The following is a 53,741-nucleotide window of genomic DNA, read 5'->3' as shown; positions in this document are numbered from 1 at the left end:
GGTCTATGCGGCATCGGTCGAGACACGCAGCCGCTTCAACGGCTGCCCGATTCACGAACCACGCCACGCCGACCTGCCCGCCTGATCCGCCAAGCGAGGGCGCGCGGAACGTCTGCGGGCCCGACGCATTCGATTGCCGCCCGTCCTGCCGTTCCGGAGACTCTTCGCGTGACCGCCACCCCACCCGGCACCCAGCCGCTGCTGCACCCGCTCCACGGGCTGTTGCTCGCCTTCCCGATCGCGCTCTTCCCGAGCGCGCTCTTTGCCGACATCACCTATCTCAACACGGCCGAGGTCCAGTGGACCAACTTCGCGGCCTGGCTCAACGCCGGCGCCTTGTTAGTCGGCGGCTTCGCCGTGCTCTGGTCGGTGGTCGACGCGATCCGGCTGAGCCGCACGGCTGTCGCCAAGCGCGGCTTGCTCCTGTTCGTCCTGCTCGCGGTGATGTGGATCGTCGGCCTCATCAACGCCTTCCAGCACAGCCGCGACGGATGGAGTTCGGTCGAGACGACCGGGCTGATCCTATCGATCGTGAGCGCGGTCCTTGCGCTTGGCGCGGGCTGGATCGCCTTCAGCCGCCGGAGGAGCGCATGATGGTCGCGCGCAATCTCATCGCCGTCAGCGCGCTCGCGCTGGCTCTTGCCAGCTGCGGTCAGAGCCGCCCGGGCATCGACCAGGAGGGCGCCGACCCCAATCTCCCCGCGCAGCGCGAGACCTTGCTGCCGCCGATGAAGATCGCGACCCCGGTGGGCTGGGAGGGCGAGACACCGAAGGCGCCCGACGGCTTCACCGTCACCGCGCTCGCGACCGGCCTCAAGGTCCCGCGCCAGATGCTGGTGCTGCCCAATGGCGACATCCTCGTCGCCGAGGGCTCGGGCCAGTCGGCGCCGGCGCTCAGGCCGAAGGATGTGATCGCCGGGCTGATCAAGGCGCGCGGCAAGACCGATGTCAAAGGCGGCAACCGCCTCACGCTGCTTCGCGATCGCGACGGCGACGGCAAGGCGGAGGTCCGGACGGTCTTCGCCGACGGGCTGAACTCGCCTTATGGCCTCGCCTTTGTCGACGGCCAGATCTACGTCGCCGATCAGGACGCGCTGCTGCGCTTCGCTTATCGCGACGGCGACACCAAGGCCACGGGCCCCGGCGTCGAGGTCACCAAGCTGCCCTCCAGGATCAACCATCACTGGACCAAGTCGCTGGCCGCAAGCGCCGACGGCACCAAACTCTATGTCGGCATCGGCTCGAACAGCAATATCGGCGAGCGCGGCCTCGCCGTCGAGGGGGACCGGGCGCAGATCTGGGAGATCGATCGCGTGACCGGCGCGCACCGGCCCTATGCGACCGGCACCCGCAACCCGACCGCGATGGCGATTCAGCCCGAGACGAAGCAACTCTGGACGGTCGCCAACGAGCGCGACGAACTCGGACCCCAACTCGTCCCCGACTATCTGACCTCGATCCGCGATGGCGGCTTCTATGGCTGGCCGTACAGCTATTGGGGCCCGAACGCCGATCCGCGCGTCCATCCACAGAAGCCCGAGATGGTGAAAAAGGCGATCCGCCCCGATTACGCGCTCGGCTCGCATGTCGCAGCACTCGGCCTGAGCTTCGTCTCCGGCGAGGGGCTCGGCCCTTGGAAACACGGGGCGTTCGTCGGCCAGCACGGCAGCTGGAACCGCCAGGACCTGTCGGGCTACAAGGTCGTCTGGGTGCCGTTCGCGAACGGCCGCCCGGCAGGCAAGCCGCAGGATGTGCTGACCGGCTTCCTCAAGGACGGCCATGCCCGCGGCCGCCCGGTGGGGGTCGCCTATGACCCGGTCGGCCGGCGCCTGCTTGTCGCTGACGACCTGTCGAACACCGTCTGGCGGGTCGCGCCGCGGCGCTGACGCGTCTCACCCTAGAGAGGATTCCCGCCATGGCGCTCAAGGCCCAACCGATCAATTGCACACTCAAGCGCTCGAAGGCGGGCGAGAGCAGCTCGACCGACGCGATGATCGCGCTGCTCGCCAAGGAATTCAAAGCCAAGGGCGTCACCGTCGCCGAGACGATCCGGATCGCCGATCATGACGTCTTCCCCGGGGTCTTGTCCGACGAGGGCGAGGGCGATGCCTGGCCCAAGATCCGCGAGAAGATCCTCACCGCCGATATCCTCATCTTCGGCACCCCGATCTGGATGGGGCAGGTTTCGAGCGTCGGCAAGCGCGTGCTCGAGCGGATGGACGCCTTCCTCGACGAGACCGACGAGGCCGGGCGCATGCCGAGCTACTCCAAGGTCGCGGTGGCCGCGATCGTCGGCAATGAGGACGGCGCTCATTTCTCGTCAGCGCAGATCTTCCAGTCGTTGAACGACACGGGCTGGACGATCCCGTCGGTCGCCGCCTGCTACTGGGTCGGCGAGGCGATGGGGTCGGTCGACTTTCAGGACCTCAAGAAGACTCCCGAAATGGTCGCCAAAACCGCGAAGATGGTGGCGTCGAACGCCAGCCATCTCGCCCGGCTGCTCAAGGACAAACCTTATCCGGGTTAGGGCGACTTCCACGGCGGCCACTGGCGGACCGGAGCAGCCGATCCCATATCCGTAACCTATGACACCCTGATCCTCGCCTTCGGCGACAGCCTCACCGAAGGCTACGGTCTTGCCCGCTCCCAGAGTTTTGCCGGCCAACTCGAGACCCTCCTGCAGGCGCGCCACCCGCACGCCTCGGTGATCAACGCCGGCCTGTCCGGCGACACGACGTCGAGCGCGGTCGCGCGGCTGCCGCGCGTCCTCAGCCAGCTGACCGCCCGACCCGACCTCGTGATCGTCGAGCTCGGCGCCAATGATCTGCTGCGCGGGATCGCGCTTGAGACGACCCGGGCCAATCTCGATACGATCCTGACCGAGCTCAAGCGCTGTGGGCTTCCGGTGCTGCTCGCGCAGATGGACGCGCCGCGCTTCCTCGGCGCCTTCGGCCAGAATTGCACCGCGATCTATGCCGAACTTGCCAAACGCCACGGCACCGGGCTGGCGCCGTTCCTGCCGCCGGGCCTGCTCGGCAATCCCGCGCTCACCCTGCGCGACCGGGTTCACCCCAACGCCGCCGGCACGACGCTGATCGCCAAGGGCTTCCTGCCGGCGGTCGAAGCCGCGCTCGCGGCCGCCCCCGCGCAGGCCGCCTGACGCTCAGCCCCGGTCGCTCTCATCCTCGGTCGGGGGGATGAAGCTCACCTGCGCGAGGCGCCAGGCGCGGTCCTCGTCCTTCGGCCAATAATGGCGGGGATGGCGCCAGCCCTCCGGCGGGTGGGTGTCATGGACCTCGGCGCGGATCAGACGGCCGGTCTCGCGCAGCCGGATCGTCGCCCCGGGAAACTCGCCCTGGAGCCGTTCGGCGACCGCGCGCGCTTCGGGCGAGAGGTCGACGCTCGACAGGTCGCGCGGATGGCCGTCGACCAGTTCGGCGGTCGCCGAGCGCAGCGCCTTCACCCCGTCATTGATGACGTCGACCGAGATCAGGGCGGCGGCGACCGAGTCCGCCCACCACCAGCCAAGACCAAGACCGATCACGCCGAACAGACCGGCCGCGCCGGTCAGCCAGTTGGCCTTGTTCATCAGCGCATCGGTGTGGAGCAGCTTGTCGTTGAGCTTTTCGGCGAGCGGCAGCTCCTTGCGACCGATGATCATCGGCGGGACGAGCGAATAGAGTTGCGCTGCAATCATCAGCCAGCCCAGCCAGATCGCGTGGCCGAAGAGCATGACCGAACCGACGGTCGCATGCTCCTGCGCCGCCAGCGCCATCACGGCGTTGTAGAGCAGGAGCACGCCGACCGCGGCGAGCGCGACCGCGGCGAGGAAGAAGCCGAGGCCGTTGACCCGCTCGAAGCCGAAGGGGAAGCGCTCGGATCGCTCTCCCTTCATCTCCATGTGGGCGGCAACTAGGAACATGATTGGGGGGACGAGCCCCAGCGTATCCTCGACCCAAGCGGTCTTCATCGTCTCCGACTGGCCAAGGACGAGGCCCATCGCGACGATCACCGTCACGGTCCAGAAGATGTTCCAATATTCGAGGCGGATCGCCTTGCGCATCGTGTCGCGCAGTTCGTAGGGCAGGCTGTTGTCGCTCATTGGGTCGCGACCGCGGGCGAGACCTGACGGCTTGCCGCCTCGACCAGCATGATCCAGCGATTCTCGCCATTTCGCATCGCCGCCTTCACCTCAATCGGATGATCCTCGCTCCCCGCCTTCTTGAGCGGCGGGCCGAAGGCGACGTCGGTCGCCCAGGGGCTGTCCTCGCTGAACGGGCCGACCACCAGATCGAGCCGTCCCTCGTCAAGCGCGGCGAAGGCCGGTTCGGTGGTCACCGGCGTCAGCGTCGGACGCGCGCCCGTCCGCTGCGCGACTACAGAAATTAGTTTGTCGGCGATCGCGCGATCGGCTCGCGACATCTGCGTGAGACCGACCCGGATCGTCTTCGACGCGCGCACATGTTCAAGCGTGCCCTCGGGATCGCGCGGCAGCGCGTCGCACGCCGAAAGGCTGGTGAGGAGCGCCAGCGACAGCAGCGCGGCCCGGCGAGGAGTGGTCGGACCGGTCAGGCGTCGAGCGCCTTGGCCTTGGCGTCCGCCCAGGCCTTGCCGGCGTCGCCGCCCCACAGCAGCCAGGCGATGAAGCCGGCCGACGGGTCGCTGTCCGAATCCCACTTGTGGGTCGCGGTGTCCTTGTCGACCGCGTGGCGGGCGAAAAAGCTGTGCATCGCCTTGACGTCGGCTTCGCTGACATCGCGCCGCTCGGCGAGCTGGTGCGCGCGATCGACGCCGACCTGGGCGCCGCCGCGATTGAATTTTTCGCGCAGGCGCAGGCCCCGGCGGGCCGCCGACGCCATGCGCAGGGTGGGGGTGAAATGCTTCGTCGCCATCGATCGTCTCAACGCTTGAACGGGGCGCCGGCGCGGCCGGCGCCCCCGGTCCTCACTCGGGCAGGCCGAAATTCTTCGGTTTGCCGAAATCGACCGCGCCGCCCTGCGCGCCCATGCCGCCTTCATGGCTGGCATCGGCATCGTCGACCGCGCTCGCCATCGCGCGGCGGCGACGGATCTCGTTGCGCTGGGCCTCGGTCAGCGTGGCGTCGTCGATCCCATCCTCGGCGGGGCCACCGGCCGCGGCACCGGCCTCGGACGGACGGTTCGCAAAAGCATCATCGGTCATGTCTCTCTCCTCTAGGAACAGCAAACGACGCGCGCAGGTCGCCGTTCCGTTGCAAAAGAAAGGGGCCCGAAAGCCCCTTTCCTCACGCGGTGCCGATCGCTCAGCGCTGTCCGCTATCGTCGCCCTGGACACTGGTGTCGCGGTCGAGGCGATCCTTGCGGTCACGCTCCTGCTGGTCGCGGTCGTCCTGGGTGCCGCGTTGCTGGTTCTGCTGGCGGTCGACCTGGCCCTGGCGCTGCTGGTCCTGCTGGCCGCGATCCATATCCTGGCCGCCCGAACTGCCCTGGCCCGCGCCGCCGATGTTGGTCCGATTGCCGTCCTGCTGATTGTTCTGGGTCATCGTCATTCTCCTAGACCGGCCCGCTGTCGGGGCCGTGCGGGAAGAGCGTGTGAGCTGCGGGGTCGTTCCTTTCCCTTCGGCGCCGTCGCGCCCGAAGGCATTGGAAATGCGGCGAATGTCCGAACGGCTGATGGAGGTTAGGACGATTGCCGAAGGCGCCCCGGTTGCACCGCCGGGAACGGCGGCGATGGCGTGACGTTGAACCGCCATGCCCAACATCGCGCGTTCCTTCCTGACCAAGCTCGGCGTCTGGACCGCGCACCCGGCCGCCTATCTGGTCCTGATCAGCTTCACGATCGCCTGGCTGATCCTCGAGCCCGAGACGTTCGACTGGCATGGCGCCGCGACGATCGCGACCTGGTTCATGACCCTGCTGATCGTGCGCGCCGAGCATCGCGACACCCAGGCGATCCACGCCAAGCTCGACGAACTGCTGAAGGCCGACTAGGGCGCGCGCACCGGTCTAGGCCCGATTGACAAGGAAGAACCCGAGGACATCGAGAAGCGCCGCAAAGCCGAGCATCGGGACGGCTGACATCCATGTTTTCGTGCTGATCGAGATCAGCACCGCAGGCGGAACGACAGGAACGGGCGGTCGATCTCGTTGGTTGATTAGCCTGATGGGACAGCCCCACACCACCTTATGAGGAGAGTATCATGAGCGTCGAAGGCAAGATCAAGGAAGCCGCCGGTTTCGTGAAGGAAGAGGCTTATGAGCACGGCAAGTCGCCCGAAAGCCAGCAGAAGGCCCAGGAAGGCCGTGACCTCCGCAACGAGGGCCGCGCCGAGGATGGCAAGGCCCCCAAGACGACGACCCCCGGCACCGACGCCTGATAACAGGCGTCCGCAGCTGAGGTCCATGAGCGCCGCCCTTTGGGGCGGCGTTTTCATGTGCGCCTCAGCCGACCGATTTTCGCCGCCGCGCCGGCGCATCGGCGAGTTCGATCCAGACCGGCACATGGTCGCTGGTCTTCTCCCAGCCCCGGACATGCGCATCGACCTCCGCCGCCTTGAGCCGCTTCTTGAGCGGCGGGCTCAGCAGGAGATGGTCAATCCTGAGCCCCGCATTGCGGCCATAGGCGTTCCGGAAATAGTCCCAGAAGGTATAGATCGTCTCGTCGGGATGGAGCGCGCGCAAGCTGTCGGTCCAGCCCTGCGCGAGCAGCCGGCGATAAGCCGCGCGGAAACGTGCCGGTCGTGCCCTGACTGACGATCGGGGCATGGAGGCCGGTATCGAGTTACTTCAGGTACCCTGACATGCGCGATGGGTACCACCGGGCCTAAGCGCGCCGTCCGTAACAGGCTGCCGCTATCCAATCCCAAAATGGGCATAAAAGTGGGCATGAAATCGCCAAAAGCGAATTGAGCCATATTTTCTGGAACCGCCTGGATGCCCCGTGAGGATTCGAACCTCAATTGACGGAGTCAGAGTCCGTAGTCTTACCTTTAGACGACGGGGCATCACGCCGGAGCGCGCGCACTAAGCGGGGAGGCTGGCGAGGTCAAGAGGCTTTGGCTCCCCTGCCCTTGCCGGATAGCGCTTTCACGACTAGGCTTGCCGACAAGTTCCGCCGGGAAATGTCCCGCGGAGATAGAGCAGAGACATATATGGCGCACGGTCCCCGATCGGCCGCGCCGCGCCCCGACGGTGTCAGGAGGGGCAGAGCGCAATCCGCGCCGCATCCCCGCGGCGGGCCCAGACACAGCTACGCCGCGCTGGACCTCGGCACCAACAATTGCCGCCTGCTGATCGCTCGGCCGAACGAGGACGGCTTCGTTGTTGTCGACGCCTTCTCGCGCATCGTGCGGCTGGGCGAAGGGCTGGCGGCGACGGGCAAATTGTCTGAGGCCGCGATGGATCGCGCGGTCTCCGCGCTTTCGGTGTGCGCCGACAAGCTGCGCCGCCGCCATGTCGCGCTGGTCCGATCGGTCGCGACCGAAGCGTGCCGCCGCGCCACCAACGGCCGCGAGTTCATCCAGCGCGTGTATCGCGAGACGGGCATCATGCTCGAGATCATCAGCGCCGAGACCGAAGCGCGGCTGGCCGTGCTGGGGTGTCATACCTTGCTTGAGCCCGGTGAGGGCAAGGCGCTGATCTTCGACATCGGCGGCGGATCGACCGAGCTGGTGCTGGTCGACACCGCGACCCCGCAGCCGCATATTCTCGACTGGTATTCGGCCCCGTGGGGCGTCGTGTCGCTGACCGAGAGTGAGCCGCATGTCGGCGACACCGCCGGGGAGCTGATGACCAGCTATGCCCGTATGCGCGCGCGCGTGGCGGACAGCTTTTCGGGTTTCGCCACACGGCTGAACGCCAATGGCGTGCCGGGTGGACGGCTGCTGGGCACCAGTGGTACGGTGACGACGCTGGCCAGCGTCCACCTGGACCTGCCAAGCTATGATCGCCGCGCGATCGACGGGTTGATCGTCCCGGCCGAAGCGATGCGCAAGATCAGCGCCGACCTTTCGGCGATGAGCGTGCCCGAACGCGCCAAGCTGCCCTGCATCGGGCCCGAGCGCGCCGACCTGGTCGTGGCGGGCTGCGCGATCCTTGACGCCATTCTCGATATCTGGCCGGCCGAACGGCTCGGCATCGCCGATCGCGGCATCCGCGAAGGCATATTGCGCTCTCTGATGGCGCGGGAGCACACGAAATGAGGGGCGAAGGCACCCGCCAGCGGATCAAGACCGCGAAAGGCCGCAGCAGCAGCTCGATCAAGTGGATCCAGCGCCAGTTGAACGATCCCTATGTCCGCAAGGCCAAGGCCGAAGGATACCGGTCGCGCGCGGCCTATAAGCTGATCGAGCTCGACGAGCGCTTCAAGTTCCTGCGGGGCGCCAAGCGCGTCATCGATCTGGGCATCGCGCCGGGGGGCTGGACCCAGGTGGTTCGCCGCGTCTGCCCGCACGCACAGGTGGTGGGGATCGATCTGCTGCCGACCGACCCGATCGACGGCGCAATCATCCTCGAGATGGACTTCATGTCCGACGAAGCGCCTGCTCTGCTGACCGAGGCTTTGGGCGGGCCGGCCGACATCGTGCTGAGCGACATGGCCGCCAATACCGTGGGCCATCCCCAGACCGATCACCTGCGCACGATGGCGCTGGTCGAGGCGGGCGGGCTGTTCGCCAGCGAAATCCTGCGCCCGGGCGGCACCTATGTCGCCAAGGTTCTGGCGGGCGGCGCAGACCATGATCTGGTCGCCGAACTCAAGCGCCAGTTCACCACCGTCAAGCATGCCAAGCCCCCCGCGAGCCGCAAGGATTCGTCCGAATGGTATGTGATCGCCCAAGGCTTTAAGGGCCGGCCCGAACCCGCGAAGGAGGACGGCGATGAGTGACGAGGATTTCGTCTATGACGAGACGACCGGCGAATGGGTACCGGGCGGCTCGGCCAGCCCCGCTCCGTCGGGCGGCGTCGAAGTGCGCGACGCGGTCGGCAATCTGCTGGCCGATGGCGATCAGGTGACATTGATCAAGGATCTCAAGGTCAAGGGCGCGGGGCAGACGCTCAAGCGCGGCACCCTGATCAAGTCGATCCGGCTGACCGGCGACGAGCAGGAGATCGACTGCCGATACGAAGGCATCAAGGGCCTGGTGCTGCGCGCCGAATTCGTACGGAAGCGCTGATGGTCCCCCGTATCCTGATCGACACCGCGAAGGTGCCTGGCGGCGAGGGCGAACTGCGGCTGATGAAGCGCGGCGCAGACTTCCTGATCTCGCTGTGGGGCAACGAGCTGATGAACAGCCGGCTCAGCGGGTCGGAAAAGGCGCTGGCGACGATCGCTTGTGATCGCCTGCGCGGGCGGCCGAAGATCCGCATGCTGATCGGCGGCCTCGGCATGGGCTTCACCCTGCGCGCGGCGCTGGCCGAGCTGCCGAAGGACGCGGAGATCACGGTGGTCGAACTGGTGCCCAAGGTGATCGATTGGGCGCGCGGGCCGATGGCCGAACTGTTCGGCGACTGCCTCGACGATCCGCGCGTGACGATTCTCGAGCGCGATGTCGGCGAAGTGATCGAAGAGACGCGCGGCCAGTGGGACGCAATCCTGATGGACGTCGACAACGGCCCCGACGGCGTCGTCCGCGAGGCCAACAACCGGCTCTACGGGCGATCGGGCCTCGACATGGCGCGCCGCGCATTGGCACCGGGCGGCGTGCTCGCTTACTGGTCGGCCGCGTCGGACCAGGCGTTCGCCCGGCGCTTGTCGAGCAACAAGGGCTGGCACACCGACGAAATCGTCAGCCGCGCCAACGGCGCCAAGGGCGCACGCCACGTCATCTGGGTGACGACAAGGCTCTGACGGATCGCGCTGCCGATTCGGCTCGTGGGCCGAATTCGAAATGCGGAACTTATGAAAGTTGCCGCTACGTCCGCGTCGGAATCGCTTCCCCGAATGCTTTTGCGAGCACAGCGAACGGCGAGGCGAGAGAATTGGCATACGGGCAAAGTAAGGTGGCGCCGCCGTGTAGGACAGCGCCAAGCCCTCTCCGCTTTGACGGGTGCGGATCGCGTGCAAGGCGGCGGTCCGGGGCGGTGGCGGGGCGAGTTGCTGCACGGCGGGTTCTCGCGGTGCCGTCCATCGCACATTCAGGCGGATGCTGGGATGGCCCATGCCTTCCCCACCTCTGGAGTGATGCGTGAAACGAACGATCGGCCTATTCGTGCTTGCCGGATCCGCCAGCCCCGTTGCCGCCGCCCCCCTGCCCGATGCGGTGCGCGCTATGATCGAGGATGCGATCCAGTCGGGCGATCCGCAGACGACATCGGCCGTGATCGGCGTTGCCAAGCGGACCAATCCCGACAGCATCGCCGAGATCGAGGCGATGACGAACAGCTATAATCGCGAGGTCGCCGCGCAGGCCAAGGAGAAGGCCGATGCCGAACGCGAGCGGCTGGCGTCGGCGGGCATCCTTTCGCTGTGGAAGGGTCAGGTCGAACTGGGCGGAAGCTGGTCGACCGGCAACACAAGCACGCTGGGCCTGTACGGCGCGACCAAGCTGAAGCGCAGCGGGCTCAAATGGGAGCATCAATTATCGGCGCGGATCGACTATCAGGAAACCGACAGAGAGCCGACCACCCAACGCGCCGTCGCGGCATGGCAGCCGCGTTACAAGATCAACGAGAATTACTACGCGTTCGGCTTCACCCAATATGAGCATGACCGCTTTCTGGGTTACGATCACCGCTTCACCGGGGGCGCGGGTCTGGGTGTCGTCGCGGTCAACTCACCGAAGCTGCGCATCGAAGTCGATCTGGGCCCGGTGGTTCGATACACGCGGTTTCGCGATCCGTTGGAGCCGGACGAAACCCGCGTGGCGGGGCGCGGGAGCATCGATGCGAAGTGGACGCCCTGGCCCGAAGTCACGCTGGCGCAGCAGCTAGCAGTCTATGGCCCGGGCGAGAACACCACGGTCACGTCGACATCGTCGCTCGAAACAATCCTGTTCGGGCCGGTGAAGGGCCGCCTGTCCTACAATATCCAATATGAGCGCGACGCGCCGATCGATCAGAAGAGCACCGACACGGTTTCGCGCGCATCGCTCGTCTATAATTTCTGAGCGGCTTCAGCTGGCCGACGCTGCGGTGTTACCGTCGCCGATCAGCCCGCCCGCCGCGCGGCGCTTGCCCACCCAATCGACGATCGCACGGCCGGTGGCGTTGAGGAGCGGGTGGGTGCGGCTTTCACGCATCCATTGCGGCCGTTCGGACGTCGCGCCGTAGATCGTGTCATAGCCGAGATTGAACAGCAGATAGACGAGCGTCACCACGATCAGCCCCTTGATTGCGCCGAAGCCGAAGCCGAGCGCGCGATCGAGTGGCCCCAGGACCGACGATCGCGTGCGGCTGCCTAGCGCGCCCGCGATCATCTTGCCGCCTGCGAACACGACGATGAAGATCAATGCGAAGGCGAGCACGCTCGCGCCGCTGCGCGTGCCGACGACGCCGGTCAGCATGGCCGTCGCCGGACCATGCAGCAGCTTCAACGCGAAGATGCCCGCGACCCAGGCGAACAGCGACAGCAATTCGGTCACGAACCCGCGCAGCAACCCCATCGCCGCACCACCGAAGATCGCGATCAGGACGACGATGTCGAGGGCGGTCAGACTGTGCATGCGTGGCAGCTACTCGGGATGGCGCGGCAGGGGAAGATGCGGGGGTGCGGATGAATGGGGAGTGAAGTGGCGCTCTAGTGATCCTCCCCCTGGCGGGGGAGGATTAATTGCGGCCGAGAATGTGGTCGACCAGCGCCGCCAGTGTCGCGAAGCGGCTCGCCGTGATGAGCGGCTGTGCCTCGGCAGAGGCCGGCTGCCACGCGCGGGCGAAGCCGAGCTTGGCCGCTTCCTTCAGACGCAACGGCGCATGGGCGACGGGACGGATCTCACCCGACAACGCGACTTCGCCGAAGGCGACGCAGTCGGTGGGGACGGGGCGTTCGGCAAGCGCGGAGACCAAAGCGGCGGCGACCGCGAGATCGGCAGCGGGATCGGACACGCGATAGCCGCCGGCGATGTTCAGATAGACTTCGCAGGTCGAGAAGCTCAGCCCGCACCGCGCCTCCAGCACCGCGAGGATCATCGCGAGCCGCCCCGAATCCCAGCCGACCACCGCCCGCCTTGGCGTCGCCCCGCTGGCGAGGCGGACGACGAGCGCCTGGATTTCCACCAGCAGCGGCCGCGTCCCCTCCATCGCGGGAAAGACGGTGGCGCCCGCCATCGCATCGCCCCGATTGGTGAGGAACAGCGCCGAGGGATTGCCGACCTCGTCCAGCCCGCCCTCCGCCATCGCGAACACGCCAATCTCGTCGGTGCCGCCGAAGCGGTTCTTCACCGCGCGCAGGATGCGATATTGATGGCTGCGCTCGCCTTCGAAGCTCAGCACCGTATCGACCATATGTTCGAGCACGCGCGGCCCAGCGATCGAACCGTCCTTCGTGACGTGACCGACGAGCACGACCGCGGTGCTGCGCTCCTTGGCAAAGCGGATCAGTTCCTGCGCGGAGGCGCGCACCTGGCTGACAGTGCCCGGTGCGCCTTCGATCTGGTCGCTGTGCATCGTCTGGATCGAATCGATCACGAGCAGGGCGGGCGGCGCGCTTTCGAGCGTCGTCAGGATGTCGCGCACCGACGTCGCCGAGGCGAGCCGCACCGGCGCATGCCCCAGCCCGAGCCGCTGCGCGCGCAGGCGCACCTGATCGGCGGCTTCCTCACCGGAAATATAGGCGACCGTTTTCCCTGAGAGCGCGATCTTCGCCGCCGCCTGCAAAAGAAGCGTCGACTTTCCGATGCCGGGATCGCCGCCGATCAACGTCGCCGAGCCGGGGACGAGCCCGCCACCCAGCGCGCGATCGAACTCGGCAATGCCGGTCGACGACCGCTTGGGCAGCGGAATCTCGGCGTCGAGCCCGACCAGATCGATGCGCTGTCCGCCGCCGCGCAGGTGATGCTTGGCGGCGAAAACGGTGACGTTGGTGGTCTCCTCCACCAGCGAATTCCATTCGCCGCAATCGGTGCACTGGCCCTGCCAGCGGGTCGCGACGCTGCCGCAGGCCTGACATGTGTAGCGTTTGTGCGGCTTTGCCATCGCGAACCCCGTTTGCGAACGTATGGGGAACATAGCTCGCAGCTTGAAAAGCGCAACCGCAGATGTGACATCGCACGCATGAGGGAGAAGGAGCTGCGGCTCGCGCTGGTCTGCTATGGCGGGATCAGCCTGGCCGTTTACATGCACGGGATCACCAAGGAGCTGTGGCGGCTGGCGCGCGCGAGCCGGGCGTTCCATGCCGGCGAGCCGGCGCCGACCGTGATCGACGGCAGCGAGGCGGTCTATCACGGCCTGCTCCAGCGGATCGCCGCCGAAGGCGACCTGAAGCTGATGGTGCTGATAGACGTGATCGCGGGCGCGAGCGCGGGTGGGCTAAACGGCCTGTTCCTGGGTCAGGCGATCGCGACCGGCCAGTCGCTCGAGCCGCTGACGAAGCTGTGGCTCGAAAATGCCGATGTCGAGCAGCTGATCGATCCCGATGCGCGCCCGCTGACCCGCCTCACCCGCCTGTGGGCGTTGCCGATCGCGTGGATGCTGACGCGGCGGCGGGGCAGCACGGTCGAGCGCACCGTCGCGCCGGAGACGCGCGCCGAGGTGCGGCGCAAGCTATCGCTGTTCGTACGCGCGCGCTGGTTCCACCCGCCCTTCGGGGGCAAGACCTTCACCCGCCTGATCCTCGACGCGTTCGAAGCGATGAGCGCGCAACCCGCGGGCTCACCGCTGCTGCCGCGACGCCAGCCGATCGACCTGAGCGTCACCGCCACCGACTTCCACGGGCACCGCCAGCACCTGGCGCTCCACAGCCCCGCCATCGCCGAAGAGCGCGAGCACCGGCTGACGATCGGCTTTTCGGATCATGGCCGCACCGATCGCGTGCTGGGCGATATCGCCGCGCTGACCTTCGCCGGCCGCGCGACCGCGAGCTTCCCCGGCGCCTTCCCGCCCTTCACCGTGACCGAGATCGACGATGTGCTGGCCGAGCGGAAGCGCAAATGGCCCGATCGCGCCGCGTTCCTTGCCAATCTGCTGCAGGTCGGGGAGACGCGAAGGGCCGAGGATGTGGTGCTGATCGACGGATCGGTGCTGGCCAACGCCCCCTTCCGCCCCGCGATCGACGCGCTGCGCAACCGACCCGCGCGACGCGAGGTCGACCGCCGCTTCGTCTATATCGATCCGACACTGGGCAATCCGATCATCGCGGGCAAGCTGAGCGGCGAGAAGCCGGGCTTCGTAGCCACCATCTTCGGCGCGCTTTCCACCATCCCGCGCGAACAGCCGATCCACGACAATCTGGAGGCGATCGAGGCGCGGTCGCGGCGGATCGAGCAGACCAAGCATATCATCGCCGCAATCCGTGGCGAGGTGAACGAGGCGGTCGAAAGCACGATGGGCAACGTCCTGCTGCTCTATCGCCCCAGCACCGATCGCGTGCGCAGCTGGCGCCTGCGCTCGCACGAACTGGCGGCGAAGCAGGCGGGCTTCGCTTATGCGGGCTATATTCACCTGAAACTCGCCACGATCGGCGATGACCTGACCGACATGATCGCCCAGCTCGGCGGGTTCGACGAGCCGGCCGAGCTGCGCATGATCCGGGCGGCGGTGGGCACGCAGATCCGGGCCCTGGGCGACGACACGACGGCCGATCCGGTGATCGACTTCCTCAAGGCCCACGACCTGGGTTATCGCATCCGCCGGCTGCGCTTCCTGGCCGATCGACTGACCGACATCGAGGCCAGCGGGGAAAGCGAACCGAAAGCGATCGAGGCGGCACGCACCGCAATCTACGAATCGCTCGCGCCCTATCTCGATATGCAGATGCGCGATCATTATCCCAGCCCTGTGGCGGGCGCGGCGCGCGGCGCGATCGGCGATATCGCCACCGCGATCGCGGCGATCGGATCGTTTCGCGCGATCGAGACGATCGACGACGCGACCGACCAGCGGATCGCCGCCGCCCTGCCCCGCCTCTCGCGCGGCGACCGCAAGACGCTGCTGCTCGCTTATCTGGGCTTCACCTTCTACGATCTGGCGACCCTCTCACTGCTCCGGCCGCAGGGCGCGCAGGAATTTCACGCGATCAAGGTCGATCGCATCTCGCCCGACGATGCGGGGTCGATCCGCAAGGGTGGCGCGGCGGCCACGTTGCGCGGGGTGGAGTTCAACTGCTTCGGCGCCTTCTTCTCGCGCGCCTATCGCGAGAACGATTATTTGTGGGGGCGTCTTCACGGAGCGGAGCGGATGATCGACCTGATCGTCTCCACCCTGCCCGACGCGACGATCATCCCCGCCGAAGAGATCGCCGACATCAAGCGCGCCCTGTTCCACGCGGTCATCACCGAGGAGCGCGGGCGGCTGGCCGATCCGCTGCTCGACGCCCTGGCGGCGGAGATCGGGTAATCCCTTATCCTCCCCCTGGCGGGGGAGGATCAGAGAGCGACGAGCCAGTGGCAATCTGCAACCAACAGCCATAAGGTGGCCGGATGCAGTTCCTGAAGATCCTGTTCTGGGCGATCCTGGCGGTGGTGCTGGCGGCTTTTGCGCGCGCAAACTGGGCACCGGTGACGATCCGGCTGTGGGCGGACCTGGTCCTCGACATCAAGCTGCCCGTGCTGCTGGTGCTGGCTGTGCTGGCCGGCTTCCTGCCAACCTACGCCATGCTGCGCACCGAACGCTGGCGCGCCAAGCGGCGGATTGCGTCGATGGAGCGCAATGCGGGGTTGACGGAGGGGAGCATCGGGGACGAAACGAGCCCCGTTCCCGTCCCCGCCACCCCGATCCTGGATTGACGATGCGAAGCCCGATCTACGTTGCCATCGACACGCCCGACCTCGCCCGCGCCAAGGCGATCGCGGCCAAGGTGAAGAACCATGTCGGCGGATTGAAGCTGGGCCTCGAATTCTTCTGTGCCAACGGTCATGCCGGCGTGCGCGAGATCGCCGCGATCGGCCTGCCGATCTTCCTCGACCTGAAGCTGCACGACATTCCCAACACCGTCGCGAAAGCGGTGCAGGCGCTCAACGGGCTCAACCCCGCGATCCTGACCGTCCACGCCGCGGGCGGGCGCGCGATGATGGAGGACGCCAAGGCGGCGGCGCCGGTGGGCACCAAGGTGGTCGCGGTTACCGTCCTGACCAGCCTCGACGGCGACGATCTGAACGCGATCGGCGTGATCGACGGCGATCCGCATGCACAGGTCGAACGGCTGACCCGGCTTGCCAAGGAAGCCGGCGTCGACGGCGTCGTATGTTCGGGCAATGAAGTGGCCGCCGCCAAGAAGATCTGGCCGCACGGCCATTTCGTCATTCCCGGCATTCGCCCCGTGGGCAGCCAGGTCGGCGATCAGAAGCGGATGATGACGCCGCGCCAGGCGATGGACGCCGGTGCCTCGATCCTCGTCATCGGCCGCCCGATCACCCAGGCCGAAGACCCCGACGCCGCCGCCCGCGCGATCGAGGCGACGCTCTGAATACGCCTGTCGATGAGACCGGCATGCTGTTGCGTGATGGCGGCGGCTTCGTGCTGAAGCGCGATTCGGGCGGCACCTACAGCCTGGAACTGCACCGCACGCCGGTCGATCTGGTCGAAAAGCGCGTGCGCCTCGTCGGCGTCGAAACCGCGCCGGGCCATGTCGAAGCGGACGGCGTTCAGCCCGCCTGACGGGCGTTTCATCACCAAAACTCATAGGAACGACCGAGGCCACCCACGCGTTCGCGCCGGGCGCGAAAAGGCTGTCGTCAAACCATCTCTACTCAAATGATAGATTTTCTTTCTTCTCTCTCGATCCAGTAGAGATAAGTAGGGGTCGACAGGGAGATGAAGGGGTTCGGATCCCTGCTGGTGCCGCCCGTCCGGGCGCATCGAGGATAGTGACAGTCTAAAGAGACTTCTTTCGGGGAGAATGAATATGCGCGCCTTGCTTCTGGCAGGAGTGGCAACCCTTGTGCTTGCGACATCGGCCCATGCCGAACAGGCAGCGATCCAGCAGACGGCCCCGGCGGCGGATCAATCCGACACCCCCGAAGCCCGCTCGCTTTCCGGTGACGTGATCGTCGTGACCGCGCGCCGCAAGAACGAAGCCGCGCAGGAAGTGCCGCTGGCGATCTCGGTGATACGCGGCGACAGCATCGAAGCCACCGGCAATTTCAACGTCGTCAAGCTGCAGCAGCTCGCGCCGACGCTGCAGGTCTATACGACCAACCCGCGCAACACCTCGGTCAACATCCGTGGCCTTGGCGTGCCGTTCGGCCTGACCAGCGACGGCTTTGAACAGGGCGTCGGCATCTATGTCGACGACGTCTATAATTCGCGCGTCGCCGCCGCGACCTTCGACTTCCTCGACGTGTCGCAGGTCGAAGTGCTGCGCGGTCCGCAGGGCACGCTCTACGGCAAGAACACCACCGCCGGCGCGATCAACATCACCACCAACCAGCCGACCTTCGATTTCGAAGGCGCAGCCGAACTGACCGTCGGCAACCTTAACTACAAGCAGGCCAAGGGCGCGGTCTCGGGCCCGATTTCGGACACCGTCGCGGCCCGTATCGCCGTCGCTTCGACCACGCGTCGCGGCACGCTCTACAACGTGCGCACCCAGCGCTGGATCAACGAACAAGACAATCTGGGCCTGCGTGGCACCCTGCTGTTCAAGCCCAGCGAAGATCTGAGCATCACGCTGTCGGGCGATTACAGCAAGCAGGATCCGGAAGGTTTCGGTACCACCTTCGTCCGCGTCGGCCGCACCCAGCGCGCGCTGAACCGCCAATATGACGGGCTGGTCGCCGCCTATAACGCCGCAAACCCCACCCGCCCCTATTCGGTGCCCAGCCGCGATCCTTATGCGCGCCTGACCGATCTCGACGCGAACCTGAACGCCGGCAACAAGATCGGCGGCGCATCGCTGAAGGTGAAGTGGGATGTCGGTGCCGGCACCTTCCACTCGATCACCGCATGGCGTTTCTGGGACTGGAAGCCCGAGAACGACCGCGACTTCACCGGCCTGTCGATCGTGTCCAGGTCGCAGAACCCGTCGCAGCAGGACCAGTATAGCCAGGAATTCCGCTACAATCAGGAAGGCGAGAAGATCGACTTCGTGGTCGGTCTGTTCGGCTTCAAGCAGCGAATCGACACGCAGGGCACCGAACAGCAGGGGCCGGACGCCAGCCGCTGGAGCCTGACGGGCGCTCAGGCCAACGATCCGAGCATCCTCAACGGCCTGACCGCCACCAACACCCAGTATCTCAAGAGCACGAGCGGCGCGCTGTTCGGCCAGGCGAGCTACAAGCTGACCGACAAGCTGACGATCCAGCCGGGCGCGCGCATCAATTACGACAAGAAGTCGGGCTTCTATCAGCGCGTCGTCACCAATGGCGCAGGCACGGCGATCAGCTGCTCCCCCGCGCCGGCCGCCGGCACGGTTCTGGCCGCGCAGTGCGGCGTGTATCAGCCGCAGACCACGTCGCCGTCGGTCAGCAAGTGGAACTTCAGCTACGATCTCAACGTGAACTACAAGTTTGCGCGCGACGTGCTGGGCTATGCGACCTACGCCAAGAGCTTCAAGACCGTCGGCATCAACCAGAACGGCCTGCCGCTGACGACCGCGAACGTGCCCGATCTGTCGGCCAGCACGGTGAAGCCGGAATCGGTCAACCACTACGAAATCGGCCTGAAGACCCAGTTCTTCAACCGTCTGGCGACCTTCAACCTCACAGCCTTCCGCACGGACATCAAGAATTTCCAGGCGACGGTGAACGGTGGTCAGTTCGGCACGGTGCGCGGCTATCTGGCCAATGCGGGCAAGGTGCGCTCGCAGGGCGTCGAGGCGGACTTCAAGATTCGTACCAGCGACCGGTTCACCGCTTACGCCAACGGCGCCTACACCGACGCCAAATATAAGACGTTCGTCAACGCCCCCTGCCCGCCCGAACTGTCGGGCGGCACGTCGCAGGCGGCCAACGCCACGCCGGATTACTCGCAGCCCGGCGTCCCCGGCGCGCTTTCGCCGCGCGCCTGCGACATCTCCGGCCAGCAGCTGCCGGGCGTGTCGAAGTGGGCTTTCTCCTACGGGGCCGAGGTCAACACGCCGATCGAGCTGCTCGCGAAGGAAGGCCAGATCTACCTGGGCGTCGACGGCAATTATCGTAACCGTTGGAACTCGAACGCTTCGCCCTCGATCTATACCAACGTGAAGGGCTATGCGCTGACCAACTTCCGCGCCGGCTTCCGTGGTGAGGGCTTCGATGTCTTCGCCTGGGTCCGCAACGCCTTCGACGTGAACTATATCGAAAACCTGCAGGTTGCCCCCGGCAATGTCGGCCTGATCGCCGGCCAGACCGGCGATCCCCGGACCTGGGGCGGAACGATCAAGGCGAAGTTCTAACCCTCGACAAAGTCCCTCTAGCGCCCGGCCAAGCCCTTCTGTCTTGGCCGGGCTTCCTTTTGAGGTAAGTGCCCGAACATGTTCTCCTTATCGCTTCCCGAACTGACGTTCGCCCAGCTTCAGGCCATCGCCCCCTTCATCGGCGTGGGCTTCGCGGCGCAGGTCGTCGACGGGGCGCTCGGCATGGCGTTCGGCGTCATCACCAATACGATGCTGGTCAGCGTCCTCGGCCTGCCGCCGGCCCGCGCGTCGGCGAGCGTGCACGTGGTGGAAACCTTCACCACCGCCGCCTCGGCGATAAGCCATATCTATCAGCGCAACGTCGACTGGCGGCTGTTCTCGCGGCTCGTCATCCCGGGAATCGTGGGCGGGGTCGGCGGCGCCTATCTGCTGTCGAACATCGACGGATCGGTCACGCGGCCGTTCGTCATGGCCTATCTGGTCGGCATCGGCATCTATCTGCTGTGGAAGGCGTGGAAGCTGGATCATGGCGCGGCGCACAAGCCCGCGCGTGTCATCGCGCCGCTCGGCCTCGTCGGCGGGTTTCTCGACGCGGCAGGCGGCGGCGGCTGGGGCCCGGTCGTGACGTCGAACCTGCTGGTGCAGGGCACCGAACCGCGGCGGACGATCGGCACCGTCAACACGGTCGAATTCTTCCTGACCACCGCGATCTCGGCAACGTTCATCCTGAACCTTGGCCTGGCAGCGTTCACGATCGCCGCCGTCGGCCTGATCATCGGCGGCCTGTTCGCCGCGCCGATTGGTGCGTTGCTGGTGAAGCGCATTCCCGCCAAGCGTCTGCTGACACTGGTCGGCTTCATCCTGATCGCGACGAGCGTCTACAGCCTGTGGCGGGCGCTGCTCTAAGCAGCGCAGGACGCGGGGCGCCGGGCAAGCGGCGAGCCGCCGCTCCCCGTCCGCTTCGTGGCCTTCGCGTTCATCTGGTCGGGGTTGGCGGTGTACGCAATTGCAACATGGCGCAAAGGCCGCATCGCTCCGATGGCGCCCGAATAAGCCATCGGCTAGGTTCGCGATCCAAGGAGAAGCGGACATGGCGGACGAAGGCGGCATCTTCATCGGCGCGGGCAGCGGCGGCGCGGCGCCCCAATATCTCAACCTGCGTCGTGCGAACCGACACGGCCTGATCGCGGGCGCGACGGGGACCGGCAAGACGGTGACATTGCAGGGGATCGCCGAAAGCTTTTCGAAGTTGGGCGTCCCCGTCTTCATGGCCGACGTGAAGGGCGATCTTGCCGGGATCGCCATGGCGGGATCGCCGACCGCCAAGAATGCCGACAAGCTGGTCGCCCGCGCCGCCGATATCGGCATGCCGGACTTCATCTGGGGCGACAATCCGGCGATCTTCTGGGATCTCTACGGCGAACAGGGCCACCCGATCCGCACGACGATCAGCGAAATGGGCCCGCTCCTCCTCGCGCGGCTGATGGGGCTGAACGAGGTGCAGGAAGGCGTCCTCTCGATCGCCTTCCGCGTCGCCGACGAACAGGGTCTGCTGTTGCTCGGCCTGGGCGATCTGCAGGCGATGCTCGCCTGGTGCGCGCAGAATGCCGATGATCTTTCGGCCAAATATGGCAACGTCACCAAACCCAGCGTCGGCGCGATCCAGCGCCAGTTACTCCAGCTGGAGAGCCAGGGCGGCGACCATTTCTTCGGCGAACCCGCGCTCGACATCCACGACATGCTGGGCGTCGACGATAACGGTCGCGGCTTCGTCAACGTGCTGGCGGCCGACAAGCTGATGCAGAGCCCCAAGCTCTACGCGACCTTCCTGCTGTGGCTGCTGAGCGAGCTGTTCCAGACGCTCCCCGAGGTCGGCGATCCCGACAAGCCCAAGCTCGTCTTCTTCTTCGACGAGGCGCATCTGCTGTTTGAGGATGCCCCCAAGGCGCTGGCCGACAAGATCGAACAGGTCGTGCGCCTGATCCGATCGAAGGGCGTGGGCGTCTATTTCGTCACCCAGAACCCGATCGATATTCCCGAGGATGTCGCAGCCCAGCTCGGCAACCGCGTCCAGCATGCCCTGCGCGCCTTCACCCCGCGCGATCAGAAGGCGATCGCGGCCGCCGCCGACACCTTCCGCGTCAACCCCGATCTGAACGTCGTCACCGCGATCACCGAACTGAAGGTTGGCGAGGCGCTCGTCTCGCTGCTGCAGGAGGATGGATCGCCCGGCGTCGTCCAGCGCAGCCTGATCGCGCCGCCGCGCTCGCGGCTCGGCCCGGTCGATACGAAGGAGCGCGCGTTGCTCGTGTCGATCTCCCCCGTCACCGGCAAATATGACGACGCGGTCGATCGAGAATCCGCCGAAGAAATCCTTGCCGCGCGCGCAACCGCCGCGTCGGCCGCCGCCGATGCTGCCAAGGCGCAGGCGACCGCCGACAAGGCCGCCGCCGAACAGGCCAAGGTCGAGGCCAAGCAGCGCGAGGCCGAACTCAAGGAGCAGGCGCGGCAGCAGGCCGCCGCCGCGCGCGAAGCGGCCCAGCCGAGCGCGATGGACCGCGCGATCCAGTCCGCCACCCGCGCCGCCGCCTCATCGGTGGGGCGTCAGGTTGCGAACGAGCTGGGCAAGGCGGTGTTCGGGAGCAGCCGGAGCAAATCTGGCGGGATCGCCGGGCAACTCGTGCGCGGGATTTTGGGCGGGCTGTTCAAGTAGGCCTATTCCTCCCCAGCATGGGGAGGGGGACCATCCGCAGGATGGTGGAGGGGGCAGGAGGCTGGGCGCATCGTTCGAGACGCGCCCCCTCCACCACGCTTCGCGCGGTCCCCCTCCCCGTTCCGGGGAGGATTTACAAAGTCAGCTTGCCGCGGACCAGATCCGAATAGTCCTTCTGCATCTGACGGGTCAGATCGCCGACTGCGAAGTTCCAGGGGCCGGCGGAGCCGACGGGGACGATCTCGGCGGCCGATCCGGTCAGGAAGAACTGTTCGAAGCCCTCCAGTTCCTCCGGCCAGATCGCGCGTTCGATCACCTCGATACCGCGCTTCTTCGCCAGCTTGATCACCGTCTGGCGCGTGATGCCGTTGAGGAAGCATTCGGGCGTCGGCGTGTGGAGTGCGCCGTCCTTCACGAAGAAGGCGTTCGCGCCGGTCGCCTCGGCCACCTGGCCGCGATAATCGAACATCAACGCGTCCTGATAGCCGCGCGCCTCGGCATGATGCTTCGACATGGTCGCGATCATGTAGAGGCCAGCCGCCTTGGCCTGCACCGGCGCGGTGAAGGGCGCGGGGCGGCGCCACGGCGCGATGTCCAGCTTCAGCCCGTTCGAACCCGGATCGAGATACTGGCCCCAATACCAGCAGGCGATCGCCATGTGCGGCTTGGTCTTCTGCGCCGAAACGCCCATCTGCTCCGAACCGCGCCATGCGACCGGGCGGACATAGGCGTCGGTCAGGTTGTTCGCCTTCATCGTTTCGATGCAGGCGGCGTCGATTTCCTCGACCGACCAGGGCAGGTCGAAGCCCAGCATCGCCGCCGAATTGCGCAGACGCTGCGAATGCCAGCTGAGTTCGAAAATGTGCCCATCATAGGCGCGCACCCCTTCGAACACCGAAGAGGCATAATGCATCGCGTGCGTCAGGACATGGACATTGGCCTCGCGCCAGGGAACCAGCTTGCCATCAAGCCAGATCCAGCCATCGCGATCGTCATAGGTCGGTTCGTCAGCCATTGTCCCTCATCCCGCACGAATCTTGCGTTGCGTTCGGTTAAGCCTGCTGGCAAATTACGTCAATATGGCTGTCCAAAATACCAATGAAGGCTATCGTGCCTCCCCACTCTTCCTGCGTGAGCCCGAGATACGGCGCGGGATCGAGTTGCTCTATTTCGGCTATTCGCATCTGTATCGCGGGATCGACGAGGGGCTGGCGAAGCAGGGGCTGGGCCGTGCGCATCACCGATCGCTCTATTTCATCGCGCGACAACCCGACATCACGGTCAGCGAATTGCTGCGCGTGCTGGGCATCACCAAACAGTCGCTGGGCCGCGTGCTCAACGAACTGACCCAGCGCGGTCTCGTCGAGACGCGGATGGGGCGCGAGGATCGCCGCCAGCGGCTGCTTCGCGTAACCGCGGCGGGTGCCGCGCTGGAGTCCGAACTGTACGAAGCGCTGCGCGAAGGGCTGTCGGGCGCCTATGCGCAGGCGGGACAGGGCGCGGTTGCGGGCTTCTGGAACGTGCTCGAAGGGCTGATCCCGCCCGACGAGCGCCAGCGCGTGATGGACATTCGTCGCTAGCCTGTTACGCAATGTAACGGATAATCTTTGGGGGCCGCATGACCACCGTCTATGATTTCAGCGCGCGGAGCATTTCGGGCGAGGACGTGTCGCTCGATCATTACCGCGGCAAGGTGCTGCTGATCGTCAACACCGCCAGCAAATGCGGCTTCACCCCGCAATATGACGGGCTGGAGAAGCTGCACGAGGAGCTTTCCGATCGCGGACTCGCGGTGCTGGGCTTTCCCTGCAACCAGTTCGGTGCGCAGGAACCGGGGGACGAGGCGGAGATCGCGAGCTTCTGCCGCCTCAGCTATGACGTCAAATTCCCGATGTTCGCCAAGATCGACGTCAACGGCGACGCGACCCACCCGCTCTACAAATGGCTCAAGACCGAAGCCAAGGGCCTTCTGGGCACGGAAGGCATCAAGTGGAACTTCACCAAGTTCCTCGTCGATCGCGCTGGCAATGTCGTGGACCGCTACGCGCCAACCACCAAGCCGGACGCGATCCGCAAGGATATCGAGAAGCTGCTTTAGCGCCTCGCCTCGTCATTGCGAGACGCCGCAGGCGACGAAGCAATCCAGCTCTGCGCTTTTGAACATAGCGGGGGACTGGATTGCTTCGCTACGCTCGCAATGACGAGAAGAAGGAGAGGCGGCATGAACGCGACCGAGCGGCTCGAGGCGATCGAAGCGATCAAGCGGCTGAAGGCCGCCTATTTCCGCACGATGGACATGAAGGACTGGGACGGGTTTCGCGACGTCTTCATCGAGGATTGCGAGATCGACACCAGCGAGGCGTTTACGCCGATGGATGCGGCGGGCCGACCGATCGAGGCCGATCGCCCCGCCCCGCCGCCCAATCCCGATTTCATCATCCACGGCATCGATACCTTCATCGCCGCGCAGCACTTCCACCTCGACGGCGTGTCGACGGTCCATCACGGCCATATGCCCGAGATCGAGATCGTCTCGGATGACGAGGCGACCGGCCTGTGGGCGATGGAGGACAAATTGCGCTGGCCCGCCGACAGCGCCAATCCGATGCGCGAGATGCACGGATATGGCCATTATCGCGAACGCTACGTCCGCGTCGACGGCCGCTGGAAGATCGCCTCGCTCAAGCTGACGCGGATACGGATCGATATGGTGATGAAGTAGCTGGCGGACGCCCCGGCTTTCGCCGGGGCGACGCTTTTACTTGGTCCAGCGATCCATCCAGCCGAGCACCTCATGGTACCACTGGATGCTGTTCTTCGGCTTCAAGACCCAGTGGTTCTCATCCGGGAACATCAGCAGTTTCGACGGGATCTCACGGCGCTGGGCCGCGGTGAAGGCGGCGAGCCCCTGGGTGTAGGGGATGCGGAAATCCTTCTCGCCATGGATGATCAGGATCGGCGCCTTCCAGCTGGCGACATGGTTGACCGGGTTCCACTTCTCATATTCGGCCGCCTTTTCGAAATAGGGGCCGCCATGTTCCCACTCGTCGAACCATAGTTCTTCGGTTTCGTAAGCCATCGCGCGCGCATCGAACACGCCGTCATGGTTGATCAGGCACTTGAACCCGTCGGGCCAGTTGCCCGCGATCCAGTTGATCATATAGCCGCCGTACGAACCTCCGGCCGCGCAGGCCCTTGTCCCGTCGAGCCAGGCGAACTTCGCGGTCGCGGCCTTGAAGCCGGCCTTGAGATCCTCAAACGGCTTGCCGCCCCAATCCTGGTTGATCGCGTCGGTGAAGCCCTGGCCGTAGCCGGTCGACCCGTGGAAATCGACCATCACCGCGCCATAGCCATGTCCGGTCCAAAGCGCCGGATTCCAGCGATAGGACCAGCCATTACCGAAGCTGCCCTGCGGCCCGCCGTGGATCAGGAAGGCCATTGGCACCTTGGCGCCTTCGGGCGTGCCCGCAGGCTTGAGCGCATAGGCCCAGACGGTGTCGCCCTTCGCGCCCTTGAACGAGAAATGCTCGACGCTCGGCCAGTCGATCCCCGCCAGCTTGGTCTCGTTCACGCCGGTCAGCTGGATCGGCATCGCCCGGCCCTGGATGCGCCAGAAATCGTTCGGGGCGGTCAGCGTGTTGAGCGTGTAGATCACGCCCTTGCCCGTCGGGATCACCGTGCCCACCGTGCCTTCGCCGGTCAGCCGCCACGGCTTGCCATCGGCAATGTCGACGCGAAACAGCGGTTCGTCGCCCGTATCCTGCGCGGCGACATAGAGCGATCGGCCGTCGGGCGCCCAGTCGATCGAGGCGGCCGATCGGTCCCATCCTTCGGTCAGCGCACGGACCTTCCCGGTCTGAAGATCGCGCAACATGATGGTGAGCTTGTCGGCTTCATAACCAGGCCGCTTCATCGCGGTCCACGCGAGCCAGCGGCCATCGGGCGAGACAGCGGGGGTGGTGTCGGTCGCCTTGTTGTCGGAGGTCAGGTTGACCGGCGCGGTCGATCCGTCCGCCGGCACGGCGAAGATATCGAGATTGGTCGACAGCGGTTCGATCCGGCCCGCCTCGCGCAGCGCGAAGTAGATCGTCTTGCCGTCGGGGCTCCACGCGATTTCGGTGCCGCCGCCAAAGGGCTTCGACGGCGTATCGCCGACGAGCGCACCGACCAGCGGGGTGCCATCGCCCTGTGCCTTTCCGCCGACGATCGGCAGCACGAACAGCTGCGAACGCTGCCCGTCGGCCCATGCATCCCAGTGGCGGACGAACAGTTGCTCGTAGGTGCGTCCGCTGCCCGCATCGGCGGGGTTGCCGGGCTTGGTGTCGGTCAGCGACCTGGCGCCGACCGGACGATCCGCCCATACGAGCAGCTTGTCGCCGGTGGGGCTGAGCTTGAAGCCGCCGATATCGGCCTTGAGCACCTGGGTGGAGACGCCACCGGCGGAGGAGATGCGGTACACGCCGTCCTTGCCGGCATAATAGACCCACTTGCCGTCGGGCGAGAAAGCGGGCGAATTCTCGCTGACCGCCGGATCGGCGATCAGCTTCGTCGGGCCCGCGGCCGACTTCGACAAATCGAGCCGCCAGAGGTCGCTGGTGCCCTTGTTGGTCTTGAGGTCGGTCTCGCGCTGATCCCACACCAGCCAGCGCCCATCGGGCGAAACCGCGGCGGATCCGGTGCGGGAGAGCGAGACGACGTCTTCGATCGTGAGCGGACGGGCTTCGGCTGCGGCCGACAGCCCCGCGAGGAGGCTTATGGCCCCGAGCAGTGCTTTGTTCATGGGCGCAACGCTAGGACCGCGCGTCCCGGATCGTCAATCCTCGGCGTCGCGGATGCGGGCAATCTCTTCGCGGACGAGCTTTTCGGTGATCGCGGGAAGATGGGCGGCGAGCCAGTCGGACACGAGGCCGCGCACCAGCCCTTCGACGGTCTCACCCGAAAAATGGCCGGCGATCGGCGCCACCGGAGCGGCCGGCGCAGGCGCCGTCGCGATCGTGGGCGCCGCAACCGATGGAATCGCACGCGGCACGGGCGCGGAGATCGGTGCAGCCGATAGTGTTTCAACCGGTGTCGGGCGCGGCGATACGGCACCGACCCGCGCATTGGCCACAGTCTGACGGAAACGATCGGCGGGGCGTTCGCCCGTCGGCGGTGACGGACGCGCTGGTTGCGGCACCAAGGTCGGCACAGGCGGGGCCGTCGACGCAGGCGCCGGATTGGTCAGTTCCAGAACCGAATCGTCAGGCGCGGGATCATCGAACACCGGCGGACGAGGCGCCGGGATGCCTGCGGGTGGCAAAAGGGAAGGACGCGGCGCGCCGGGCGCATCATCGGCGATGATGCGCTTGATCGACGCGAGTATGTCTTCCATCGATGGTTCGGGACGGGCTTCGGCCATATCCCGCACGATGCCCTATTTCTGCGGCACTGTCACCTTGTCGACCGGAACGACCGCCGAAACGCTGGGCTCGGCCCGGGTCGACGTCGCGATCGGCCTGGGCCGCTCGCGGCTATCCCAGTCGAAGAAATTGGCGCGGGCATGTTTGTAGTTCACGGTCGGATCGTAGAGCGACCCGCCGTCGAGGCCGAGATCCTTCGCCCCGGCATGCCCCATCGCCGCGAGCAGGGTGAAGCCCGCGACATAAGCGTCGCGGCGCGCGGTCACGAGCGTCGAGCGCGAATTGAGCAATTCCTGCTCCGCATTCAGCACGTCGAGCAGATTGCGCGTGCCCACGCCCTGTTCGGCCTTCGATCCTTCAAGCGCGAGTTCGTTCGCCGACACCGCGACTTCGGACGACTTGATCACACCCAGCGCCGCTGCGTAGCGCGAATAAGCGACGCGCGTATCGGCGATCACCCCACGCTCGGTTGCGGTGAGGTTTTCCAGCGCCTGGCTCTTGCGCGCCTTTGCCTGGCGCACGCGCGCGCCGGGCTCACCGCCCTGGTAGATGGGCAGGCTGCCGCGCACGCCGATCGTGGCGGTCTTGTCATGCTGACGGAAGTTGGCGCCGACGATGCCGCCGCCCAGCGTGCCGCGATAGTCGATATACTGGCCCTCAGCGAAGCCTTCGAGTTTGGGCAGGCGCTGCGCCTGCGCCTGGCCGATATCATAATCGGCGGCATGCGCGGCTTCCTTGGCCGATGCCAGCGCCGGATTGTCGGTGATGGCGACATCGACGGCCTCTTCGGTCGTCGCCGGCAGCGCCGGCAGCGGCGGCGGCGGTTCGAGCGCGTCGGGGAACTTGCCGACAATCTCGAGATAATTCTGGCGGCTGGCGTCGAGCTGCGCCTGCGCGGCCTGCAACTGGCTGCGCGCGAGTTCGAGCCGCGCCTGCGACTGGGCGACGTCGGTGCGGGTGAGATCGCCCACCTCAAACCGATCGTTGCTGGCCCGCAGGTTGGTCTCGAGTACCCTCACGTTGCCGCCGTTCAGGTCGACGATCGCGGTGTCGCGGATCACGTCCATATAGGCCGCGACGGTCGAGGCGAAGACGTTGAGTTCAGTCGTCTGCAGATCGGCGCGGCCGGCGAGCACGCGCGCGTCGGCCGCCTTGATCGCGTTGCGAACGGCGCCACCCTGATAGATCGGCATCGTCGCGTTCGCGCCGGCGACGAACGCCTTCTTCGGCGCGGAGAAGCTGTTGACCGAACGCTGAACGAAGCTGCTGTAGCTCGCGGTCGTGCCGACGTTGGGCAGGCCGCCGGCGCGCGCGATCGGCACGTTTTCGTCGATCGCCTGCAGATTGGCACGCGCGCCCGTCAGCGTCGGGTTGGTCGCATAGGCTCGGGTCAGCGCATCGCGCAGCGTATCGGCCCATGCCCCGCTTCCCGTCAGCGCCGCGGCCATTGCCGTCAGCGCCACCGCAGCTTTCGTCACCCCCCTGACAGTCACTCGATTTGAACCTTTCCGGATCAGAATTGGAAGGCGCGCGGCCTGGCGAAACCAGACAGCACCACCGCATCGGCATCGGCGAAGGCACGATAGCCGAAGCCCGTGCCGCCGCGTGCGCCGGCCACAAGGCGCACAACCCCATTTTCGACGATCGCGCCGACAAAGCGGCCGCCATCGGCCAACTGATCGGTCAGCGCGGCCGGCACCTGTTCGATCGCGCCATCGACGACGATCAGATCATAGGGCGCCGAGGTGGGTGCGCCCGCCGTTAGCGGACCTTCGACCCATTCGGCCGCCGGAACGTTCGCACGCCCCTGCGCGACGAGCGTCGCATCCTCCTCGACCGCAACCACAGTCGCGCCCAGCGCGATCAGCAGCGCGGCGGTATAGCCGCTCGCAGCACCGATCAGCAGTACGCGATCGCCCGGCTGAATTTCCGCCGCTGTCAGCAAGCGCCCCGTCACCATCGGCGGATTGAGCGCACGGCCACCGCCCAGCGGCACCGCGATGTCGAGATAGGCGAGCGGAGCCTTGTCCGCCGGCACGAAGCCTTCGCGCGCGACCTGGCCCATTGCGGCGACAACGGTCGCATCGCTGACCCCGGTGGTGCGAAGCTGGCTGACCACCATCGCGCGGCGCAATTGTTCGAAATTCTGCTCGGTCACTGCCTATCCCTGACTCGGGGCCATCCCCGAAACTGGTGTATTGTCACTACAATACAGCCTGAGCCTGTTCAAGCCCCGGTGCGTGCGTTTCCTTGGACGAAGCGCCAGCGGCCCGCAAGATGGCTGCGGCAAAGCGGATGCAGTTGGCAGAACGCCGTCGTCGCTTGATCGAAGCTTGGGGGGGCGGGAGTGGATTTGGAGGCCCGAGCCGGAATCGAACCGGCGTGCACGGATTTGCAGTCCGCTGCGTCACCACTCCGCCATCGGGCCGAGAGCGCGCGGGATGGCGATACCCCGCGCGAATGTCAACGGGGATCGGGACGCGTAGCGCCGATAGGCCGTCGATGTCGATGAAAGGCGGCCGTCGGGCAGGCCCGATTTTCCCACTATCACGGTCTAACCCGGTGCCGGGATTGCGGCAGGCCGGGGCCCCGCCCCCATGAAGGCTGCCCTCGAATCGCATCGGAGGAGCAGAGCGAGCGGATCCCCATCGTCGAGCCGGCCGGTCCGGTCGCGGGCCGGCGATTTTCCAGAAGGTCGGATCAGGCGCGACTTCTGGTTCCTCACCGGCCCGCATGTCTATGCAGTCCCGATGCACGAACAGCCTCAGCCCACCCGCCGCACGTTCGCTTCGAATGGTATCGAGCTCAGCTATCTCGACTGGGGCAACCACCACGCGCCGCCACTGATCCTGCTCCACGGCAACCGCGATCATGCGCGTAGCTGGGACTGGGCCGCGCGGGTGCTGCGCGACGACTGGCATGTCGTGGCGGTCGATCTGCGCGGTCATGGCGACAGCGGCTGGTCGCCCGAGCGGCGTTATGACTTTGCGGCGTTCATCGTCGACCTCGTCGGGCTGATCGCGCATCTGGGCGTAGAGAAGGTGACGATCCTCGCCCATTCGATGGGCGCGCACCTCGGGCTGCGCTTTGCGGCCGTCTATCCCGACCTGGTGTCGCGCATGATGCTGGTCGAGCCGGTCGGCGCGCCGATCGAGATCGAAGCGGCGATGAACCGCCAGACGCCCGCCGAACGAATCCGCGAATGGGTGCGCGAAACCAATGCGCTCGCCAGCGCCCCGGCCCGCCGCTTCGCGACGCGGGATGAGGCGCTGGCGCGGATGAAGGCCGGCAATCCGGCCCTGACCGACGAACAGGCGCATCACCTGACAATCCACGCGCTCGCGCCCTCGGGCGATGGCGGCTGGCGCTGGAAATATGACCCCGTCCACGTCCGCCCGCCCTTTCCCGACATCGGGCAGGCCGACATCGACGCGCTGTGGCGCGCGATCCGCTGCCCCACACGCTTTCTCTATGGCGCCGAAAGCTGGCCCTCCTCGCTTCCCGCCCGGATCGCGAGCCTGATGCCGGACGCGGAGCGGGTGGTGCTGGAAGGTGCGGGACACTGGCCGCACCACGACCAGTTCGACCGGTTCATCGCCGAGGTACGCGCCTTCCTGAACAGCTGACGAAAAGGGCGCGGCCGGGCCTTCGACCTTGCCATGGCGGGCAGCCCTGTTGCATGCACGGGCATCGCCCGATCCTGTGTGTCACGGTGCGATGTAAGAGATTATTCTTGCGGCCGATGGTAGAAACGTCGCGGCGATCTTGGGGGCATCGATAATGTCGGAGAGCGGAACTCTGCTGTTGCGGATTCGGGATGCGAGCGCGGTGCCGGGTGGCACGCCGCGTACGTTCCGGCTCGATCGACACGGCGCCGTGATCGGCCGGGCGGCCGGGCTCGACTGGACCCTGCCCGATCCCGACATGTATATCTCTTCGCGCCATTGCGAGGTCGAGTATGTCGGCGGCGGCATGTACCGCCTCGTCGATCTCAGCACCAACGGCACCTATCTGAACGGCGCGCAGGAGCGGATGGCGACCGCCAAGATGCTGACCGAGGGCGACGCCTTCCGCGTCGGCCGCTTCGACATCGACGTGCTGCCGGGATCGGCCTCCGCCGAAGAGGAGCCCGCCCCCGAGGCCGCGCCCGCAGCTTCGCCCGGCTGGGATGCTGCGCCTGCCCCCGCCGAACCCGCGCCTCCCGCTCCCGAGCCGGTCGCGGAGGCAGCACCGCCTGCGCCCGAACCTGCGCCTGCGCCGATCGAGGCTGCCAAAGTCGAGGAAGCCTGGGTCGCCCCGACCCCGGTCGAGGAACCCGCCGCACCGCCTGCCCCGGCCGAGGCCGTCGCGCCCGTCGAGGAGCCGGCGCCGATGCTGCCGCCCGAACTGCCCGCAATCGATCCGGCGGGCGAGGCAGAGCCGGTCGCAGCCGACGGCGGCTGGGACACGATCGAGGACGATAATGCCGTCGACTGGAGCCGCGGCTTCGGCGAGGAGAATGCCGCCGCAGCACCTGCGGGCGACGTTCTCGCACAACTCCTGAAGGCCGCGGGCCTGTCGCGCGACGACGTGAAGGGCGATGACGATGCGACGATCGAGGCGGCGGGGCTGCTGCTGCGCCAGCTCGTCGGTGGCCTCGTCGTGATGATGGAGGCGCGCGCCCGCGCCAAGGCGCAGATGGGGGCGCAGAACACGATCTTCAGCCGTGACGGCAACAATCCGATCAAGTTCGCGATGTCGCCCGCGCATGCGCTGGCGCAGATGCTCAGCCCGCCGGTCAGCGGCTTCATGGGCGCCGAGCGCGCGGTGGAGGACAGCTATCGCGACCTGCAGGCGCATCAGATCGCCACGCTCAAGGCGATGCAGGGTGCTCTGCGCTCCACGCTCGACCGCTTCTCGCCCGATGCGATCAAGAAGCGGGCCGAGACCAAGGGGCTTATCGCGCGTATCCTGCCCGGCGCGCGCGCATCCGCCCTGTGGGAAGCCTATGAACGCGAGTTCGGCGGCGTGGCGCAGGGTTCGGACGAAGCCTTCATGGACATCTTCGCCAAGGAATTCCGCAAGGCTTACGAAGCCGAAGCCGCCAAGGGCGCAAAGTAATTACTCGATCCGCGTGACCGCGCTCGCCAATCGGGTGAGCGCGGGGACGTGGCGCAGCAGACCGACCAGCGGCCCGGCGAGCATCGGCATCTCGCCCATCCGACGCAGCAGCGACGCGGCCACCACCGGACGTTCGGCGCGGCGCGCGAACCCCGCCTGCCACTCGGTGGCGCCCTCCGGCCCATTATGCAGGAAGCAGTTGACCGCGCGCATCGCGCTGGCGAGCGCGATGGCGACACCGTCACCCGCCAGACTCGCGATCACCGCCGCCTGATCGCCCAGCCGGAACAGCCCCGTCTCGGTCTCGTGTGCGCGCCAGCCATACGGAATGCGCGCGATGCTGGCCCACCCCGACAGCCCCACCGCCGCGCCGATACGCTCGCCGAGCAAGGGCGCTTCCTCGGCCAGGGCCGCGAGCAGGCGATCGGGCGAACCGGCCTCGCGCACCCGGCTCTGTGCAACCGACAGGCATAGATTCGCGCCACCATCCTCCTGCAGCAGCAGCCCGGCATAGCCGTGATCGAACAGATGCAGCTCGATCATTCCGTCGAGCGCGGCACGCAGCGCCGGCGTCGGCTCCAGCCGGACGCGCAGCCCGAGCGCCGGATCGGCGTCGAGCGCCTCGGTGGGGCGCATGCTCCCCCGCACATCATGCTTGCCGGTCGCGAGGAACAGCGCCTCGCCTTCGATCGCATGGCCATCCGCCAGATGGAGGCAGCGCCCATCGACGCGGCGGATCGCGACGCCGCGTTCGACGCACGCCCCCTCTGCGATCGCGCGGTCGAGCAAGGCGGCATCGAGCGTGCAGCGCGACAGGCCGGCGGCGACGAACGGCAAGCCGGTTTCCGCCACCTGCCCGCGTGCGATAAGCCGGACGTTGTGGATCGCCGGCGCGCCCAGGGCGGCGGGATCGATGCCCAGCCGGCCGAGTAGCCGGATCGCGTCACCGGCGAGGAAGCCGCCGCAGACGACGTCCTGCGGCCCGCGCGCACGCTCGATCAGCACCGGCATCGCGCCGCCATGCGCGAGCAGGATCGCGGCGGTCGCCCCCGCCGGCCCGCCGCCGGCGATCAGTGCAGGCGCGCGACGCATAATCGAAACGGGACGTGCCGCTCGACCGACACGGTGGATGGATCGAGCCCTGCCGCAGCTATCATCGCGTGCCATTCCGGCGGGCGGAAACCGCGCGCGATCGAGAGTTGCCCATCCTCGCGTACGATCCGGTGCCAGCCCATGATGCGGGCGAGGATCGGATAACCAAGATAGGGCAGACAGTGGCGATGGATATCGTTCACGAACCAGCCGACGCGCGCGGCGCCGTCCATCGTCCGCAGGAAATCGATACGCTCATCGTCGCTCATGTGATGCGTAACGAGGCTGCTGACGATCAGGTCCGTGGCCCCGATATGATCGCGATAATCGCCGGTCAGATACCGGATCGGCATCGCATCGGGCGTCGCCGCGCGCGCAATGCCCTCGCTCTTCGGATTGAGATCGACGCCGATCAGGTTCGCCTCGATCCCGCGCTTCGCCGCCCAGCGTGCGATGGCGCGGAGCATGTCGCCGTCGCCAAAGCCGACGTCGAGCAGGGTGAAGCGGCGGCGATCGCCCACCGCGCGATCGAGGAAAGCCAATGTCGGCCGCGCGGCCATCGTCCACCAATTGACCTTGGCGAGATCGGTGAGGACGCGGGCATATTCGGCCGGATCGAGATCGGCCGCATCCATCTGCTCCTCTTGCGTGGCACGCTTCATAGCAGCCGGAAATCGAAGCCCTCGGCGGCAAGGCCGGGTCCGAAGGCCAGCGCCATACCGCTACCCGACCCTGTCCCGGCGAGGATCGCGGCGAGCACGAACATCAGGGTCGACGAGGACATGTTGCCGAACCGCGCCAGAACGTCGCGCGACGCGGCAAGCGCGCCTTGCGGCAGTTGCAAAGCGGACTGGACGGCATCGAGGATCGAGCGACCACCGGCATGGACCGCCCAATGGGCAATATCCTCCACGGCGCGATCACCCAGCAGCTTCTGCCGGAAGGCAGGTTCTTCCAGCGCCGCGCCGATCCGGACGGGCACCTCGCCCGACAGTTCCATCGCGAAGCCGGTGTCTCCGATCGTCCAGGTGATGAGCGGCCCGCTGTCGGGCAGGGTCGCCGCGAAGAAGCGATCGAGTGCGATCCCGCCCTCCTGCGCCATCACCAGGGCGGCCGCCGCGCCATCGGCGAACTGGAGCATCGCGAGCAGCCGTGGAACGGCGCCGGTGTCCTGCAGGTGGAGCGAACAGAGTTCGACCGTGACGACCAGGATGCGCGCCGCCGGATCGGACCGCGCAATATGGTGTGCGACGCGCAGCGCCGCGACCGCGGCATAGCAGCCCATGAAACCGACCAAGGTCCGCTCAACCGATCCGTCTAGACCGAGGTTCGCGGCGATGATCTGATCGATGCCGGGCGCGACGAAGCCGGTGCAGCTCGCGACGACGAGGTGCGTTACTCCATCGATCGACGCCCGCCCCTCCAGATCGCGGATCGCGGCGAGCGCGAGGCGCGGGGCATGATCGGCATAGGCGGCCATCCGCGCGGAGGTCGGCTCTGCCGCGGCGGCCTGCGGAGCAAGCGGGTGCACCGCCCAGCGATGCTCGATCCCCGACCGCGCGGCCATACGCGCGAACAGAGCACGCTCGCGGCTGTCGGCAATCTTGTCCGATGCCCACTCGATGAAGGCGCGGTGCACGTCCCGGTCTGGGATCGCGGTGCCGATTGCGTGAATGTGGGCGGTCATCGGCAGCCTTTCCCACCGCCGTCATCCCAGCGGAAGCTGGGATCTCAGGTGGCTCTTGCGACCAACTCGTCTCCCCTCTCCCGAGATCCCAGCTTTCGCCGGGATGACGGAAAAGTGTCACGCATCGATCACCTCGTCATCGACCATCGCCGCATTCGCCTGAATGAAGGCGAAGCGGTGCTCGGGATTCTTGCCCATCAGCCGCTCGACCAGATCGCGCGTGCCTGCGCGCTCCTCATATTCCTGGGGCAGGACGACGCGGAGAAGGGTGCGCGTCTTGGGGTCCATCGTGGTTTCGCGCAGCTGCATCGGGTTCATTTCGCCCAGGCCCTTGAAGCGTGCGACTTCGACCTTCTTGCCCTTGAAATCCTTCGCCTCGATCCGCGCGCGATCGGCGTCGTCCATCGCGTAGAGGCTCTTGCTGCCCGCGGTCAGGCGATAGAGCGGCGGCTGCGCGAGATAGAGGTGCCCACGCTTCACCAGTTCGGGCATCTCCTGAAAGAAGAAGGTCATCAGCAGGGTCGCGATATGCGCGCCGTCGACGTCGGCGTCGGTCATGATGACGATGCGTTCGTAGCGCAGCAGATCGGGGTTACACTTGTCGCGCAGGCCACAGCCCAGCGCCTGCCCCAGATCCTGAATCTCCTGGTTCGCACCGATCTTGGCCGCATTGGCGCTGGCGACGTTCAGGATCTTGCCTCGAATCGGCAGCACCGCCTGCGTCTTGCGATCGCGCGCCTGCTTGGCGGAGCCTCCCGCCGAATCGCCTTCGACGATGAAGATTTCGGTGCCCGACGGATCATCGTTCGCGCAGTCGGTGAGCTTGCCCGGAAGGCGCAGCTTGCGCCCGCTCGTCGCCGTCTTGCGCTTGACGTCGCGCTCGGCCTTGCGGCGCAGGCGATCGTCCATCTTGTCGAGGACGAAACCGAGCAGCGCCTTGCCGCGCTCCATATTGTCGGCGAGGAAATGATCGAAATGGTCGCGGATCGCGGTCTCGACGAGGCGCGCGGCATCGGCCGATGTCAGCCGGTCCTTGGTCTGGCTCTGGAACTGCGGGTCACGAATGAACACCGACAGCATCTGTTCGGATCCGACCATGATGTCGTCGGCGGTGATATCCTTGCCGCGCTTCTGCCCGACCAGATCGGCGAAGGCGCGAATGCCCTTGGTCAGCGCAGCACGGAGGCCCGCTTCGTGGGTGCCGCCATCGGGGGTCGGGATCGTGTTGCAGTAATAGGAATAGCTGCCGTCCGAATAGAGCGGCCATGCGACCGCCCATTCGACCGAACCCTGATTGTCGCCCGGGAAAGCCTGCTTGCCCGTGAAGAACTGGCTGGTCGCGCATTCGCGCGCACCCACCTGTTCGGCAAGGTGATCGGCAAGGCCGCCGGGAAACTGGAACACCGCCTCAGTCGGCACCTCGTCTCCCGCGACGGCGGGGTCGCAGCGCCAGCGTATCTCGACGCCCGCGTAAAGATACGCCTTCGACCGCGCGAGCCGCATGAGGCGCGCGGGGCGGAAACGGGCGCTGTCGCCGAAGATTTCGGGATCGGGGGTGAAGGACACGCTGGTCCCGCGCCGGTTGGGCGCCGCGCCAACCGAGACAAGGCCCGACGTCGGATGCCCGCGCGAGAAACTCTGGCGGAACAACTCCTTGTTGCGTGCAACCTCGACCACCGTATCGGTCGACAGCGCATTGACAACCGACACGCCGACGCCGTGCAGGCCGCCCGACGTGGCATAGGCCTTTGCGCTGAACTTGCCGCCCGAATGGAGCATGGTCATGATGACTTCGAGCGCGGATTTGCCCGGATATTTGGGGTGCGGATCGACCGGCATGCCGCGGCCATTGTCGGTGATGGTCAGCCGATTGCCGGTGCCCAGCGCCACTTCGATCCGGTTCGCATGGCCCGCAACCGCCTCGTCCATCGCATTGTCGAGGATCTCGGCGGCGAGGTGATGATAAGCGCGCTCGTCGGTGCCGCCGATATACATGCCCGGACGACGCCGGACAGGCTCCAGCCCTTCCAACACCTCGATCGACGAGGCGTCGTAATTTCCGGAACTGGTGGACGGCGCGGAGGCGAAGAGATCGTCGTTCGACATGTGGTGGCGACTATATGCCGCGCGACGAACGGAAGGAAGAGGCCGATGTAACGGTGAAAGCCACTCGGGTTGTGGGTTTTGTGGCTTTTGAAAAGCGCCCGAGCGACAGCGAGAGCTCAACAGAATGCTTCACAGCGCCCTCCGAATCCCATTTTAAAAGACCAGAACAATAGAACAAAAAGAGAACTTTGTCAAACCCAATCGCGCTTCTGCCTGGGCCTTGCACGACCAATTGCGCGGGCTGCGCCATGCGGAAGGCGCGTTTCGAAATAGCTGAGTTCGGTAACTGCCTCGGGATCGCCAGCCTTTGCGCCAAGCTTCAGCCAATGACGATAACCGGCCATATCATTCCGATTGAAACAGCTCATCGCCAGATGCTGCGCGGCGCGCGCATCGCCAGCACGAAATGCGCGACGGTAGAGGCCAGCGGCGCTGAACGCGTCGGCGCACCGGCCAAAGGCATCCAGACGATTGTCATGGGAAAGCCAGTCCGCCAGTTCGATCATAGCGTCGGCATGCCGCCGCAAAGCCAGGTGCCACATGATCGGCAACCACAGCCCACCTCTCCGATCTTCGCGGATTTTCAGGGCACGCAGATATAACGCTTCAGCTTTGGCGGGATTCATTGGCTGATCCTCGCACAACCGCATCTGCTTCGCTACGCGCCCACCGCAATGGCGGCATGCCGCCGGTGCGCGGCGATGCACGAAAGAACACTCGCGACGACCAGCCCGAACGCCGCGCATTCGAGCGGGTGCGGCAGGCGCGCTTCCCAGACGAAGCCGTAGATCAGCGCGAACAGGGTTTCGAACAGGATCATCTGCCCCACCATCGTCAGCGGCAGCAGGCGGCTCATCCGGTTCCACAGCGCGTTGCCGATGATCGACGCGAAGATCGCGACACCGATCGACACCGCGCCGAAGCGGAGCCACTGGTCAGGCGCGTAGCCCGTCGAATCGATCATCAGACTGACGGGGATCAGCAGCACCGCCTGCGCACCGGTGACAAGGCCGAGCAGCAGGTTCCAGTCGTGCGCCGAGACATGATCGAGCCGCGCCAGCGCCCGCGCATTGCCCACCGCAAATGCCGTCCACGATGCGAGCGCGCCGATCGCGCAGAGCAGGCCGATCAGCGACGAACGCCCCGAACCGCCGAGGGCCTGCCAGCCGATGCAGACAGCGCCCGCCGTACACAGCAGCAGCGATGGCGCGAGCATGCGCAGCGGCACTGCGCCATGATCCCGGCTTCCGATGATCGTCACCGCAACCGGCAGAAAACCGATGACGAGCGAGGTCATCGCGATCCCCCCGGTCTGCACCGCTGCCGACAATAGGATATAGTAGAGCGTGTTCCCCGCGAGCGCGAGCCAGCCGAGCGAGCGCCATTCGCGCAAAGTGATCTGGGGGCGAAGCGCGTTCCAGCGCGGCGCGATCAGGCCCAGCGCGATCAACCCATAGGCCAGATAGCGCCCGATCGCGAGTTGCAGCGGGGTGAAGTCGCGGACCAATTCGGGCGCGAGAAAGACGAGCCCCCACAGAGCGCCCGCCCCCATGCCGCAGGCCAAACCCGCATATCGCCGTCCGCTATCCATGAGCGGAGCGATATCATCATGGGCGTGAGCCGTGCGCTCTTGATCGGGGCGCCAAATGCAACAAAAACCCACTCATGCCCCGCAAAGCCCCGCTCGACAGCTTCGACCGCGCGATCCTGCGCATTGTCCAGCGCGACGCCAAGGCGCCGCAACGCCAGATCGCCGAAGCGGTCAACCTGTCCGCCGCCGCCGTCCAGCGCCGGATCGCGGCAATGGAGGCCGCCGGGATCATCGAGCGGAACGTGGCGATCGTCGATGCCCGCGCGGTGGCGATGAGCATCACCGCGATCGTCGAGGTGACGTTGATCAACGAGCGCACCCACACGGTCGACCACGCCAAGGCGCTGTTCGAGGCCGCGCCCGAAGTCCAGCAATGCTATTATGTGACCGGCGGGATCAGCTTCGTGCTGGTGATCGTCTCCGCCGACATGGCGACCTACGAAGCGACCACCCGCCGCCTCTTCTCCACCAACGAAAGCGTCGCCAGCTTCCGCAGCCTGATCGCGCTCGACCGCGTCAAGACAGGTGCGGAGATCGAGATTCCGTAATCAGACCAAAGCCACGCTATCGGCTCGTCCATGACCAACCGAAACGCTTGGAGGGTGCCCAGCGCCCGACTAGCGGTTTCAGATCAACAATTCGCTCGACCTTGATCCACCGGAAACCTTGACGGCCAGGGTAAAGCGCACGCCGCCCTACGAACTCGACATCGAAGAAGCATGCGCTGCTATCAACACCACATTCGATACGGGGGAGCGCCCCAGTCAATCTTGGACTGCCCTCTACAAGGATAGGTTTCGCTACCCTTGCCCCAGATGCGAACTGGTTGGTTTCAAAGCCCGCTTGCCAGACGCCTCGAAAAATCTCTCGATCGCCAAACGCATAGCAATCTGCCGGACTTTTCAGCTCGTAATAGTCTTTTCCGTAGCTTTCCATACAGGCCCAGCTTTCGAGGCCCAAGGCTACGAGCAGCTTATCAGAAGCACTGTGATAGGCAGCAGGCGGGGGCGAAGAACCGCAAGCCGAGAGTATGAGCAGCGGAAGACTGCCCAACCACCTCACCCGCAGTTGAGGTCCTGCACTACGCCCTTGTCGTCGAGCTTGAGGTTCAACCGGTCCTGACGGAAGTCCATCGTCACCATCGTGCCGGGCTTGATGACTCGAACCGAGCGGGCGCCAGCGGCGGCGCGGGCTTCGTCGGCTACCTTGTCGCCAGGCTTGCCGATGAAGGCGCGGGCGGCGGCGAGGTTGCAGGTGGCGCCCTCGGCGGGGTCTGCAGGCGTATCGGCAGGCGGAGCCAGCGCCTGCCCACGTTCGCCGAACGGGCCCTTGTCTTTATATTTGCCGGCGTCGGCCGCCTTGGGGGCCGCTGCGCAGGCCGACAGGGCGATCGCCGCCGTCAGCAGGATCGCCCTTTTAGTCATATCAGCGAACGCGCGGCCCGCCGAAGGGCAACGGCGGCGGCGGACGGCGATCACGACGCGGCAGCTGCGCCTGATAGGCGACCGAGCAGTGCGACAGGCAGTATGGGAAGCCCGGATTGATCGGCTGACCGCAGAAGTGGAAATCGGGCTCGCCCGGATGGCCGAGCGGCCACTTGCAGATGCGGTCGTTCAGATCGAGCAGGCCGGTCTTGTCCGCCATGTCGGCCGAAGGCTTGGCGGGGACGAGGCGGCGCGGCGGCGCGGGCGTGATCGGCGCAGACTGTTCGCCAGGCGCCTGACGCTGGAAACCGCCGGGGCCGATCGAGCGGACCATCGGCTGCGGAGCCGCAGTCGGCGCAGGAGTGGCTGCGACAGGCGCAGGGGCCGGAGCCGCCGGTGCGACGGGCTTCGGCGCGGCCACGACGGGCGCGGGCTTTTCGACCGGTTTTTCAGGCGGTGGCGCCGCAGGCGCGGCAGCGGCCGGAGCAGCTGCGGCGGCACTGGCATCGCCGCCCTTCACCGGAGACGGGCGCGCCTCCAGGCCAAGGCGATGCGCCTTGCCGATCACGGCGTTGCGGCTGACGCCACCCAGTTCTTCAGCGATCTGGCTGGCGGTCATGCCCTGACCCCAGAGCCGCTTCAGCTGATCGATCCGTTCGTCCGTCCAGGCCATGAGTAAGACTTGATCCTTGTGAGCCGCCCGCGCTTGCGGGCAGGCCGGTGAGCCGATAGGCGATATGCCCATGACCGACCAGCCCCAAAACACCAGCTTCTCCCCACCCGGCGTGCCGGTTCTCCCGATGGTGAACTGGGGGGGATTGCGTGCCCTATATGTGAAGGAGGTGCGCCGCTTCTTCAAGGTGCAGCTGCAAACGGTATGGGCGCCGGCCATCACGACGCTGCTTTATCTGGTGATCTTCACGGTCGCATTGGGCCGCGGCGGGCGCGAAGTGATGGGCCATCCCTTCGCCAGCTTCATCGCCCCCGGCCTGATCGTGATGGGTATGATGCAGAACGCCTTTGCCAATGCCAGCTTCTCGCTGCTCGCCGGCAAGATGCAGGGCACGATCATCGACTATCTGATGCCGCCGCTGTCGACCGCCGAGGTGGTGGTGGCGCTGGTCGGCGCATCGGTGAGCCGCGCCATTCTCGTCGGCTTCGCGGTGTGGCTGGTGATGCTGCCGTGGCCGGGCGTCAACGTGATGCCCGAGCATATGTGGGCGGTGATATGGTTCGGCCTGATGGGATCGACGCTGCTGAGCCTGCTGGGCCTGCTCACCTCGATCTGGGCCGACAAGTTCGATCATGCGGCCGCCGTCACCAATTTCGTGATCGCGCCGCTGTCGCTGCTGTCGGGCACCTTCTATTCGGTCGATTCGCTCCACGCCGGATTCCAGGCGGCGAGCCACGCCAACCCGTTCTTCTATGTCATCTCGGGCTTCCGCTACGGCTTTCTGGGCGACGCCGATTCGCCGATCCTGACCGGCGCGATCGTGCTGCTGGCGGTGAACCTGGTCCTCGGCTGGCTGTGCTATGTGCTGCTGGCCAAGGGCTGGAAGGTGAAGAGCTGAACGACGTCCGCTTCACGCCTTCGGGCGTCCGCCTGCGTCGGCACGCGGCCCGGCCGGGCGACCTCAACTGGCTGTTCCTGCCCGGTGGCCCCGGCATCGGATCCGAAAGCCTGATCGAGCTGGCCGAGGCGATCGACGTCCCCGGCACGATCTGGCTCGTCGATCTGCCGGGCGACGGATCGAACCAAGACGCCCCCGGCGCACCGGCCGATCCCTACACCGTCTGGCCGCAGGTGCTGATCGAAGCCGCGCAGGCGCTGCCCAACGTCGTGTTCGCGGGCCATTCGACGGGCGGCATGTATCTGCTCGCCACGCCCGAACTCGCGACACATATCGTCGGCCTCGTGTTGATCGACACCGCGCCCGACGCAAGCTGGCACCCGCGCTTCGTTGCGATGACCGAACGGCACCCGCTGCCGGCGGTCGACGAAGCCGCCGCCATCTACGAGTCCGATCGACGTGACGAGAATATCGCCGCGATCGCGGTCGCCTCGGCCGAATGGAATTTCTCGCCTGCCGGCCTCGGGGCGGGCCGCGATCTTCTGTCGCGCATGCCCTATTGCAGCGCCGCCGTGGACTGGTCCGAAGCCCATTTCGATCACGTCTACCGTGCGACGTGGTGGCCCGAATCGATTCCGACCTTGGTGCTGGCAGGCGCCGAGGATCGGATCGTCTGGCAAGGCGGATGGAATGACGCCCGCTTGCATACGCCCAACGCGTCCTTCGGGACGATCGCGGGCGGCGGGCATTTTCCGTGGATCGAGAATCCCGATGCGGTGAATGCGGCGTTCGCCGAACTGGCTGCGCGCCTTCCAACCCCCGCCTAGAAGATCAGCCCCAGCGACACGCGCATGTCCTGCAAGGCCTGCTGGCTGTCGATCGGGCGGAAGTTCGAGAAGCGCGCGCCCAGATTGACGCGGCCCATCGTCGCATTGGTCGACAGGTTGATCTCGTCGCCATTGCGGAAGGCGATGCCGTTGGCGGCGAAGCGGCGGTAGTTGGTCTGCGTCGCCGACAAGTCTCCCAAGTCGTAGGTGCTGCCGATCAGCCAGTAGGTCGGCGCGACGGTGGCGCCGTTGGTCAGCGCGCCGTCCTGACGGTTATAGCCGATCGCATAATCGAGCCGCGTGCCGGTCGCGAGCTTGCGGGTGCCGGTGAAGCGCGCGCCATAGACCTGGTTCATCAGGCGGAAGTCGCTGTGCGCGGCGTGGCGCTGATCGACCTGATAGGCATAGGTGCTGAGCGTGCCGAAGCGGTTCTGCCAGTCGAGCTTGGCAAAGATATTCTGCCCGCCGACTGTTTCGGGGATCAGCGCGTCGCCTTCGCGCGCCCACAGGCTGCGGCTCGACCAGGCATAAGCGAGGTCGGCGTGAAGCCCGGGCAGCGCGGCCCATGTCACCCGTGCGGCATCGAAGGTCTGTTCGCCATCGCGGTCGCCCGCATAATTGCCGGCGAGGCCGATCTGCTGGCGGCCGAGCGCGACGGTCGTGCCCGGCAAACCATTATAGCGCAGCGCGAACTGGTTGAGCTGGAGCGAGTCGGGGCGGCTTGCGCTCGACGCGGTGGTTTCGCTCGTTTCCTCGCCCGTCGCATCGATCGTCCGGCGCACGACCACCGCGGCATCGCTCTGCGCGACCAGCGACCAGCTGCCGTCGTCGATCATGACGCCCGGCCGCGCGCGCATCACGAAGGCGTCGTTGGTGCCGAGCAACCTGTCGCCCATCGTCTGTTCGTAACGGAACTGCGTGCCGAACATCGGCGACAGCTCGATCCCCTGCGCGAAGGCGGGGAGAGCGGAAGAAGCCAACAGGGCGAAGCACAGGAAACGCATAGGCGACCCAGTTTGAACCAGTGATTCTCTCGGAATTGAGGGCTTTTTACCAATTTTCCAGGGGACGCGCACCGGCTTTGCGACGGATCGTTGACGGGTTGCGCCGTGCCCCTCTATATGCGCGCTCCGATCGGCGGCCTGGATGGCCGCCTTTTGCGTTTTCGGAGCTTTTCACGTCGATTTCTTGAAGGAAGGGAGTTCTTGCCATGACCATCACTCCGCTCATGCCGGTTTATCCGCGGTGCGGCGTGCGTCCGGTCCGAGGCGAGGGCTGCTACCTGATCGGCGAGCGCGACGAACGTTATCTGGATTTCGCGAGCGGCATCGCGGTCAACCTGCTCGGCCACGGCCACCCTGCGCTCGTCAAGGCGATCGCAGATCAGGCGGCGACGCTGATGCATGTATCGAACCTCTACGGGTCGCCGCAGGGCGAGGCCTTCGCTCAGAAGCTGGTCGACAAGACCTTCGCCGACACGGTGTTCTTCACCAATTCGGGCGCCGAGGCGGTCGAGTGCGCGATCAAGACGGCGCGCCGTTACCACTATGCCAACGGCAACCCTGAGCGGACCAAGATCATCACCTTCGCCAACGCCTTTCACGGGCGGACGCTGGGGACGATCTCGGCCACCAACCAACCGAAGATGCGCGACGGATTCGAACCGCTCCTGCCCGGGTTTGAGGTGGTCGCGTTCAACGATCTTGCTGCCGCCGAGGCGGCTGTCGACGATGCGACCGCGGGTTTCATGGTCGAGCCGGTGCAGGGCGAAGGCGGCATGACCCCGTCGAGCCAGGAGTTCCTGCAAGGGCTGCGCCGCATCTGCGACGAAAAGGGTCTGCTGCTGATCCTCGACGAGGTTCAGTGCGGTTATTGCCGCACCGGCACCTTCTTCGCGCATGAGCAATATGGCATCACGCCCGACATCATGGCCGTGGCCAAGGGCATCGGCGGCGGCTTCCCGCTCGGCGCGTGTCTCGCGACCGAGGAAGCCGCCAAGGGCATGGTGATCGGCACCCACGGATCGACCTATGGCGGCAATCCGCTCGCCATGGCGGCCGCCGAAGCTGTGTTCGAGGTCGCGGTGAACGACACGTTCCTGGCGAATGTCCGCGCGATGGGCGATCGGCTCCGCCAGGCGATCGAACAGATGATCCCGAACCATGACGACGTGTTCGACAGCGTACGCGGCATGGGCCTGATGATCGGCATCAAGCTCAAAGACGCGGTCGAGGCGCGGGCGATGGTGGCGCATCTGCGCGACAATCATGGGCTGCTGAGCGTGGCGGCGGGCGAGAATGTCGTCCGCATCCTGCCCCCGCTGGTGATCGACGAAAGCCACATCGCCGAATGCGTCGAAAAGCTGTCGGCGGGCGCGCGGACCATTGGCGGTGCATCGTGACGATCCGGCACTTCACCGACCTCGCCGATGCGGGCACCGACGGGCTGAAGGCGATGCTGGCGGCGGCGAAGGCGCGCAAGCAGGCGCGTGCGGGTCTTCCGAAGGGCACCGCCGACAAGGACGCCCCCCTCGCCGGCTTCACGCTGGCGATGATCTTCGAAAAGAACTCGACGCGCACCCGCGTGTCATTCGACATGGCGATGCGCCAGTTGGGCGGCACGACGATCGTGATGGACGCGGGCAGCATGCAGCTCGGCCGCGGCGAAACCGTCGCGGACACCGCGCGTGTGCTCAGCCGCTATGTCGACGCAATCATGATCCGCACCGACGATCATCAGAAGATCATCGATCTGGCGAAGCATGCGACGGTGCCGGTCATCAACGGCCTGACCGACGCATCGCATCCGTGCCAGATCATGGCCGATCTTCTGACCATCCTCGAGCATAAGGGGACGGTCGATGGACTGCGCTGGGCATGGCTGGGCGATGGCAACAACGTCCTCCACTCGATCGTCGAGGCGGGAAGCCTGCTGGGCTTCCCGGTCGCGGTCGGATGCCCAGAGGGCTATGATCCCGATCCGGCGGTGATCGACGCAGCCAAGGCGCGCGGCGGCGATGTTCGCATCACCCGCGATGCCGCGGATGCAGCAGCGGGCGCCGACGTGATCGTCACCGACACCTGGATCTCGATGGGGCAGACCGACGGCGCGGAAAAGCTCGCCGCGATGATGCCCTTCCAGGTCGACGAGGCGCTGATGGCCAACGCTGCCAAGGATGCTTCCTTCCTCCACTGCCTGCCCGCGCATCGCGGCGAGGAAGTGACCGACGCGGTGATCGACGGCCCGCAGTCGCTGATCTGGGACGAGGCGGAGAACCGCCTCCACGCCCAGAAGGCCGTGCTGCTGTGGTGTCTGGGTAAGCTCTGACAACTCATCCTTCCCCGCCAGGGGGAGGTGGCGCAGAAGGCGACGGAGCGGGAGGACGCGATACCTCTGATTGGTCGCCGCCCTCCCCCTCCGTCCGCTGCGCTCACACCTCCCCCTGGCGGGGGAGGATTGAGACGCTCTTGAAATCCTCACCCCTCACCATGACTTTGGCGCCATGACCACCGTTTCGATCGACTCCGCCCTCGGCTTCACCATTCCACATCGCCATGCGCGCGGGCGGATGGTGCGGCTTGGGCCGGCGCTCGACACGATCCTGTCGAAACATGCTTATCCGCCGGTGGTCGCCACCCTGCTCGCGGAAGCACTGACGCTTGCGGCGCTGCTGGGATCGACGCTCAAGGAGGATGACGGCCGCCTCACCCTGCAGGCGCAGGCCGAAGGTGGTGCGGTCGACCTGCTGGTCGTCAACTACGAAGCCGGCGTGCTGCGCGGCTATGTGCGCCACGATGCCGATCGCGTCGCGGAAATTCCGCGCGATCCGTCGCTGTTCGCGTTGTTCGGGAAAGGCTATCTCGCGATCACCTTCGATCTGCCTGCAATCGGCGAACGCTATCAGGGGATCGTCCCGCTCGAAGGGACGTCGCTGTCGCAGGCGGCGGAAAGCTATTTCGCGCAGTCCGAGCAGTTGCCGAGCGTCATCCGGCTGAGCGCCGCGACCGACGCCGACGGCACCCATGTCGCGGGCGGCATGCTGATCCAGCATCTGCCCGAAGGCGAGGAGGGGCGCGACCGCATCCACACGCGCATGGACCACCCCGAATGGGATCATGTCCGCGCGCTGGCCGAAACGGTGAAGCCCGACGAACTGACCGACCGCACGCTGGGCTTCGACGCCTTGCTGTGGCGACTGTTCAACGAGGATGAGGTCCGCACGCTGCCCGAACTCGCGCTGTCGCAGGGTTGCCGGTGCGATCCCGAACATTTCCGGTCGGTCATCGCCCGCTTCCCCACCGACGAGCGCGTGGAGATGGCGGACGAGAATGGAGAGATCCACGTCGACTGCGAATTCTGCTCGACCCGCTACTCGATATCGCTCGAATCGCTCGACGCGTGAAATATTCCCGTGCCGGACGTCACAGCGGGACCATAGTTCGATTGTAATCTGTTCCTTCGAATCGGCGGTTGGTCGAAAGTTTCTGGCCGGGATCGAGCGGCCGGGACAGGGTCATGCCGATGAAGACTGGGGAAGACATGATGATACGGGCGAAAATCGGCGTGATGATTTTGGCGGGGATCGGCGGGATCGCGATTGCCGAGCCCTATCAGCCCAAGCTGGCCGCGCTCGCGGCGATCATGCCCGGGCAGTGGGAGGTCACCAGCGACGCCACCCACAGCAAGACGATGTGCGTGAACGATCCCGCAGCACTGCTCCAGATCGCGCATCACGGGCCGATGTGCAGCCGCTTCATCATCGCCAACGAAGCCAAGACCGCGACGGTCAGCTATAGCTGCAAGACCGGCGGCTATGGCCAGACCAACCTGCGCGTGCAGGAGGATGGTGCCCTCCAGATCCGGACCCAGGGCATCCTGAACAACGAGCCGTTCGATTATTCCGCGACCGCCAAGCGCTCCGGCGCCTGCGCGACGACGGCGAGCGCGCCGCGGCGTTAACGCCCGCGCCGCGTCGGTGCGTTGAAGTCGGGATCCTTGCCCGCGATCCAGATCCGGAACTTCGCGATCGCCGGATTTGCCACCACGTCATCCCGCGAAAGCTTCGCGAGTTCGGCGTTGGAGAAGGTGGCGTGGATCGTGCGGTGGCAGATCGGGTGGACGGGGACGGTCTCGCGCCCGCCCCGGCTCTTGGGGAGCGGGTGATGCCATTCGGTGCGGACGCCGAGCGGGCGGCCGCATAGCCAGCAAGGATCCGCGCCGCTCAATCCCCGCGTCTCAGCCCTTCCGGAGCGCGGACGGCTTGTGGGCGGCGCGCTTGCCCTCGTCGGTTTCGACGAGAAATTCGGGATTGTCCTTCGACGCCGCGACCTTGTGACCCTTGATCGTCATCGGGCTCGTGACCTTCTTCACGATCTTGCCATGCGCTTCGCCGCCGTGGCTGCTCCAGCTTACCTTGTCGCCCGCCTTCATCGCCGATCTCCTTCGCGCAGAAGAACGGACAAGCGGCGGGCGGGGTTCAACCCGCGCGGCGGGCCGTGACGATCTTGACCGGCTTGACGAGGAACTGGCCCTTCATTCCCGGCGGCCCTTCGGTGGGCGAAACGGGCGATGCGAGGATCTTCTTCACATTGTCGAGCCCGGTCACGACATGGCCGAAGGCGGCATAGCCCTGATTGTCGCCGGGTGCCGAAGGATTGGCGTTCATATAATCCATGTCGCCGACGATGATGAAGAACTCCGACGTTGCCGAGCCCGGCGCGTTGCGGCCCATCGAGATGGTGCCGCTGACGTGGCTGATCCCGGTCTTCGTGGTCGGTTCGTGCGCGATCGGCGGAAACATCTGGCGCGGATCGAACTTCATCCCGCCCTGCACCAGCCCCTGATCGGTGAGGCCCGGCACGGGGACGACGCGGTAGAAGGTCTTCCCGTCATACCGCTTCGTATCGACATATTTGAGGAAGTTGGCGACCGTGATCGGCGCCTTGTCCTTGTCGAGTTCGAGCAGGATCGGCCCCTCGCTGGTCGTCAGCGTGACGCGCACCGTGCCCACGCGCTGGGGCGGCGGGCCGGGCGGTGGCGCGGGTGTTGCGACAGGCGCCGGTGCGATCGGTGGCGCATCCTGCGTGACGACCGGGGTGGACACGAGCGCGAGCGCGGCGGCGAGGGCGATGCGAATCATGCGGCTATCCTAACAATCGAATCCTCCCCCGCCAGGGGGAGGTGTCAGCGCAGCTGACGGAGGAGGAGGACGGTGAGTGGCCCGTAACCTCCCCCTCCGTCGCCTTTGGCGCCACCTTCCCCTGGCGGGGGAGGATTAGGATGTCACCGCACCATCGACCGAAGGCCACAATGGTCCTGGCTTTTGTGGCCTTCGGATTCAGGCCGCTTCCCGAAGGGCTTCGGGCCATTTCGCCCACCACGATGTGCCGGGCAGGAAGCCATCGGTACGACGGCGCCAGCCGCGGCGATATTTAGCGTTGGTCGGCCGCGTCGCGATGATGCGATCGTAGAAGGCGTAGCGTTGCTCGGCCCAGAGATCGGCCGCCTCCTCGATCGGATGTTCGCGCAGGAACTGGTGATAGGCAGCAGCGGTGCGTTGCCCGATCTGCCCGTCCGGGCTGGCGCCGACCATCCGTTGCAACAGCTTGGCCGCCTGCCCCGGCCCCGCGCCCCAGCCCATGTCGACCAGCGAAGCCGTGACCTGATTCCACGGCAACAGATCGAAATCGGGCTTGTCGTAATAAGCCCGCACCCCGATCGCCACCGCTTCCTCGATCCTGAGCGCCTGCATGTCGGCGGGTGTGATCCGCGTGACCCCGCGATGCGCCGCCAGCGCCGCGCCGGTCACGCCATATTGCGATCCGACGAGGACTGGCTTCTGCCCTTTTTCATAGAACCAGTTGCCGGTGTCGTCAGGGTCGACCGAAAGCCCGCCCTCCCACGTCCGGATGAAATCCTCGATCACCGCTTCGATCTTCATGTCGCAGCCCCCACAGCCATTCCCATCCCACGAGTGGATTTATCATGCCCCGAAGCGTGTAGGAAAGAACAAACAAAGAACATAATATGAGACGCATCCGAAACGGTGCTGGTGCGTTCAGGCGAAATGGATCAAACACCCCGCTCTGCCATCCTGATCGTCAACGCGCTGTCGCGACAGGGGAAGGAGCAGTTCGATACGGCCTGCGCCGCCCTGAAAACCGCAGGCATCGAGCTGATCGAGGCCATCGCGATCGACAAGCCCGGCACGCTGGTCGATCGGGTCGAGGCGGCGGTGGCGAAGAAGCCGCCGATGCTGATCGTCGGCGGAGGCGACGGATCCTTGTCGTGCTCGGTCGACTCGCTGGTCGGCACCGATATCGTTTTCGGCATATTGCCGCTCGGCACCGCCAACAGCTTCGCACGCACGCTGGGCATCCCGCTCGACCTCGACGGCGCGGTGAACGTGATTGCGAATGGCGAGGAGCGCCGGGTCGACGTCGGGATGATCGACGACGATTATTATTGCAACTGCGCCGCGATCGGCCTGTCGACCAAGATCGGCGACCGCATCCCGCCGATGCTCAAGAAGACGCTGGGCCGGCTCGGCTATCTGATGTGGGCAAGCTACCAGTCGCTTAAGTTCAAGGGTTTCCGATTGACCGTGACGATCGACGGCAAGTCCGAAACGCTGAAGGTGGTCGAGGTGCGGATCGCCAACGGCCCCTATCATGGCGGGGTCGAGCTGGTCGACGATGCCGATCCGCAGAGCGGCGAGATCGTGGTGCAGGCGGTGGTCGGCAATTCGCCCACGCAACTGGGCTGGAGCTGGTTCGCAAGCTGGCTGCGGCTCAAGTCGCGCAAGGACACCACCCGCGAATTTCACGGGCGCGAGATACGGATCGAAACGCAGCCGCCGCAGAAGATCTCGATCGATGGCGAGGTGCTGGCGAAGACCCCGGTCACGGCGAAGGTCGCGCGCGCAGCGGTGCTGGTGATGGCGCCGGCCGCCTCCTGATCTTCTCCCGGAGGGAAAGGATCAGCCTTCAGCTTACGAATTCAGGATCTTGTGGATGTCCCACGCCACGGCCGCGAAGTTGCGGCTTTCGCTCCGCGCCGCGCCGGCGGCGACGCGCGGCGGGAGGAATGGCTTCAAGCGGCGCGCATCTTCACGGAGCAGGACGCGCAGGCGCTGCATCAGATCGCGCACGGCGTGGCGATAGCTGGGCCAGCGATCCTCGGTCGGGCGGCCACGCCACCGTTCGGCATGGGCGCGGAAATCTTCGTAAAAGGCGATCGCGGCGGCGCGCGCCTCGGCGGCGCGCTTCGCGGCGAGCGGGCGTTCATCGGCCATCAGCGGCAGGAAGACCTGCGCATCGAGATGGCTGAGGTGGAGCAGCATTTCGCGTGTGAAGGCCCAACGCTTCTCGGTCTGGGCCGGCCCTTGCTCGACATAGCCGCCGGCGACCAGAGCTTCGATCTGGTCGATGGCGGCAAGAAGGCGGGCTCGCTCGGCGGCGAGCGCGTTCAACGCGTGGTGCCCGCCAGTGACATGCCGGCGTGCGGGCGCAGGCCGAGCTCGGCATCGAGCCACGCCTCAGCCTCCACCACCGTGGGGAAGACACGTTGGGTATCGGCCGTTTCGCCGCGACGGCCCTGCATCCGCGAGAGCGACGCGCCCACGCCCACCGCAACGCGGCGGGTATAACGATAGGGGCCGGAGAAGATGTGCTGTGCCAGCGCGACGATCGCCTGCGGCGGCATCGACGATCGGGTCGCGTCGATCAGCAGATCGAACTTGCCCTCCCCCAGCGACGCCCGCTCCGCCGCGAGCCGATCGCGCAGGTCGAGGAACTCGTTGACCGGCAACAAGCCCGAAAGCGTCAGCAGCAAACGCTGCCGCGTGGGAAAACGCATGAACTCAACCATCACAACCCTCAACGCAGGAAGGCCATTATGGCTGCACACGGCTAAGAAGTCCTTACGTGTACGTCACAGCAATTGTGAACTTTGGTATATTGTGGCGGGTGATGCTTAGAACCACACCACAAACATCGGGCCGTTGAGGTCGGGCATCGCAGCCGCCGTCATGCCGAAGGGGACGGCAAGCGCGAGGCCGACGGCGACGAAAGCGCGGATGCCGGCGGCGACGGGCGATGTGGCGAAGAAGGTGGTCATCGGGGCAACTCCCTGAAAGCAATCTCTATGGGAGTGCTTCTACGGGGTGAATCCATCACCGAATGTCGCGGCCGAAAGCCCGTTGAAATGTTGTGAAATCTTTGGGTGCGAGGCGTTCGCAGTCAGGCGAGCGGGCCGGCGGCGAACGCAGCCTTGTCGATCGCGTAGACGACATGTTCGGGGACATGCGGCTTGGCGGGATCGCGCCAGCGGCGGATTTCGATCCCGCCGATCTTCTCCATCGCGCGGCGCGAACGGATATTGTCGATACCGACGCGAAAGATGACGCGATCGACGAAGCGAAAGGCGTGGACGAGCATCGTCCGCTTGACGTCGCGGTTGATGGCGCCGCCCCAGTGCGCGCGGGCGAGGAAGGTCCAGCCGATCTCGGCCTCGCCGGGTTCGGCATAACGGACCGAGAAACGCGACGATCCGATCAGGGCGCCGGTGGCGCGATCGTGAATCGCCATGCCGCCGCCTTCGGCCATCGTATCGTCGAACAGAGCGTCGAACACCGGGCGCTGCCAGCGGGTCGGGGTCGGGTGGACTTCCCAGATCAGCGGATCGGCGGCGACGGAATGAAGCGCATCACGATCGGCCGGGACGAGCGGGCGCAGGCCCACGCACTGCCCTTCGAGGATCGGCGCGAAATCGAACGCGGTCGTCATGCCGGGCTGGCGGTCGCGATCGGTTCGGGTTCAAGCTCGATCTTCTCGACAAGCGCGCCGCGGCGCCAGTTGCCCTTGAGATAATAGGTCGTCGCCATCGCCACCGTCACCAGCGACGAAGCCGGGAACGCCCACCACAGGGCGTCGAAGCCGAGCCAGAACTGGCCGAGCCGCGCAAAGGCGATGCGGAAAACGAGCAGGCCCAGGAACATGATGATCAGCGGCACCGTGACCGCCCCGTTCGCGCGCACCGTGCCGAACAGGACGAGCGTGCTGCCCGAGATCAGGAAGCTCCAGCCCGCGATCCACTGAATGCGTTCGGCGACCTCGATCGACGGGCTGCCGGCGCCCAGGAACAGGCCCAGAGCGGGGCGATCGAGGATCGTGATGATCGCGACCAGCACCGCGGTCATGATGAAGTTGAACAAGAGCCCCCGGCGCGTGATCAGCCGCACCCGATCCCAGCGGCCCGCGCCGATATTCTGCGCGGCCATCGCGCTGACCGCCGCGCCCATCGCGAGCGCGGGCATCTGCACGTAATTCCACAGTTGCAGCGCGACGCCATAAGCAGCGGCGGTATCGACACCGGCATGGTTGACCAGACCGATCATCAGCAGGCCACCCAACGTCATCACCAGCATCTGCAAACCCATCGCGAAACCCTTGGTCACGATGACCTTGAGCAGCCTGGGGTCGGGAATGAGGTAGCCAAGTTCATGCCCGCGCAGGCGGATCGGCAGGTCGCGCCAATAGACGACCGACAGCATCACCACCATCGAGACGAAACTCGACGCGAGGGTGGCGGTGGCCGATCCGGTGATGCCCATTTCGGGGAACGGACCGATCCCCGCGATCAGAAACGGATTGAGACCCGCGTCGACGATGATGCCGATGATCATCGCCCAGAGCGGCGTCATCGCGTCGCCGACGCCGCGCACGCTCATCATCAGCAGCGTGTTGATTGCCATGAACGGCATGCCGAGCAGCATGACCTTCAGATAGGCAGAGGCGAGCTGCGACGCCTCCTTCGGCGTGGCCATCAGGT

The 53,741-nt window shown here is 66.1% G+C and carries 62 protein-coding genes, 2 tRNA genes and 1 pseudogene (2 of these 65 only partly in view); 32 read left to right on the top strand and 33 right to left on the bottom strand.

Going from position 1 to position 53,741, the window contains the following annotated elements:
- The 5 genes from FYJ91_RS08600 to FYJ91_RS08580 all read left to right on the top strand — a co-directional run.
- On the top strand, positions 1-85 hold the 3' end of the coding sequence (locus FYJ91_RS08600; protein WP_149521845.1) for a catalase family protein. The gene continues 1,001 nt to the left of window position 1, outside the view; 85 of the gene's 1,086 nt are visible here — the last part of the coding sequence; its start codon lies off the left edge, out of view; the stop codon is at positions 83-85.
- A gap of 83 nt (positions 86-168) precedes the next feature.
- The gene (locus FYJ91_RS08595; RefSeq protein ID WP_149521844.1) at positions 169-594 is read left to right on the top strand and encodes a DUF2231 domain-containing protein; all 426 of its coding nucleotides are present in this window, start codon (positions 169-171) and stop codon (positions 592-594) included.
- Positions 594-1,886, top strand: a complete 1,293-nt coding sequence (locus FYJ91_RS08590) for a PQQ-dependent sugar dehydrogenase (protein WP_149522324.1) — start codon at positions 594-596, stop codon at positions 1,884-1,886. Before FYJ91_RS08595 ends, FYJ91_RS08590 begins: the two co-directional genes overlap by 1 nt.
- A gap of 29 nt (positions 1,887-1,915) precedes the next feature.
- The gene (locus FYJ91_RS08585; RefSeq protein ID WP_149521843.1) at positions 1,916-2,527 is read left to right on the top strand and encodes a flavodoxin family protein; all 612 of its coding nucleotides are present in this window, start codon (positions 1,916-1,918) and stop codon (positions 2,525-2,527) included.
- Between the two features lie 45 nt (positions 2,528-2,572).
- A complete protein-coding gene (locus tag FYJ91_RS08580) occupies positions 2,573-3,160 on the top strand; it encodes an arylesterase (RefSeq protein ID WP_149521842.1) in 588 nt (195 codons plus the stop codon).
- Positions 3,161-3,163: 3 nt separating this feature from the next.
- On the opposite strand, the gene FYJ91_RS08575 is transcribed toward FYJ91_RS08580, so the two are convergent.
- The 5 genes from FYJ91_RS08575 to FYJ91_RS08555 all read right to left on the bottom strand — a co-directional run bounded on the left by FYJ91_RS08575 (position 3,164) and on the right by FYJ91_RS08555 (position 5,521).
- Positions 3,164-4,102 (bottom strand): cation efflux transmembrane domain-containing protein, encoded by a 939-nt coding sequence (locus FYJ91_RS08575; RefSeq protein WP_149521841.1) that lies wholly within the window; start codon positions 4,100-4,102, stop codon positions 3,164-3,166.
- The gene (locus tag FYJ91_RS08570) at positions 4,099-4,629 is read right to left on the bottom strand and encodes a transglycosylase SLT domain-containing protein (protein ID WP_246152537.1); all 531 of its coding nucleotides are present in this window, start codon (positions 4,627-4,629) and stop codon (positions 4,099-4,101) included. Before FYJ91_RS08570 ends, FYJ91_RS08575 begins: the two co-directional genes overlap by 4 nt.
- On the bottom strand, positions 4,569-4,892 hold the full coding sequence (locus tag FYJ91_RS08565; RefSeq protein WP_149521840.1) for a hypothetical protein: 324 nt from the start codon (positions 4,890-4,892) through the stop codon (positions 4,569-4,571). Before FYJ91_RS08565 ends, FYJ91_RS08570 begins: the two co-directional genes overlap by 61 nt.
- A gap of 52 nt (positions 4,893-4,944) precedes the next feature.
- Positions 4,945-5,181, bottom strand: a complete 237-nt coding sequence (locus FYJ91_RS08560) for a hypothetical protein (RefSeq protein ID WP_149521839.1) — start codon at positions 5,179-5,181, stop codon at positions 4,945-4,947.
- Positions 5,182-5,281: 100 nt separating this feature from the next.
- Positions 5,282-5,521: a hypothetical protein gene (locus FYJ91_RS08555; protein WP_181008405.1), complete on the bottom strand. Its 240-nt coding sequence runs from the start codon at positions 5,519-5,521 to the stop codon at positions 5,282-5,284.
- A 208-nt stretch (positions 5,522-5,729) separates the two neighbouring features.
- Here FYJ91_RS08555 and FYJ91_RS08550 point away from each other — a divergent pair, with 208 nt between their 5' ends.
- Both FYJ91_RS08550 and FYJ91_RS20565 read left to right on the top strand, forming a co-directional pair.
- Positions 5,730-5,969: a low affinity iron permease family protein gene (locus FYJ91_RS08550; RefSeq protein ID WP_219822570.1), complete on the top strand. Its 240-nt coding sequence runs from the start codon at positions 5,730-5,732 to the stop codon at positions 5,967-5,969.
- A 209-nt stretch (positions 5,970-6,178) separates the two neighbouring features.
- Positions 6,179-6,355 (top strand): hypothetical protein, encoded by a 177-nt coding sequence (locus FYJ91_RS20565; protein WP_181008404.1) that lies wholly within the window; start codon positions 6,179-6,181, stop codon positions 6,353-6,355.
- A gap of 64 nt (positions 6,356-6,419) precedes the next feature.
- Here the strand turns inward: FYJ91_RS20565 and FYJ91_RS08545 are convergent.
- Positions 6,420-6,704 (bottom strand): annotated as a pseudogene (locus FYJ91_RS08545) (endonuclease/exonuclease/phosphatase family protein); the annotation flags it as partial.
- A gap of 204 nt (positions 6,705-6,908) precedes the next feature.
- Positions 6,909-6,982: transfer RNA gene (locus tag FYJ91_RS08540), tRNA-Gln, on the bottom strand.
- Positions 6,983-7,129: 147 nt separating this feature from the next.
- Here FYJ91_RS08540 and FYJ91_RS08535 point away from each other — a divergent pair.
- From FYJ91_RS08535 to FYJ91_RS08515, 5 genes are all read left to right on the top strand, one after another.
- Positions 7,130-8,179: a Ppx/GppA phosphatase family protein gene (locus FYJ91_RS08535; protein WP_149521838.1), complete on the top strand. Its 1,050-nt coding sequence runs from the start codon at positions 7,130-7,132 to the stop codon at positions 8,177-8,179.
- Entirely contained in the window at positions 8,176-8,862 is a 687-nt protein-coding gene (locus FYJ91_RS08530; RefSeq protein WP_149521837.1) for an RlmE family RNA methyltransferase, read from the top strand. Before FYJ91_RS08535 ends, FYJ91_RS08530 begins: the two co-directional genes overlap by 4 nt.
- The gene (locus FYJ91_RS08525; protein WP_149521836.1) at positions 8,855-9,151 is read left to right on the top strand and encodes an alkylphosphonate utilization protein; all 297 of its coding nucleotides are present in this window, start codon (positions 8,855-8,857) and stop codon (positions 9,149-9,151) included. Before FYJ91_RS08530 ends, FYJ91_RS08525 begins: the two co-directional genes overlap by 8 nt.
- Positions 9,151-9,825: a spermidine synthase gene (locus FYJ91_RS08520; RefSeq protein WP_149521835.1), complete on the top strand. Its 675-nt coding sequence runs from the start codon at positions 9,151-9,153 to the stop codon at positions 9,823-9,825. Before FYJ91_RS08525 ends, FYJ91_RS08520 begins: the two co-directional genes overlap by 1 nt.
- Positions 9,826-10,162: 337 nt before the next feature.
- Positions 10,163-11,083: a DUF481 domain-containing protein gene (locus FYJ91_RS08515; protein WP_149521834.1), complete on the top strand. Its 921-nt coding sequence runs from the start codon at positions 10,163-10,165 to the stop codon at positions 11,081-11,083.
- 6 nt (positions 11,084-11,089) lie between these two features.
- Here FYJ91_RS08515 and FYJ91_RS08510 read toward each other — a convergent pair whose 3' ends face one another.
- Positions 11,090-11,638: a CvpA family protein gene (locus FYJ91_RS08510; protein ID WP_149521833.1), complete on the bottom strand. Its 549-nt coding sequence runs from the start codon at positions 11,636-11,638 to the stop codon at positions 11,090-11,092.
- A 103-nt stretch (positions 11,639-11,741) separates the two neighbouring features.
- On the bottom strand, positions 11,742-13,106 hold the full coding sequence (gene radA, locus FYJ91_RS08505) for a DNA repair protein RadA (protein ID WP_149521832.1): 1,365 nt from the start codon (positions 13,104-13,106) through the stop codon (positions 11,742-11,744).
- Positions 13,107-13,184: 78 nt separating this feature from the next.
- Between radA and FYJ91_RS08500 the strand changes: the two genes are divergently transcribed.
- From FYJ91_RS08500 to FYJ91_RS08475, 7 genes are all read left to right on the top strand, one after another.
- A complete protein-coding gene (locus FYJ91_RS08500) occupies positions 13,185-15,464 on the top strand; it encodes a patatin-like protein (protein WP_149521831.1) in 2,280 nt (759 codons plus the stop codon).
- Between the two features lie 83 nt (positions 15,465-15,547).
- Positions 15,548-15,853: a hypothetical protein gene (locus FYJ91_RS08495; RefSeq protein WP_149521830.1), complete on the top strand. Its 306-nt coding sequence runs from the start codon at positions 15,548-15,550 to the stop codon at positions 15,851-15,853.
- 2 nt (positions 15,854-15,855) lie between these two features.
- Positions 15,856-16,533 (top strand): orotidine-5'-phosphate decarboxylase, encoded by a 678-nt coding sequence (pyrF, locus tag FYJ91_RS08490; protein ID WP_149521829.1) that lies wholly within the window; start codon positions 15,856-15,858, stop codon positions 16,531-16,533.
- A gap of 23 nt (positions 16,534-16,556) precedes the next feature.
- Positions 16,557-16,724, top strand: coding sequence for a DUF5818 domain-containing protein (locus tag FYJ91_RS20560; protein WP_164857400.1), 168 nt, complete (start codon positions 16,557-16,559; stop codon positions 16,722-16,724).
- A 241-nt stretch (positions 16,725-16,965) separates the two neighbouring features.
- On the top strand, positions 16,966-19,440 hold the full coding sequence (locus FYJ91_RS08485; RefSeq protein WP_149521828.1) for a TonB-dependent receptor: 2,475 nt from the start codon (positions 16,966-16,968) through the stop codon (positions 19,438-19,440).
- A gap of 78 nt (positions 19,441-19,518) precedes the next feature.
- Entirely contained in the window at positions 19,519-20,307 is a 789-nt protein-coding gene (locus FYJ91_RS08480) for a sulfite exporter TauE/SafE family protein (protein ID WP_149521827.1), read from the top strand.
- A 184-nt stretch (positions 20,308-20,491) separates the two neighbouring features.
- On the top strand, positions 20,492-22,114 hold the full coding sequence (locus FYJ91_RS08475) for a helicase HerA-like domain-containing protein (RefSeq protein ID WP_149521826.1): 1,623 nt from the start codon (positions 20,492-20,494) through the stop codon (positions 22,112-22,114).
- A 133-nt stretch (positions 22,115-22,247) separates the two neighbouring features.
- On the opposite strand, the gene FYJ91_RS08470 is transcribed toward FYJ91_RS08475, so the two are convergent.
- Complete coding sequence (locus tag FYJ91_RS08470; RefSeq protein ID WP_149521825.1) at positions 22,248-23,129, bottom strand: branched-chain amino acid aminotransferase; 882 nt, start codon at positions 23,127-23,129, stop codon at positions 22,248-22,250.
- A 64-nt stretch (positions 23,130-23,193) separates the two neighbouring features.
- Between FYJ91_RS08470 and FYJ91_RS08465 the strand changes: the two genes are divergently transcribed.
- The 3 genes from FYJ91_RS08465 to FYJ91_RS08455 all read left to right on the top strand — a co-directional run bounded on the left by FYJ91_RS08465 (position 23,194) and on the right by FYJ91_RS08455 (position 24,836).
- Positions 23,194-23,694, top strand: a complete 501-nt coding sequence (locus tag FYJ91_RS08465) for a MarR family winged helix-turn-helix transcriptional regulator (RefSeq protein ID WP_149521824.1) — start codon at positions 23,194-23,196, stop codon at positions 23,692-23,694.
- Between the two features lie 38 nt (positions 23,695-23,732).
- Entirely contained in the window at positions 23,733-24,212 is a 480-nt protein-coding gene (locus FYJ91_RS08460) for a glutathione peroxidase (protein ID WP_149521823.1), read from the top strand.
- A gap of 123 nt (positions 24,213-24,335) precedes the next feature.
- The gene (locus FYJ91_RS08455) at positions 24,336-24,836 is read left to right on the top strand and encodes a nuclear transport factor 2 family protein (protein ID WP_149521822.1); all 501 of its coding nucleotides are present in this window, start codon (positions 24,336-24,338) and stop codon (positions 24,834-24,836) included.
- Between the two features lie 36 nt (positions 24,837-24,872).
- On the opposite strand, the gene FYJ91_RS08450 is transcribed toward FYJ91_RS08455, so the two are convergent.
- The 5 genes from FYJ91_RS08450 to FYJ91_RS08430 form a co-directional block, all read right to left on the bottom strand.
- Positions 24,873-26,894, bottom strand: coding sequence for a dipeptidyl-peptidase 5 (locus FYJ91_RS08450; protein ID WP_149521821.1), 2,022 nt, complete (start codon positions 26,892-26,894; stop codon positions 24,873-24,875).
- A gap of 33 nt (positions 26,895-26,927) precedes the next feature.
- The gene (locus FYJ91_RS08445) at positions 26,928-27,512 is read right to left on the bottom strand and encodes a DUF2497 domain-containing protein (protein ID WP_149521820.1); all 585 of its coding nucleotides are present in this window, start codon (positions 27,510-27,512) and stop codon (positions 26,928-26,930) included.
- A gap of 15 nt (positions 27,513-27,527) precedes the next feature.
- On the bottom strand, positions 27,528-29,006 hold the full coding sequence (locus FYJ91_RS08440; protein ID WP_246152536.1) for a TolC family outer membrane protein: 1,479 nt from the start codon (positions 29,004-29,006) through the stop codon (positions 27,528-27,530).
- 20 nt (positions 29,007-29,026) lie between these two features.
- Positions 29,027-29,671: a protein-L-isoaspartate O-methyltransferase family protein gene (locus FYJ91_RS08435; protein WP_149521819.1), complete on the bottom strand. Its 645-nt coding sequence runs from the start codon at positions 29,669-29,671 to the stop codon at positions 29,027-29,029.
- Between the two features lie 196 nt (positions 29,672-29,867).
- Positions 29,868-29,941, bottom strand: a tRNA-Cys gene (locus FYJ91_RS08430).
- A gap of 322 nt (positions 29,942-30,263) precedes the next feature.
- Here FYJ91_RS08430 and FYJ91_RS08425 point away from each other — a divergent pair.
- Together FYJ91_RS08425 and tagH are read left to right on the top strand one after the other, a co-directional pair.
- Positions 30,264-31,139 (top strand): alpha/beta fold hydrolase, encoded by an 876-nt coding sequence (locus tag FYJ91_RS08425; RefSeq protein WP_181008403.1) that lies wholly within the window; start codon positions 30,264-30,266, stop codon positions 31,137-31,139.
- A gap of 154 nt (positions 31,140-31,293) precedes the next feature.
- A complete protein-coding gene (tagH, locus tag FYJ91_RS08420; RefSeq protein WP_149521817.1) occupies positions 31,294-32,613 on the top strand; it encodes a type VI secretion system-associated FHA domain protein TagH in 1,320 nt (439 codons plus the stop codon).
- Here the strand turns inward: tagH and FYJ91_RS08415 are convergent, their stop codons facing one another.
- From FYJ91_RS08415 to FYJ91_RS08390, 6 genes are all read right to left on the bottom strand, one after another.
- A complete protein-coding gene (locus FYJ91_RS08415; RefSeq protein ID WP_149521816.1) occupies positions 32,614-33,705 on the bottom strand; it encodes an NAD(P)/FAD-dependent oxidoreductase in 1,092 nt (363 codons plus the stop codon).
- The gene (locus FYJ91_RS08410; RefSeq protein WP_246152535.1) at positions 33,684-34,367 is read right to left on the bottom strand and encodes a methyltransferase domain-containing protein; all 684 of its coding nucleotides are present in this window, start codon (positions 34,365-34,367) and stop codon (positions 33,684-33,686) included. The genes FYJ91_RS08415 and FYJ91_RS08410 overlap by 22 nt, the downstream gene beginning before the upstream one ends.
- Complete coding sequence (locus tag FYJ91_RS08405; protein WP_149521815.1) at positions 34,364-35,392, bottom strand: type III polyketide synthase; 1,029 nt, start codon at positions 35,390-35,392, stop codon at positions 34,364-34,366. Before FYJ91_RS08405 ends, FYJ91_RS08410 begins: the two co-directional genes overlap by 4 nt.
- A 117-nt stretch (positions 35,393-35,509) precedes the next feature.
- Entirely contained in the window at positions 35,510-37,498 is a 1,989-nt protein-coding gene (gene parE / locus FYJ91_RS08400) for a DNA topoisomerase IV subunit B (protein ID WP_149521814.1), read from the bottom strand.
- Between the two features lie 191 nt (positions 37,499-37,689).
- Entirely contained in the window at positions 37,690-38,124 is a 435-nt protein-coding gene (locus FYJ91_RS08395; protein WP_149521813.1) for a hypothetical protein, read from the bottom strand.
- A 32-nt stretch (positions 38,125-38,156) separates the two neighbouring features.
- The gene (locus tag FYJ91_RS08390; protein WP_149521812.1) at positions 38,157-39,089 is read right to left on the bottom strand and encodes a DMT family transporter; all 933 of its coding nucleotides are present in this window, start codon (positions 39,087-39,089) and stop codon (positions 38,157-38,159) included.
- Positions 39,090-39,163: 74 nt separating this feature from the next.
- Between FYJ91_RS08390 and FYJ91_RS08385 the strand changes: the two genes are divergently transcribed.
- Positions 39,164-39,637: an Lrp/AsnC family transcriptional regulator gene (locus FYJ91_RS08385; RefSeq protein WP_149521811.1), complete on the top strand. Its 474-nt coding sequence runs from the start codon at positions 39,164-39,166 to the stop codon at positions 39,635-39,637.
- Positions 39,638-40,147: 510 nt separating this feature from the next.
- Here FYJ91_RS08385 and FYJ91_RS08380 read toward each other — a convergent pair.
- Positions 40,148-40,513 carry an I78 family peptidase inhibitor gene (locus FYJ91_RS08380; RefSeq protein WP_149521810.1) on the bottom strand — a complete coding sequence of 122 codons (366 nt, stop codon included), beginning with the start codon at positions 40,511-40,513 and terminating at the stop codon, positions 40,148-40,150.
- 1 nt (position 40,514) lies between these two features.
- Positions 40,515-41,186 (bottom strand): GcrA family cell cycle regulator, encoded by a 672-nt coding sequence (locus FYJ91_RS08375; RefSeq protein ID WP_149521809.1) that lies wholly within the window; start codon positions 41,184-41,186, stop codon positions 40,515-40,517.
- Positions 41,187-41,256: 70 nt separating this feature from the next.
- On the opposite strand from FYJ91_RS08375, the gene FYJ91_RS08370 reads away from it, so the two are divergent.
- Together FYJ91_RS08370 and FYJ91_RS08365 are read left to right on the top strand one after the other, a co-directional pair.
- Complete coding sequence (locus FYJ91_RS08370) at positions 41,257-42,084, top strand: ABC transporter permease (protein WP_181008402.1); 828 nt, start codon at positions 41,257-41,259, stop codon at positions 42,082-42,084.
- On the top strand, positions 42,042-42,911 hold the full coding sequence (locus FYJ91_RS08365; RefSeq protein WP_219822569.1) for an alpha/beta fold hydrolase: 870 nt from the start codon (positions 42,042-42,044) through the stop codon (positions 42,909-42,911). The genes FYJ91_RS08370 and FYJ91_RS08365 overlap by 43 nt, the downstream gene beginning before the upstream one ends.
- Here the strand turns inward: FYJ91_RS08365 and FYJ91_RS08360 are convergent.
- Positions 42,908-43,915: a hypothetical protein gene (locus FYJ91_RS08360; RefSeq protein WP_149521807.1), complete on the bottom strand. Its 1,008-nt coding sequence runs from the start codon at positions 43,913-43,915 to the stop codon at positions 42,908-42,910. The two genes, FYJ91_RS08365 and FYJ91_RS08360, sit on opposite strands and share 4 nt — an antisense overlap.
- 206 nt (positions 43,916-44,121) lie before the next feature.
- Here FYJ91_RS08360 and FYJ91_RS08355 point away from each other — a divergent pair, with 206 nt between their 5' ends.
- The 4 genes from FYJ91_RS08355 (at position 44,122) to FYJ91_RS08340 (ending at position 47,870) form a co-directional block, all read left to right on the top strand.
- Entirely contained in the window at positions 44,122-45,312 is a 1,191-nt protein-coding gene (locus FYJ91_RS08355; protein WP_149521806.1) for an aspartate aminotransferase family protein, read from the top strand.
- The gene (gene argF / locus FYJ91_RS08350) at positions 45,309-46,238 is read left to right on the top strand and encodes an ornithine carbamoyltransferase (RefSeq protein WP_281290581.1); all 930 of its coding nucleotides are present in this window, start codon (positions 45,309-45,311) and stop codon (positions 46,236-46,238) included. Before FYJ91_RS08355 ends, argF begins: the two co-directional genes overlap by 4 nt.
- Positions 46,239-46,413: 175 nt before the next feature.
- Positions 46,414-47,313 carry an Hsp33 family molecular chaperone HslO gene (gene hslO, locus FYJ91_RS08345; protein WP_149521804.1) on the top strand — a complete coding sequence of 300 codons (900 nt, stop codon included), beginning with the start codon at positions 46,414-46,416 and terminating at the stop codon, positions 47,311-47,313.
- Positions 47,314-47,432: 119 nt separating this feature from the next.
- Entirely contained in the window at positions 47,433-47,870 is a 438-nt protein-coding gene (locus tag FYJ91_RS08340; RefSeq protein WP_149521803.1) for a DUF3617 family protein, read from the top strand.
- Here the strand turns inward: FYJ91_RS08340 and FYJ91_RS08335 are convergent.
- The 4 genes from FYJ91_RS08335 to FYJ91_RS08320 form a co-directional block, all read right to left on the bottom strand.
- Positions 47,867-48,136 (bottom strand): HNH endonuclease, encoded by a 270-nt coding sequence (locus tag FYJ91_RS08335; protein ID WP_149521802.1) that lies wholly within the window; start codon positions 48,134-48,136, stop codon positions 47,867-47,869. The two genes, FYJ91_RS08340 and FYJ91_RS08335, sit on opposite strands and share 4 nt — an antisense overlap.
- Positions 48,137-48,146: 10 nt before the next feature.
- A complete protein-coding gene (locus FYJ91_RS08330; RefSeq protein WP_149521801.1) occupies positions 48,147-48,341 on the bottom strand; it encodes a hypervirulence associated TUDOR domain-containing protein in 195 nt (64 codons plus the stop codon).
- Positions 48,342-48,387: 46 nt separating this feature from the next.
- Positions 48,388-49,050 carry a peptidylprolyl isomerase gene (locus tag FYJ91_RS08325; protein ID WP_149521800.1) on the bottom strand — a complete coding sequence of 221 codons (663 nt, stop codon included), beginning with the start codon at positions 49,048-49,050 and terminating at the stop codon, positions 48,388-48,390.
- Positions 49,051-49,248: 198 nt separating this feature from the next.
- On the bottom strand, positions 49,249-49,851 hold the full coding sequence (locus tag FYJ91_RS08320; RefSeq protein WP_149521799.1) for a glycoside hydrolase family 108 protein: 603 nt from the start codon (positions 49,849-49,851) through the stop codon (positions 49,249-49,251).
- A 126-nt stretch (positions 49,852-49,977) separates the two neighbouring features.
- Between FYJ91_RS08320 and FYJ91_RS08315 the strand changes: the two genes are divergently transcribed.
- Positions 49,978-50,868, top strand: a complete 891-nt coding sequence (locus FYJ91_RS08315) for a diacylglycerol/lipid kinase family protein (RefSeq protein ID WP_149521798.1) — start codon at positions 49,978-49,980, stop codon at positions 50,866-50,868.
- Positions 50,869-50,901: 33 nt separating this feature from the next.
- Here the strand turns inward: FYJ91_RS08315 and FYJ91_RS08310 are convergent, their stop codons facing one another.
- The 5 genes from FYJ91_RS08310 to FYJ91_RS08295 all read right to left on the bottom strand — a co-directional run.
- On the bottom strand, positions 50,902-51,381 hold the full coding sequence (locus tag FYJ91_RS08310) for a hypothetical protein (protein ID WP_149521797.1): 480 nt from the start codon (positions 51,379-51,381) through the stop codon (positions 50,902-50,904).
- Entirely contained in the window at positions 51,378-51,767 is a 390-nt protein-coding gene (locus FYJ91_RS08305; protein ID WP_149521796.1) for a hypothetical protein, read from the bottom strand. Before FYJ91_RS08305 ends, FYJ91_RS08310 begins: the two co-directional genes overlap by 4 nt.
- Positions 51,768-51,884: 117 nt before the next feature.
- Positions 51,885-52,028, bottom strand: a complete 144-nt coding sequence (locus FYJ91_RS20555; RefSeq protein WP_181008401.1) for a hypothetical protein — start codon at positions 52,026-52,028, stop codon at positions 51,885-51,887.
- A gap of 122 nt (positions 52,029-52,150) precedes the next feature.
- On the bottom strand, positions 52,151-52,696 hold the full coding sequence (locus tag FYJ91_RS08300) for a GNAT family N-acetyltransferase (protein WP_149521795.1): 546 nt from the start codon (positions 52,694-52,696) through the stop codon (positions 52,151-52,153).
- Positions 52,693-53,741, bottom strand: partial view of an MATE family efflux transporter gene (locus FYJ91_RS08295; RefSeq protein ID WP_246152533.1) — the 3' portion only. 403 nt of this gene lie beyond the right edge of the window; 1,049 of the gene's 1,452 nt are visible here — the last part of the coding sequence; the start codon falls outside the window, past its right edge; the stop codon is at positions 52,693-52,695. The genes FYJ91_RS08300 and FYJ91_RS08295 overlap by 4 nt, the downstream gene beginning before the upstream one ends.

The sequence above is a fragment of the Sphingomonas montanisoli genome (assembly GCF_008274695.1).
Taxonomy (GTDB): Bacteria; Pseudomonadota; Alphaproteobacteria; order Sphingomonadales; family Sphingomonadaceae; genus Rhizorhabdus; species Rhizorhabdus montanisoli.
Note: the sequence above shows the minus strand (reverse complement) of the source record. Positions and strands in the feature narration are given on the sequence as shown.

Excerpts from the sequence above, each read along its gene's own strand:
- radA (WP_149521832.1), bottom strand. The coding sequence starts at position 13,106 with ATGGCAAAGCCGCACAAACGCTACACATGTCAGGCCTGCGGCAGCGTC.
- FYJ91_RS08500 (WP_149521831.1), top strand. The coding sequence starts at position 13,185 with ATGAGGGAGAAGGAGCTGCGGCTCGCGCTGGTCTGCTATGGCGGGATC.
- FYJ91_RS08305 (WP_149521796.1), bottom strand. The coding sequence starts at position 51,767 with ATGCGTTTTCCCACGCGGCAGCGTTTGCTGCTGACGCTTTCGGGCTTG.
- FYJ91_RS08475 (WP_149521826.1), top strand. The coding sequence starts at position 20,492 with ATGGCGGACGAAGGCGGCATCTTCATCGGCGCGGGCAGCGGCGGCGCG.
- tagH (WP_149521817.1), top strand. The coding sequence starts at position 31,294 with ATGTCGGAGAGCGGAACTCTGCTGTTGCGGATTCGGGATGCGAGCGCG.
- FYJ91_RS08325 (WP_149521800.1), bottom strand. The coding sequence starts at position 49,050 with ATGATTCGCATCGCCCTCGCCGCCGCGCTCGCGCTCGTGTCCACCCCG.
- FYJ91_RS08340 (WP_149521803.1), top strand. The coding sequence starts at position 47,433 with ATGAAGACTGGGGAAGACATGATGATACGGGCGAAAATCGGCGTGATG.
- FYJ91_RS08410 (WP_246152535.1), bottom strand. The coding sequence starts at position 34,367 with ATGAAGCGTGCCACGCAAGAGGAGCAGATGGATGCGGCCGATCTCGAT.
- FYJ91_RS08315 (WP_149521798.1), top strand. The coding sequence starts at position 49,978 with ATGGATCAAACACCCCGCTCTGCCATCCTGATCGTCAACGCGCTGTCG.
- FYJ91_RS08395 (WP_149521813.1), bottom strand. The coding sequence starts at position 38,124 with ATGAATCCCGCCAAAGCTGAAGCGTTATATCTGCGTGCCCTGAAAATC.
- FYJ91_RS20560 (WP_164857400.1), top strand. The coding sequence starts at position 16,557 with ATGCTGTTGCGTGATGGCGGCGGCTTCGTGCTGAAGCGCGATTCGGGC.
- FYJ91_RS08465 (WP_149521824.1), top strand. The coding sequence starts at position 23,194 with ATGGCTGTCCAAAATACCAATGAAGGCTATCGTGCCTCCCCACTCTTC.
- FYJ91_RS08385 (WP_149521811.1), top strand. The coding sequence starts at position 39,164 with ATGCCCCGCAAAGCCCCGCTCGACAGCTTCGACCGCGCGATCCTGCGC.
- pyrF (WP_149521829.1), top strand. The coding sequence starts at position 15,856 with ATGCGAAGCCCGATCTACGTTGCCATCGACACGCCCGACCTCGCCCGC.
- FYJ91_RS08425 (WP_181008403.1), top strand. The coding sequence starts at position 30,264 with ATGCACGAACAGCCTCAGCCCACCCGCCGCACGTTCGCTTCGAATGGT.
- FYJ91_RS08555 (WP_181008405.1), bottom strand. The coding sequence starts at position 5,521 with ATGACCCAGAACAATCAGCAGGACGGCAATCGGACCAACATCGGCGGC.
- FYJ91_RS08445 (WP_149521820.1), bottom strand. The coding sequence starts at position 27,512 with ATGGCCGAAGCCCGTCCCGAACCATCGATGGAAGACATACTCGCGTCG.
- FYJ91_RS08320 (WP_149521799.1), bottom strand. The coding sequence starts at position 49,851 with ATGAAGATCGAAGCGGTGATCGAGGATTTCATCCGGACGTGGGAGGGC.
- FYJ91_RS08530 (WP_149521837.1), top strand. The coding sequence starts at position 8,176 with ATGAGGGGCGAAGGCACCCGCCAGCGGATCAAGACCGCGAAAGGCCGC.
- FYJ91_RS08300 (WP_149521795.1), bottom strand. The coding sequence starts at position 52,696 with ATGACGACCGCGTTCGATTTCGCGCCGATCCTCGAAGGGCAGTGCGTG.
- FYJ91_RS08360 (WP_149521807.1), bottom strand. The coding sequence starts at position 43,915 with ATGCGTTTCCTGTGCTTCGCCCTGTTGGCTTCTTCCGCTCTCCCCGCC.
- FYJ91_RS08575 (WP_149521841.1), bottom strand. The coding sequence starts at position 4,102 with ATGAGCGACAACAGCCTGCCCTACGAACTGCGCGACACGATGCGCAAG.
- FYJ91_RS08510 (WP_149521833.1), bottom strand. The coding sequence starts at position 11,638 with ATGCACAGTCTGACCGCCCTCGACATCGTCGTCCTGATCGCGATCTTC.
- hslO (WP_149521804.1), top strand. The coding sequence starts at position 46,414 with ATGACCACCGTTTCGATCGACTCCGCCCTCGGCTTCACCATTCCACAT.
- FYJ91_RS08590 (WP_149522324.1), top strand. The coding sequence starts at position 594 with ATGGTCGCGCGCAATCTCATCGCCGTCAGCGCGCTCGCGCTGGCTCTT.
- FYJ91_RS08380 (WP_149521810.1), bottom strand. The coding sequence starts at position 40,513 with ATGACTAAAAGGGCGATCCTGCTGACGGCGGCGATCGCCCTGTCGGCC.
- FYJ91_RS20555 (WP_181008401.1), bottom strand. The coding sequence starts at position 52,028 with ATGACCACCTTCTTCGCCACATCGCCCGTCGCCGCCGGCATCCGCGCT.
- FYJ91_RS08415 (WP_149521816.1), bottom strand. The coding sequence starts at position 33,705 with ATGCGTCGCGCGCCTGCACTGATCGCCGGCGGCGGGCCGGCGGGGGCG.
- FYJ91_RS08375 (WP_149521809.1), bottom strand. The coding sequence starts at position 41,186 with ATGGCCTGGACGGACGAACGGATCGATCAGCTGAAGCGGCTCTGGGGT.
- parE (WP_149521814.1), bottom strand. The coding sequence starts at position 37,498 with ATGTCGAACGACGATCTCTTCGCCTCCGCGCCGTCCACCAGTTCCGGA.
- FYJ91_RS08560 (WP_149521839.1), bottom strand. The coding sequence starts at position 5,181 with ATGACCGATGATGCTTTTGCGAACCGTCCGTCCGAGGCCGGTGCCGCG.
- FYJ91_RS08470 (WP_149521825.1), bottom strand. The coding sequence starts at position 23,129 with ATGGCTGACGAACCGACCTATGACGATCGCGATGGCTGGATCTGGCTT.
- FYJ91_RS08535 (WP_149521838.1), top strand. The coding sequence starts at position 7,130 with ATGGCGCACGGTCCCCGATCGGCCGCGCCGCGCCCCGACGGTGTCAGG.
- FYJ91_RS08355 (WP_149521806.1), top strand. The coding sequence starts at position 44,122 with ATGACCATCACTCCGCTCATGCCGGTTTATCCGCGGTGCGGCGTGCGT.
- FYJ91_RS08370 (WP_181008402.1), top strand. The coding sequence starts at position 41,257 with ATGACCGACCAGCCCCAAAACACCAGCTTCTCCCCACCCGGCGTGCCG.
- FYJ91_RS08565 (WP_149521840.1), bottom strand. The coding sequence starts at position 4,892 with ATGGCGACGAAGCATTTCACCCCCACCCTGCGCATGGCGTCGGCGGCC.
- FYJ91_RS08495 (WP_149521830.1), top strand. The coding sequence starts at position 15,548 with ATGCAGTTCCTGAAGATCCTGTTCTGGGCGATCCTGGCGGTGGTGCTG.
- FYJ91_RS08390 (WP_149521812.1), bottom strand. The coding sequence starts at position 39,089 with ATGGATAGCGGACGGCGATATGCGGGTTTGGCCTGCGGCATGGGGGCG.
- FYJ91_RS08405 (WP_149521815.1), bottom strand. The coding sequence starts at position 35,392 with ATGACCGCCCACATTCACGCAATCGGCACCGCGATCCCAGACCGGGAC.
- FYJ91_RS08480 (WP_149521827.1), top strand. The coding sequence starts at position 19,519 with ATGTTCTCCTTATCGCTTCCCGAACTGACGTTCGCCCAGCTTCAGGCC.
- FYJ91_RS08330 (WP_149521801.1), bottom strand. The coding sequence starts at position 48,341 with ATGAAGGCGGGCGACAAGGTAAGCTGGAGCAGCCACGGCGGCGAAGCG.
- FYJ91_RS08550 (WP_219822570.1), top strand. The coding sequence starts at position 5,730 with ATGCCCAACATCGCGCGTTCCTTCCTGACCAAGCTCGGCGTCTGGACC.
- FYJ91_RS08585 (WP_149521843.1), top strand. The coding sequence starts at position 1,916 with ATGGCGCTCAAGGCCCAACCGATCAATTGCACACTCAAGCGCTCGAAG.
- FYJ91_RS20565 (WP_181008404.1), top strand. The coding sequence starts at position 6,179 with ATGAGCGTCGAAGGCAAGATCAAGGAAGCCGCCGGTTTCGTGAAGGAA.
- FYJ91_RS08455 (WP_149521822.1), top strand. The coding sequence starts at position 24,336 with ATGAACGCGACCGAGCGGCTCGAGGCGATCGAAGCGATCAAGCGGCTG.
- FYJ91_RS08520 (WP_149521835.1), top strand. The coding sequence starts at position 9,151 with ATGGTCCCCCGTATCCTGATCGACACCGCGAAGGTGCCTGGCGGCGAG.
- FYJ91_RS08525 (WP_149521836.1), top strand. The coding sequence starts at position 8,855 with ATGAGTGACGAGGATTTCGTCTATGACGAGACGACCGGCGAATGGGTA.
- FYJ91_RS08460 (WP_149521823.1), top strand. The coding sequence starts at position 23,733 with ATGACCACCGTCTATGATTTCAGCGCGCGGAGCATTTCGGGCGAGGAC.
- FYJ91_RS08450 (WP_149521821.1), bottom strand. The coding sequence starts at position 26,894 with ATGAACAAAGCACTGCTCGGGGCCATAAGCCTCCTCGCGGGGCTGTCG.
- FYJ91_RS08485 (WP_149521828.1), top strand. The coding sequence starts at position 16,966 with ATGAATATGCGCGCCTTGCTTCTGGCAGGAGTGGCAACCCTTGTGCTT.